Raw genomic sequence first — 55,354 nt, 5'->3', positions numbered from 1 at the left:
CTAATACACTTGCTGAAACGTTTCCGCAGCGCTATAAAAATGGCACAACTCCAATAAAGGCTGCTGCCATGACCCCGCTCAAACTCGCCGTCGCCCTCGGCGCATTCTCTGCTGCTTCCCACGCCATGGCTTGGGATTACGTCCTTCTCGATACCAACAAACCCGCGCAAAACTGGACGATCACCAGTGAGCAGCTTGGGGTGAAAACCGCCAAACCGTTCTCTGTGAGCCTGCGTACCTTGCACGGTGGGCGGCAGGAAGGTGTCAGCATCGTCGATATCGATAACGGCACGATGAAACTCTCGGTGGTGCCAACCCGGGGCATGAATGTCTTGCAAGCCTCTGTCGGCAACGTGCGCATGGGTTGGGATTCGCCGGTCAAGGACGTGGTCAACCCGGCCTTCATCGAACTCAACGGACGCGGTGGGCTGGGTTGGCTGGAAGGCTTCAATGAGCTGGTCGCCCGCTGCGGTTACGAATGGGTCGGCCATCCCGGCATCGACAATGGTGAGCTGCTGACCTTGCACGGCCGCGCTGCCAACATTCCGGCCAGTACCGTCACGCTGCACATCGACGAAAAACCGCCCTATGCCATCAGCCTCCGCGGTGAGCTGAAAGAGCAAGCCTTCAAGAAAGTCGATTTTTCCGTCGTTACTGAACTGGTCACCGAACCTGGCAGCGTGCGCTTTGCACTTAACGATACGCTGACCAACAACGGCGATTATCCAAAGGAATACCAGGCGCTGTACCACAGCAATTTTAGTACGCCGTTCCTTGAGCAGGGCGCACGTTTTGCGGCTCCGGTAAAACAGGTGTCGCCTTTTAACGACAAGGCCAAGGGCGATCTGCCCGACTGGCAGACCTACCGCGCGCCGACCAAGGACTACGACGAAACCGTCTACAACGTCGTGCCCTATGCCGACGCCAAAGGCGAAACTCTGACCGTTTTGCACAACAAGGCCGGTAGCCTTGGTGTCTCCGTCGGCTTCAATACCCAGCAGTTGCCAGTGTTTTCCCTGTGGAAAAATACCGACACTCAAGGCCAGGGCTATGTCACGGGACTGGAGCCGGGCACCAGTTTTTCCTACAACCGCCGCTATCAGCGCCCGTTGAATCTGGTGCCGACCATTGCGCCAAAGGCCAGCCAACAGTTCCAGATCAGCTACAGCCTGCTGGCGGACAAAGGCGCTGTGGATAACGCGTTGAAGCGCGTGACCGAGATTCAGGCCGGGCGCGACACCGAAGTGCGGCAGACGCCACTGGTTGATCTGACTGAGCATTAAGGCAACGCCGGCCGGTATTGCAGCGCTTCGGCCAGATGCTCACGCTTGATTGCATCGAGTTGCTCAAGGTCTGCCAGGGTTCTTGCGACCTTGAGTAAGCGGTGGGCCGAGCGCAGCGACAGAGTCAGCCGCTCACACGCCGACTCCAGCCAGGTTTCATCGGCTGTGGATAACTTGCAGTGCCGCTTCAACCCTGGCAGATCAAGAAACGCATTGGCGCAACCTTGACGCTTTTGCTGGCGCTCCCGCGCTTCGGCGACCAACGCTGCAGCGCTGGCGCTGTCCTCACCTGGCTTTACTGCTGGGTTCAACGCCGTCGCCTCCCGCGCCACCGTCAGGTGCAAATCGATCCGGTCCAGTAGCGGGCCTGACAGTTTGTTGCGATAGCGTTGGACCATATCCGGTGTGCAGGAGCACTTGCCGCTTGGCTCGCCAAGATATCCACAGGGGCAGGGGTTCATCGCCGCCACTAACTGAAACCTTGCGGGAAAACGCACGCGATCCTTGGCCCGGGCGATCACGATGAAGCCAGACTCCAAAGGCTCACGAAGCACTTCCAGCACCTTGCGATCGAATTCCGGCAACTCATCGAGAAACAGCACGCCGTGGTGGGCGAGGGTGATCTCGCCGGGTTGCGGTTTCGAGCTGCCGCCGACCAGTGCCGGCCCGGATGCCGAGTGGTGCGGTTGGCGGAATGGCCGCTGCGGCCAATGAGTCAGCGGCGCGCCGCTGGCGACGGATTGAATCGCCGCCACTTCCAGCGCTTCGCATTCGGACAGAGGTGGCAGCAGTCCCGGCAACCGGCTGGCCAGCAATGTTTTACCGGTACCCGGCGGCCCGCTGAACAGCAAGTTATGCGCGCCCGCAGCAGCAATCAGCAACGCCCGTTTCGCCGCCACTTGCCCCTGCACTTCATTCAAGTCGGGATAAGGCTTGCTGGCATGCATCAACCCGTCTGACACATACGGCTCAACCGGCGTATGCCCATTGAAATGCGCCACCGCCTCCAACAAATGATCCACCGCAAAGACCTTCAACCCCGAAGCCAGACACGCCTCCTCGGCATTCGCCCGCGGCACCACCAACGCCCGACCCGCCTTGCGCGCCGCCAATGCTGCCGGCAACACGCCACGCACCGCTCGTACCGCGCCGGACAACGCCAACTCACCCAGACATTCCACATCATCGAGCGTCAGACACGGCACCTGCACACTCGCCGACAGAATCCCCAGAGCAATCGCCAGATCAAACCTCCCGCCATCCTTGGGCAGATCCGCCGGCGCCAGATTCAAAGTGATCCGCCGCGCCGGAAACTGCAGCCCGGAATTGATGATCGCGCTGCGTACCCGATCCTTGCTCTCCTTCACCGCCGCCTCGGGCAGCCCGACCATGGTCAGCGACGGCAGACCGTTGGCCAGATGAACTTCGACGGTGACAGCGGGAGCATCCACGCCAATCTGGGCGCGGCTGTGGACGATGGAGAGGGACATGGTCGTTCCTTGAGCTGAATCGGGGGCCGCTTCCTGCGGGTTTTTGAAGGGTAGTCTGGGGAGAGGGCGTTGGTCGGACAGTTTTAAGGGCGAACTTTCACTGGATGTTGCCGGAGGAACTAATCCTCAGGCATAAAAAAACCGCCTGTCAGGCGGTTATTTTGGCGGTACTCAGGTTCCACCACCGGCGAGCCAACCATCGGGCTCCATTTCCTTGCCATAGGTCGCGGCCACTTTCAGAAAATGCCGCTGACTGGCTGAAACTCTGTCCGGCAATCCGAGTGCCTCGGTACCCGGTTTGGACACCCGTGCCGGTTGGGTTTTCTGCTTCTTCTGCTTCATAAACACCTCACGTGCCGGGATGCTTGATTCGATCTTATTGGTCGTCCAATGGAAAGACAAGGCGACCGGTTGTATCAAAATAAAATCCCAGCGTTTGATAGTAAGGGATGGCGCCTGAGTCTGGCTCTTGTACTTCGATTTGCGTGCACCCCAGCTTCCGGGCGTAGAACTCTGTTGTCAGCAATGCCAGCGGAGCGATCCAGCCCCGCAAGGTATTCGTCTTGCAGGTGTGTCCCTGCAAAAGGACGATTTTCATGCAGATCGTGCTTCTTCGCGGTGTTGCGTAGCACAGTCCGCACAGTTCTTCTTCGTACCAGAACGCCAAGTCCAGCCCTTTTGCATCTTTGGTCTTCCAGTCCAAAACAGCGTCCCAGGGATACCCAGCGGGGCCGGTCCACTGGTGGAATGCGTTGATTGCTACTGGAGTAATCGGATCGATCCTGAGTGATAGAGCATCAACTCCAGCCGCCAGGGCTCCTGGGTCCATGGACATTGTTTGATGTGCGAGTTTGCGCGATTCAGATTTGAGTGTCTGATTTCGAAGCTCGGTACCTTTGCCTTTTCTTCGCATCGTCTTGTTCTGTCGGGATCAATATGCAGACGATATCGAAGGCATTGATGCTTACGTAATCAGACGTAGGGGACGGTCCTCGTAGGACTGGGCTTGCGTTAGTGAAGGACGTTGGAGATGGCCAGTTCAGGATGTGAGGGGGCGGAGAGGCAATACTTGATGTCGGCATGGATGAGGGTTTTACGCTGCTCTCGACCGTAAATGAGCTTTGACTCCTGAGCGGTACTGAAGGATCCTCACGCTCGAGGACTGCAACTGCGCATTCGTCGGGACTGGGCACCAGCAAAGCTCCCCCGCATTTTTGGCAGCAGAGAAAGCTGGTTTCTCTGAAGTAGTGACGACGGGCCAGCTCGTCGGATTCTGAACCCAAGGCTGCAAAGCCAGGAGCTAAAGAATCGCTGCGACTACTCTTCTGAACACAAAAAAGGCGTCCTATGGACGCCTTTTTTATTTTTCACTCAGGATCTTTTACCGGCCAGCGAGCCGCTTGGCTGAGGCGCTGGCTAATAGCAACTTCAATAAATCGCCGTTTGTTGGCTGACTTATCGCTAGCCTGCGAGCTTATAGCGATTGCAGCATCCGCGAAGCTCTTTTCCACCATGGTCCCGTCATTGGGCGCTTGGTCTGCTCCCGTTCCACCATCATCAGCGGCACATCTTGTAACCCTATCCACGGCTGGTTATTCCAGTGCAACAAACTCAACGACATATTCGGCCAATTGAGCAGGCTCAGGTGTGGACGTTCGCTTGTGCTGGGATGTTGGGCGTCGCGCAGGGTGGGGATGACTTGGTGGGTGAGCCATTCGCGCAGCGCTCGGTATTCGGGGCAGTAGTGGTAGACGAGGAGGGCGTAGATGCCGGATTCGCTGATCAGCAGGGTGTTTTCGATCTGGTTGTGGATCAGGGTTTTGCGGGTTTGGTATTGGTCTGGGTCGAGTTTTCGCAGCATGCGTTCATTGAGGTAGATGTGTAGCAGGCGACTCAGGTCTCGGGCGCAGAACCAGGGTTGGTTCTGGATGAGGAGGGCGTGGAGGGGGAGTTTGTGGCGGGTGAAGATGTGCGGGCTTAGATAAGTCTCTTCTTGATTCATTGAGCAGTTCCTCTTGCTTAAGGGGCTGCCCTCAATCGTCGCCAAACGATTGGGTGGCAGTTGTACGCGGGTTGGCGAACCGGAGCAAAAGGAACCCGGCAGACCCGAAGGTCTCCCACGCACAACCGCCATGAAACGATGTGGCGGTAAATGTAGCCGCCATCATGGTTGTCGTGCGCCTTAAGCTGTCCAGGTCGCCAAACCCGGTGCTGAACATTCAGCATCGGATGAGCTTAGAAACCTGGGCTTTTCGGCGCAATCGGACGGCGGTGTTGCAGGTTGTAGGACGTTGCCGGGATGGTTGAAGGGCTGGAGATCAAAAGATCGCAGCCTTCGGCAGCTCCTACAGGTGAATCTGAAGGTCGTGCCGACCTTCAATCGCGAGCAGGCTCGCTCCTACAGTGAATTGCGGGCTTATTCGGCGGGCGGTGTCAGCTTGGCTTCCATCTCGGCGACTTTGGCTTCGAGGCTTTCGAGGCGAGCGCGAGTGCGGGCCAGAACAACCATCTGACTATCAAATTCTTCACGGCTTACCAGATCGAGTTTGCTGAACGCACTCTGCAGCAGCATCTTGAACTGGCTTTCGATTTCGGCTTTCGGCAGCGGCGTTTCGCCGTTGAACAAACGGGAGGCGGTGCCGCTCAGGGCGTCGAGGAAGTCTTTGGGCGCGAGCATGGTGGATGTCCTGGAAACAATGGCCGGCAGTGTATCACGCAGTGTCTATAGTCATTTGCACCGGCCGCGATGCACGCTTTTCGCGCAGGCGGACGGACGGCGATGCACCGTTGTTGTGCGTATCCGTCAAGGCTTTTGCGCGGCAGTGCCAGCGACAGTGGCCAATGGATTGAAATCACAGGTTTTTGGCGAGATGGCAAGGTTTCTGCTTAGTCACCTTCGACCCATGCACTGATGCAGTCGCTGTGACGAATGCAGTGCGGCAGGCGAAGCGGGGAGTTTCGTCTGATGCGGTTAGCTGGCGTCAGCGATGCGTTACAAAGCCAGGCACTGCGCTTAGACTTGAGTCGGGTTTGTTTTCCTGGGGCAAGTCCACCAATTCGGGAGAGAGTTTTCATGAAGCTAGTCACTGCCATCATCAAGCCGTTCAAGTTGGACGACGTGCGCGAGTCGCTGTCCGAAATCGGCGTGCAGGGCATTACCGTTACTGAAGTCAAAGGCTTCGGCCGGCAGAAGGGTCACACCGAGCTGTATCGCGGCGCGGAATATGTGGTCGATTTTCTGCCCAAGGTGAAAATCGACGTGGCCATCGACGACAAGGATCTGGATCGGGTTATCGAGGCGATAACCAAGGCGGCCAACACCGGCAAGATCGGTGACGGCAAGATCTTCGTGGTCAATCTGGAACAGGCGATTCGCATCCGTACCGGCGAAACCGATACCGACGCGATTTAAAAGCCGCCACAAACCCCAACGCCCCAGGAGAAAACAATATGACTCTGCGTAAATTCGCAGGGCTAGGAGCCCTGTTGTCCATCGTAATGCCCGGCCTGGCTATGGCGGCAGACGAAGTGGCGGCCCCAGTCCTCAACTCCGGCGACACTGCCTGGATGCTCACCTCGACGGCACTCGTGCTGTTCATGACCATCCCCGGCCTGGCGCTGTTCTACGGCGGCATGGTTCGCTCGAAAAACATTCTTTCCGTGATGATGCAGTGCTTCGCCATTACCGGTCTGATCAGCGTCCTGTGGGTCATTTATGGCTACAGCATCGCGTTCGACACCACCGGCATGGAGCAGGGCGTCGTCAACTTCAACTCCTTTGTCGGCGGCTTCGGCAAGGCGTTCCTCGCGGGCATCACGCCAGCCAGCCTGACCGGGCCTGCTGCGTTGTTCCCTGAGGCGGTGTTCGTCACCTTCCAGATGACCTTCGCGATCATCACTCCGGCGCTGATCGTCGGTGCGTTCGCCGAGCGGATGAAGTTCTCCGCGATGCTGATCTTCATGGGCATCTGGTTCACCCTCGTTTACGCGCCGATTGCGCACATGGTCTGGTCCGGTAACGGTGGCCTGCTGTGGGACTGGGGTGTGCTCGACTTCGCGGGCGGCACCGTGGTGCACATCAACGCCGGTGTGGCCGGTCTGATCTGCTGCCTGGTACTGGGCAAGCGCAAAGGCTTCCCGACCACGCCGATGGCCCCGCACAACCTCGGTTACACCCTGATGGGCGCGGCGATGCTGTGGGTTGGCTGGTTTGGCTTCAACGCCGGTTCCGCTGCGGCGGCCAACGGCACTGCCGGCATGGCGATGCTGGTCACCCAGATTGCTACCGCTGCCGCCGCGCTGGGCTGGATGTTTGCCGAGTGGATCACTCACGGCAAACCTAGCGCACTGGGCATCGCCTCGGGTGTGGTGGCCGGTCTGGTTGCAATCACTCCGGCTGCCGGCACCGTGGGCCCGATGGGCGCACTGGTGATCGGCCTGGCGGCGGGCGTGGTGTGCTTCTTCTGCGCCACTACCTTGAAACGCAAACTCGGTTATGACGACTCCCTGGACGCGTTTGGCGTACACGGTATCGGCGGTATCCTCGGCGCGGTCCTCACCGGTGTGTTCGCTGCTCCGTCGCTGGGTGGCTTCGGCACCGTGACCGACATCGCCGCTCAAGTATGGATTCAGTGCAAAGGTGTCGGCTTCACGGTGATCTACACCGCGATCGTCACCTTCATCATCCTCAAGGTGCTGGACGCCGTGATGGGTCTGCGTGTGACCGAGGAAGAAGAGTCGGTGGGCCTCGATCTGGCACAACACAACGAACGCGGCTACAACCTGTAAGTACGCGCACTGAAAAAAATTGCCCGGTTCGCCGGGCATTTTTTTGTCCGGGATTTGTCATTGAAGGACAAGCTGAAAGGATTTTTCGTACGCCTTTAGTCGTGTTTACGACGGCGGTTTTTCACCGGCCAATGGCTTACATCATTGAGCGAATATTAGGGCCTTTGTTTTTTCCCAGAGCGCGCTAGAATGCGCCCCGAACGTGCGGAGAACTGTATGTGGCAACAGACTCTGATTACCCTGCGGGCACGGCCCCGGGGCTTTCATCTGGTAACGGACGAGTTGATCAACGGCCTGCCTGAACTCAGGGAGTGCCGGGTCGGTCTGTTGCATTTGTGGCTGCAGCATACCTCGGCGTCGTTGACCATCAACGAGAACGCCGATCCGGCGGTCCGTCGCGACTTCGAACGATTTTTCAATCGTCTGATCCCACAAGGAACAGACGGCTATGAGCATAACGACGAAGGCCTGGACGACCTCCCGGCGCACTTCAAAGCCAGCGTGCTGGGTTGCCAGATCAGTCTGCCGGTTTCGGCAGGTCGTTTGGCACTGGGCACCTGGCAGGGCGTTTATCTGGGCGAGCACCGTGATCATGGCGGTGCCCGAAAAGTCCTCGCCACCTTGCACGGTGAAGGGGCATAAACCGTTGGTCACCAATGGTTACTGATTTTTTAACGGCGACTTTCGACAGTTGCCAAAGCTGGTCTATAACTAATCTGCTTTTCGCAAGTCATGAGGTAGAACATGAGCGACGATGATCTGGAAAACGACGACCTCGAAGTAGGCGACGAAGACGAGGCCGAGGAAGGCCTGGAAGCGGCAGCGGAAGACGTTGCTGATGACGATGGCGGCGACGATACGCCGGCCCCGGCTGCCAAAGGCAAAGCCAAGGCTGCGGTGTCGGTAGACGAGTTGCCGAGTATTGAAGCCAAGAACAAGGAGCGCGACGCCCTGGCCAAGGCCATGGAAGAGTTCTTGTCGCGCGGCGGAAAAGTGCAGGAAGTGGAGGCCAATGTGGTCGCCGATCCGCCCAAGAAGCCGGACAACAAGTACGGTAGCCGCCCTATCTGAGGCGTGCCGCTTGCTTGCTGAAAAAGCCCGCCGTCGCTGCGGGCTTTTTCATGGGTGAAAAATCTGAAGGCGATGAAGATCCTGTGGGAGCTGGCTTGCCAGCGATGGCTGCCTGTCAGACAACATTGATGTTGAATGTGCTGGCCTCATCGCTGGCAAGCCAGCTCCCACAGGTGCCGATGTGTCAGTTGGAGGTGGCATTCCAGCGTGCGAGAACGGCTGGCAGATCGGTGAGGCTGCGGATTTCTGCATCCGGCAAACGCTCGGCTTCCCAGACTTTGCCCCCCGGGTTGAACCAGATCGCGCGCAACCCGGCCTGTTGCGCCCCGGCAATGTCATCACCCGGATGATCGCCAATGTGTACGGCGGTTTCGGCGGTGGCGCCGCCGCGCTGCAACGCTTCATGAAACAGTCGCGCATCCGGTTTAGCGATGCCGATATCTTCCGCGCACAGGGCAAACTTGAAGTAATCCGCCAAGCCCAACCGGCGCACGTCGGCGTTACCATTGGTGACCACACCGAGCGAGTAATGATTGGCGAGAATCTCCAGCACCGGCTCGACTTCAGGGAATACCTCGATCTGATGCCGCGCATGCAAGAACACTTCAAAGCTCTTGTCGGCCAACTTCGACGCCTCGCCGTGGGCGTACCCGGCATCCTCCAGCGCATGAAACAACACCCGCCGACGCAAAGCGCTGATCCGATGCTTGAGCCCCGGCTCGCTGGCCAGCACTCGTTCGCGGATCGCCCATAAATGCTCCACCGGTACCGCGCCCAGGTTCGGCGCATGTTCGCTCAGCCATTCGCGCAATACCGCTTCGGCGCTGATGATCACCGGGGCGGTGTCCCACAAGGTGTCGTCGAGGTCGAAGGTGATCAACTGGATGCTCATGAATCGTCGCCTTTCATGCGTTTGGCCCGTGGGTGGGCGCTGTCGTAGACCGCCGCCAGGTGCTGGAAGTCCAGGTGGGTGTAGATCTGCGTGGTCTTGATGTCCGAGTGGCCGAGCAGTTCCTGCACCGCGCGTAGATCCTGCGAAGACTCCAGCAAGTGGCTGGCGAAGGAATGCCGCAGCATGTGCGGGTGCAGGTTCTGCCCCAGTTCGCGCTCGCCGGCCAGTTTGACCCTCACCTGAATCGCTCGCGGGCCGAGGCGTCGGCCTTGCTGGCTGACGAACACGGCGTCGTCCGCCGGATTGGTCATCGCCCGCAACGGCAGCCACTGTTCGAGGGCTTCGCGGGCTTTTTTACCGACCGGCAGCAGGCGGGTTTTGCTGGCCTTGCCGAGCACCTGCACCATGCCATCGGCGAGGTCGAGTTGGTCGAGGTTGAGTCCGGTCAGTTCCGACAAGCGCAGGCCTGAGGAATAGAACAGTTCAAGAATCGCCTGATCACGCCGCGCGAGAAAATCATCCTCCACCGCGCCTTCGAGCAGTTGCAGTGCGCGGTCGGTGTCGAGGGTTTTCGGCAGGCGGCGCTCGCCTTTCGGCGGTGCCAGCCCCGTCGCCGGATCGTGGTCGCAAAGACCTTCACGATTCAGATAGTGGTAGAGCCCGCGCACTGCCGAGAGCAAGCGGGCGAGGCTACGCGAGGACTGGCCTTGCGCATGCAATCGAGCGATCAGGCTGCGCAGGCGCTGAATATCCAGCGCGGCCCAGCTGCCAATGTTCTGCTTGATGCACCAGCCAAGGACTTTATCGAGGTCGCGGCGATAGGCCGACAGTGTGTGCGGCGACACCTGCCGCTCACTGCGCAGGTGTTCGCAGTAAGCGTCCAGTTGTCGTTCCATGCTCAGCGAACCGAGCGCAGGGAGCTGTTGACCCGTGGCAGCACGCGGCCCATGACTTCGGCGATGTAGCTCAAGAACAGCGTGCCGACCGAACTCTTGTAATGCTGCGGGTCACGGCTGGCGATGGCCAGAATTCCGTGGATACCTTGATGGCTGACAGCGACCACGGCGGTGGAGCCGATCTGCAGGCGCTGTTCTTCACCGAAGAGAAAGTCCAGCTCGTGCTCACGCAGTGTGCCGCTGACGCTTTTGCCTTCGGTGAGCAAACCGCCGATGGCGACCTGGGCGTCGGCGTGGGTGACCCAGCGACCGACCGGGGCCGGGTTGTCGCCCAGCAGGATCAGGCTGACAAAAGGCACCTGAAAGTCTTGGCGCAAGCTGTCCTCGACGCTGATCACCACGTCTTCCAGACTGGTGGCGTCCATCAGGGCAAGAATCAAACGGCGGGTCTTGTCGAACAGGCGATCGTTGTCGCGGGCGACATCCATCAGCTGCGAGAGGCGATGACGCATCTCGATGTTGCGGTCGCGCAGAATGGTCATCTGCCGCTCGACCAGCGACACGGTGTCGCCGCGTCGATGGGGAATGCGCATCGCCGGCAGCAGTTCTTCGTGCTCGACGAAGAAGTCCGGATGAGCCTCGAGGTATGCGGCAACCGCTGCCGCCTCCAGGCTCTCGGACGCTGATTCGTCGGACTGTCGGGCGGGTACCTGAGGCTTATCGGTCATGGTTTTTGCTCACTCAAAGACGCACTTGTCCTTCGTATACACGCACTGCCGGACCGGTCATCAGCACCGGTTGGCCAGGGCCTGCCCATTCAATGGACAGACGCCCGCCGGGCAAGTCGATCAACAGCGGCGAATCCATCCACCCCTGACTGATGGCGGCGACAGCCGCCGCACACGCGCCAGTGCCGCAGGCCTGGGTTTCCCCGGCGCCACGTTCCCACACGCGCAGTTGCGCACGGTGGCGGTCGATGACCTGGAGAAAACCGACGTTCACTCGCGCGGGGAAGCGTGGGTGGTGTTCGATTTTCGGCCCCAACTCATGCACCGGTGCGTTGTTGATGTCCTGCACGCGCAACACGGCGTGGGGATTGCCCATCGACACGGCGGCCAGTTCGACCGTGGTGCCGTCGACTTCCAGCTGATAGCTGGTGGCCTGCGCTGGCGCTTCGAACGGAATGTCCGCCGGCACCAGGCGTGGAGCGCCCATGTTCACACCGATCTGGCCGTCGTTACGCACGTCCAGTTCAATGATGCCGCCCTTGGTTTCGACGCGAATCTGCCGTTTCGCGGTCAGACGCTTGTCGAGCACGAAGCGCGCAAAGCAGCGCGCACCGTTGCCGCACTGCTCAACTTCGGAACCGTCGGAGTTGAAGATCCGATAACGGAAATCCACGTCCGGGTTGCTTGGCGCCTCGACGATCAGCAACTGGTCGAAACCGATGCCGGTGTGGCGGTCGCCCCATTGCTTGGCGTGCTTTGGCTGAATATGCGCGTGCTGGCTGACCAGGTCGAGAACCATGAAGTCATTGCCCAAGCCGTGCATTTTAGTAAAACGCAGCAGCATGAGTTACTCCGGCAGCAGGCTTTCGCCGGCAAACAGCTCAGCCACGGTCTCGCGGCGGCGCACTTCAAAAACCTTGTCACCGTCTACCAGCACTTCAGCGGCACGGCCGCGGGTGTTGTAGTTGGAACTCATCACAAAACCGTAGGCACCGGCCGAATGCACGGCCAGCAGATCGCCTTCGGCCAGGGCCAATTCGCGGTCCTTGGCGAGGAAGTCACCGGTTTCGCAGATCGGGCCGACGATGTCGTATTTGCGTGCAGCGCTGTCGCGCGGCTTGACCGCGGTAACGTCCATCCACGCCTGATACAGCGCCGGGCGGATCAGGTCGTTCATTGCTGCGTCGACGATGGCGAAGTCTTTGTGTTCGGTGTGCTTGAGGTACTCGACCTGGGTCAGCAGCACGCCGGCGTTGGCAACGATGAAACGGCCCGGCTCGAACACCAGCGCCAGATCACGACCGTTGAGACGCTCGCGCACAGCCTTGATGTAGTCGGCAGCCAATGGCGGCTCTTCATCGCGGTAGCGAACACCCAAACCACCACCGAGATCGATGTGGCGAAGGTGAATGCCGCAATCACCGAGACGGTCGACCAGATCCAGCAAGCGGTCGAGGGCATCGAGGAAAGGTGGCAATGTGGTCAGTTGCGAACCGATGTGGCAATCGACGCCAACCACTTCCAGGTTCGGCAGATGTGCGGCGCGCACGTACACATCTTCGGCGTCGGCGATGGCGATGCCGAACTTGTTCTCTTTGAGACCGGTGGAGATGTACGGGTGGGTGCCGGCATCGACGTCGGGGTTTACCCGCAGCGAAACCGGTGCGCGAACGCCCAGTTCGGCGGCCACCACTTGCAGGCGCTCCAGCTCGTCGGTGGATTCGACGTTGAAGCAGTGCACGCCGACTTCCAGCGCGCGACGCATGTCGTCACGGGTCTTGCCGACACCGGAAAAGACGATCTTGTCGGGGCTGCCGCCAGCGGCGAGTACGCGTTCCAGTTCGCCACGGGAGACGATGTCGAAACCGGCGCCGAGACGGGCCAGGACATTCAGAACGCCGAGGTTGGAGTTGGCTTTGACCGCGAAGCACACCAGGTGCGGCATGCCGGCCAATGCATCGGCGTAAGCCAGATACTGGGCTTCGATGTGCGCGCGCGAGTAAACGTAGGTAGGCGTGCCGAAGCGGTCGGCGATGGCGGACAGCGCCACACCTTCCGCGAACAGTTCCCCGCCACGGTAGTTAAAAGCGTCCATGGCGATCCCTTATTGGTAAACGTCGTGCTTGTGTGCCTTGGAGGCAGGCTGTTGTTGCGACGATTTGGCTTGCTCGGCCGGGTCCTGGTCGTCGTCGGGCAGGTACAGCGGGCCTTTTTGACCGCAGGCCGAAACGAGGCAGGCAACCGCGACGAGCGCAGCAAGGGAAGAGATCAGGCGCTTCATGGCGAAATCCTTGAAAATGCGTTAATTGCGCCGGAGTATACCGGCCACCCGGCAGCTTGCCTATGCGAGGGGGTTCCCGTCCGGCGGGGCTTGCCCAAAGCTGCCCGAACCGCCGCAATCCCTTGTAGGAGCAGAGCTTGCTCGCGAAAGCGTTGTATCAGTCAGCATCATTGTTGAATGATTGACCGCTTTCGCGAGCAAGCTTTGCTCCTACAAAGGGTGGTGAGGGTGCTTGGTCGTTATTCTTTGCAATCAGCGGGGCGCGTCCGTATCTTTCGGCGCTTGAGCCTGATCAGACATTTTTTGAGGTTGCCGCAATGAGTTTGTCCGAAGCCCGTTTCCACGATCTGGTCGATGAAACCCAGGAAAAACTGGAAGACATCTTTGATGAAAGTGACCTGGATATCGATCTGGAAAGTTCGGCCGGTGTGCTGACTGTCAAGTTCGAAAACGGCTCGCAGCTGATCTTCAGCCGTCAGGAGCCGCTGCGTCAGCTGTGGCTGGCGGCGGTATCCGGTGGGTTCCACTTTGACTACGACGAAGAAAGCGAACGCTGGATGTGCGACAAGAGCGAAGAGCAACTGGGCGAAATGCTCGAGCGCATCGTCAAGCAGCAGGCCGGCGCCGAATTCGATTTCGAAGGTCTGTGATTCCGTGACTGACACCGCTCCTGTCCGGCCACCCAAGCCGCTATACAGCAACATCAGCCCGGCGGTGCCATCACCGTGCAGCGGCGTGTGCCGGCTGGATGAGCAGAAGGTTTGCCTGGGCTGCTTCCGGCATGTCGAAGACATTCGTGAATGGCGTTCGGCAGACGACCAGCGCCGCCGGGTCATCTGCGCCCAAGCCACAGACCGTCGCAATTCCTCAGTGTAGGAGCTGCCGCAGGCTGCGATCTTTTGCTTTTAAAGATTCAGGATCAAAAGATCGCAGCCTGCGGTAGCTCTTGCAGAGGGAGCATGGGGTGGGTGGCTTGTATATTTTTTGAGCTGTGATAGTGTCCGAACACGCCTCAACCCATCGAGGCCTGGTGAAAACCCCGCCTTTTTTGGCGGGGTTTTGCTTTTTTTGTGTGCAGAAGAAAGGAGTCTGCCCGGATCATGACCGCACCTTCCATCACTCTTACCCGTCTGGACGTGCAACGTCTGGAGCGCCTGATCGACAGCCTGGATGACACGCTGCCGGGCGTGATCGCGCTGCAAACCGAACTGGATCGCGCCGATACACTGGTCGCCCACGATGAAGTGCCCGCCGATGTCGTGACCATGAATTCCCGTGTGCATTGCCGCGAAGAAGGCAGTGGCAAGGACTATCACCTGACGTTGGTCTATCCGAAAGACGCCAATGCCGACGAAGGCAAGATCTCGATCCTCGCGCCGGTAGGCAGCGCACTGCTGGGCCTGAAAGTCGGTCAACACATTGACTGGCCGGCACCCGGTGGCAAGACCCTCAAGCTGACTTTGCTCGAAGTCGAATCGCAGCCCGCCAACGGTGGCGCATTCCCCGAGTAACCTCGTTTCAGACCTGTTCGAGCGCCTCGTTCAGGGCGCGCTCCAGGTCGGCCTTGTAGCGCAGATATAAATTGCTTGAACTCTGACCATCACCGAGCAGGCCCGACAGGTCCAGGTCGGTGATGTAACAGCGATAGCGCTCGGATTCACGGCGCTGCTCGATGATCTCCCGGGCGACCACACTGAACAATTGGTCGCCATGCTCCAACTCACTGAATTCCCGCTGATTGCAATACAAGGTGACTTGCACTTCCCCAGGTGCGGCTTTGCCGACGATCGCCTGCACGTCGTAGAACGGTTTGTTCACTGGCGTCTGCGGCGCTGGTCGCGCTTCGACCCGCCGCGCGCGTCCCGGGCCCGAAGGCAATAACTGGTAATACAAAATCTCAGGCCCGACCTCGGGGCTGGCATCCATCGGCAGCACCGCTTCACGGCGGAACTGGATCGATTGCAGAAAACGTTGCAGGGGTATCAGCAAGCTCTGTTCGTCGTGGTAAGGCAAATGTTGCTGCCACAGCGCGTTGAACTCATCCAGCACGTACAACTCGGCCTGCTGCTCGGTGATCCGGTAGAACACCTGAACACATTCCGGCTGGCCCATCGGCAGGATCAGTGCGAGGTCGTGCTCTTCCAGCGCCATCGGATCCAGGTGCAGCGGGCTGTAGCGCGGCTGTTCTTCGCCGAGGTAATCGAGCAGCGCGGGCAGGGTGGCGAGGGCAACATGGTTGACCTGGCCCGGCACCAACTCCAGCACGTGATAGTGCTGCTGCACCTGAATCAGGTAGCGGTGGTTCAAATCACTGAGCAACAGGTTCTGCGCGGTGTCGACGATTTCTTCCACGCGGCGGGCAATGAACTGTGCGCGGTTATGGCAGAAGCAGCGCACCTTCAGCGACGGTTGCGACGGCCCGCGCGGCAGGTTGTTGAGGTAGTCGCGCAGACAGTCGAGCAGGGCGTGGGGCCCGTCGAAGCGGTTGACCAGCACTTCGTTCCAGCTATTGAGCGTGACCTGATCGAGGGTCAACACGAGGTTTTCACGCACGCCGGCGTAACTCAGCGAGTCGGTGCGTTCGGTGGTCATCAGGATGTTCAGGTCGCGGTGATGCTTGAGCGGATCGACGCCGACATTGACCAGCATCAGCACCTCACTCGGCACCGCCGCGCGCAGCAAAGGCTCTTCGGCGACGGTGGGCAAGGGCAGGGCGATGCACTGTTGCAGGCTCCCTAGAAGGTTGAACAGTTCAAACTCGCTCAGGTCGCTGGTGCCGGGGTGCAGGGCCAGGCGGGTGCTGTTGTCGATCACGCCGTTGCGATGACTCCAGGTCAGCAACTCCAGCAGCTCGCGGCTGCGCTTGATCGGTGCAAAGTGTTCCCACTCCAGCGCGGTAAGGCTGCCGTTGTACAGGCCCCACTGGGTTTGCCCCGGTTCCTTTTTGTTGCGCGATTGCACCAGGGTCAGGGTGTCTTCGGCCAGATCCGGGGCGATGCCGGGATTGATGAACTCGACCTTGTCGGCCTTGCGCTCGAACGCTGCATAAAGCCTGCGACCGAGGACGTTGAGGTCGCGTTTGTTGATCAGGCTGACGGTTTGTTCGGTGCGGGCGAACTGGGTCAGGAAGCGATAGCTGTAATTCAGCTCATTGACCAGCGCGCGGCGTTCGGCGCTGACCTGACGGACTTTCCACTGGCTGCGGCTATCGAGCAACGCCAGTTGCCGCTGATCCCAATGCCATTCACTGGCCAGACGTTCGAGCAGCGAGCGCTGCCAGCTCTGCGTGCGGCTGTTGCCGGTGAGCTTGCGGTTTACCTTCAGATACAGGGCGCGCCGCACCAGCTCCAGACGCTCCGGCTCGTTGCGCGCGACGAGGTATTCCTCAATACGTCGATACACGACCATGTACGGATCCAGTTCATCGAGATCCAGTTGATTGGCGAACACGGCTTTTTTGAAGCGCAGGCTCAGGCACTGCACCTTCGGATGCTCGCTGGCGTAGACCTCGGTCAGCAACAGTTTGAGCACTGACTTGTAGGGCGACTCGATGCCTTTGAACAGCTGCCACAACCCGGCACCGATGAATTCCCCCGGCGGAATCGTCGCCAGGTTGCCGAGATCGAGGGTTTCGTCAGCGCGGATAAAGCGCTTCGACAGCAGGGTGTGGGTGTAACCGTCGTAGGCGGTTTCTTCGTAAACCGGCACCAGCCACCAGATCGGCGTGCGCCCGGCCAGCCAGATCGCCGTGCGATAAAACTCGTCGAGCAGCAGATAGTGCTGGGTGCTGCCGCAGTTTTCCGAGCTGAGCTGGTTGTCGCGTTCACCTTTGACGAAGCGCACCGGGTCTATCAGGAAGAAATGCGCTTCGGCACCCTGGCTCGCGGCCCAGACTTCGAGCAACTGGCATTTTTTGCTCAGCTCGGCGAGTTCGCTCTCGCTCAGATCCGGCGCGTGGCAGACCCACACGTCCATGTCGCTTTGATCGGCCTGGGCCAGCGTGCCGAGGCTGCCCATCAGGAACAGACCGTGAATCGGACGCGGCGGGTTGCTGCCGTGGCGCGGCTTATAAGAGAACGAACGCGTCAGGCGCTGGGCTTCGGCGAGCACAGTGGTGTCGGGATCGTAATTCGACAGACCGGCCGGCGTACTGCCCGAGACGTAACCCGGCAGCAGCGGATGATTGACGTGGAAGAACAGCGGCAACAGCGTCAGCACGCTCTGTTGGCGGGGCGATAAACCTTCGAGGGCGCGGCCGAGGCGGCCTTCATTGAGTTTTAGAAATCGCGCGCGCAGCTGGCTGAGAACCTTGCGGTCAATTCCCTCGTCCAGGTCGGGGCGGATTTCGTGGGTGCGCGTCATGTCAGCTCAAACCGGCTCGCGGGCTCGGACGTAGAGGGTCTCGGAATGTGAGGCAGTTTAGCCTCTGCACAGCGGGACTTTTAAGCTGAATTTGTTTTTTGACGTCAGATTTCTATCGCGGACAACCGGGCAGGCCCGCGGAAATCCCGTGGCAGGAGTTCCCGTGGGCAAAGTCGGGGGGAATCAGGCGGTTTCTTGCTCTCTCAGAATCGTCAGCACGGTTTGCACATTTTGCGCGGCATCACGACCGAGGCTGGTCAGATAACCACCGTCTGGCTGGTCGGTCAGGTCCTTTTCAAAGAGGCGTTTGGCGGCAGAAATATGTTTCGGGGCAGCGGTCTGATGAATTTTCAAACCTTCCTGGGAACTGTCCAGGGGAAAGAGTGCGAGGACTTCCAGTTCGGCAACCAGCTCAGGGGTAAGCGACATAAGGACTCCAGACTTTCTAGGAATTAGACGACAGCGCCCCTAAGGTGAACCCGCTGGTGCGGCATGTCCAGTGCTTCAGATCAGGGATTTTGTCTTGAGGCGGATTCCAGTGTAGTCCGGCTCCGTGAGATGGCTGGCCGGATACGTAACAAACCTTGTGGGAGCGAGCCTGCTCGCGAATACGGTGTGTCATTGAGCGTGTTTTTGCTGATGCACCGCATTCGCGAGCAGGCTCGCTCCCACAGGGGATTGTGTTGTTACGGCTTTTCGGGCGGCAGCTCTGGCAATGCGCGCAGGGCCGCTTCATACCACTCGGTATTGAATGGACGGTCTTCTTCGAGCATCGCATCAATCTCGTAAGCCAGCACGTGGGCCATCAGATTGAGGATCTCTTCACGCTCAGTGCCCACCAACGTCAGCTTGTTGAATATCGCTTTGGCCGCTGGCGGGTTGTCGCTTTCGATCTGGTTCTCGATGGCTTCGATCAACGTAGCCTCGGTGAACTCTTCTTCGTCGTTGTCATTGTCGATGTCTGTCGGCTCGCTCATGGCAGGCTCCTCAAGGAAAGGCGCCAGTTTACCCGCATTCAGCGGCGTGATGCTGCTGGCGGGAAACGCCCGGGCGATCTATAAACAGGCACTGCCCACCCCGCACGGCCCGGAGGCTATGTGATGCTCAAGCTCTACGGATTCTCAGTCAGCAACTACTACAACATGGTCAAACTGGCACTGCTGGAAAAAGGCCTGCCGTTCGAAGAGGTCACGTTCTACCCGACGTCGACCCCGGAATCACTGGCCATCAGCCCGCGCGGTAAAGTGCCGGTGCTGGGCGTGGACGCCGGTTTTATCAACGAAACCGCGATCATCCTCGAGTACCTCGAACAGACCCAGCAAGGCACGCCACTGCTGCCGAGCGATCCGTTCGAGCGGGCGCAGGTGCTGGCAATCGCCAAGGAAATCGAGTTGTACATCGAACTGCCGGGCCGCGCTTGTTATGGCGAGGCATTCTTCGGCATGACCCTGCCGGACGCGATCAAGGAGAAGACTAAAACCGAGTTGCTGCTGGGCTTTGCAGCGCTGGGCAGACACGGCAAATTCGCGCCGTACGTGGCGGGCGACAGTCTGACCATTGCCGATTTGTACTTCCTCTACAGCGTGCCGCTGGCCTGTGCGGTCGGGCAGAAGCTGTTCGGGATTGATTTGCTGGCAGAGATGCCGCAGGCGAAGGCGCTGCTGGAGCGACTTGAACAGAATCCGCATGTGCAGAAGGTTGCAGCGGATAAGGAAGCAGCGATGCCGGCGTTTTTGGCGATGATCGCGGCAAAGAAGTGAGTTTTGTAGTGATTTGAACGCAGCTATCGCGAGCAGGCTCACTCCTACAGGGGAACGTATTCCAATGTAGGAGTGAGCCTGCTCGCGATGCTTTTGGCTTTTGCTTTTAGCGGGCGGCGACGAGCGCCTGACCGCGAACCACAGCTGCCTTGACCTGCGCCGGCGCAGTGCCGCCGATATGGTCACGGGCATTCACCGAGCCTTCCAGGGTCAGCACGGCGAACACGTCCTGTTCGATCTGATCGCTGAACTGACGCAGCTCTTCCAGGCTCATCTCGGCCAGATCCTTGCCAGTGTCCACGCCGTACTTCACTGCGTGGCCGACGATTTCGTGGCAGTCACGGAACGGCAGGCCACGGCGTACCAGGTAGTCAGCGAGGTCGGTTGCGGTGGAGAAACCACGCAACGCCGCTTCACGCATGATCGCGTGTTTCGGCTTGATCGCCGGGATCATGTCGGCAAAGGCGCGCAGCGAGTCGCGCAGGGTGTCGGCGGCATCGAACAGCGGCTCTTTGTCTTCCTGGTTGTCCTTGTTGTAGGCCAAAGGCTGGCCTTTCATCAAGGTCAGCAGGCCCATCAGCGCACCGAACACACGGCCGGTCTTGCCGCGCACCAGTTCAGGTACGTCGGGGTTTTTCTTTTGCGGCATGATCGAGCTGCCGGTGCAGAAACGGTCCGGCAGATCGATGAACTGGAACTGCGCGCTGGTCCATAGCACCAGCTCTTCGGAGAAACGCGACAGGTGCATCATCGCGATGCTAGCAGCCGAGCAGAATTCGATGGCGAAGTCGCGATCGGAAACGTTGTCCAGCGAGTTGCCGCCCACTGCGTCGAAATTCAACAGCTGTGCGGTGAATTCGCGGTCGATCGGGTAGGTAGTGCCGGCCAGCGCGGCGCTGCCCAATGGCATGCGGTTGGTGCGCTTGCGGCAGTCGACCAGACGCTCGTAGTCGCGGCTGAGCATTTCGAACCAGGCCAGCATGTGGTGCCCGAAGGTCACTGGCTGTGCGGTCTGCAAGTGGGTGAAGCCGGGCATGATGCTGCCGGCTTCGCGTTCGGCTTGCTCGAGCAGGCCTTTTTGCAGGCGGGTGATTTCGGCGAGGATCAGGTCGATCTCGTCACGCAGCCACAGGCGGATGTCGGTGGCGACCTGGTCGTTACGGCTGCGGCCAGTGTGGAGTTTCTTGCCGGTCACGCCGATGCGATCGGTCAGGCGCGCTTCGATGTTCATGTGCACGTCTTCGAGGTCGATGCGCCAGTCGAATTGACCGGCCTCGATTTCGCCCTGAATGGTCTTCAGGCCATCAATGATGCTGTCGCGCTCGGCATCGGTCAGCACGCCAACCTTGGCCAGCATGGTGGCGTGGGCGATCGAACCCATGATGTCGTGGCGATACAGGCGCTGGTCGAAAGTGACGGAGGCGGTGAAGCGGGCGACGAAGGCGTCGACGGGTTCACTGAAGCGGCCGCCCCAGGACTGATTGGTCTTGTCAGTGCTCATGAATTCGCTCGTATCGGCTTGAAGAAAAAAGGCGTGAAACGCTGGCGCGGATAATAACAGGGTTGCCCAGACTGTCGCTGACACTGGTCGATACGTTTTTTTCTCATCTCGTCATCCATAGTCGGCGCTGGCCCCGGGGGATTTGCGCAAGGATATTTTTCGATTGAGCAATATCGGCCCGGCGAGCGTCTACAGTTGGACATAAGGGTCGGCGCGACTGCGGATCGCGCAAAGGTCTGGCCGCCGACTATAAGAAGAGGGGTGGGTGTATTGTCTTTTGACAAACCTCGTGAAAAACGCAGGAAACAGCGGGCTTTGAGCGGTACGACCCGGACACTGGCAAATATTGCTGGCCGACGTACGGCACTTTTTGGCGCTCGGGCTAGTCTTAGCGTGGATCGCGGTGACGGACGTCACTTCACCTGTCTACGCTATCCTTGTGCGAGACTCACGCAGGAATCCAGCGCAATATGAATGTCCTGATCGTTGATGACGAACCACTGGCTCGCGAGCGCCTCAGCCGAATGGTGAGCGAGCTCGAGGGTTATACAGTCCTGGAGCCGAGCGCCACGAATGGCGAAGAGGCGTTGGCACTGATCGACAGCCACAAGCCGGATATCGTGCTGCTCGATATCCGCATGCCGGGCCTGGACGGCCTGCAGGTTGCTGCCCGTCTGTGCGAACGCGAAACACCGCCGGCGGTGGTGTTTTGCACCAGTCCCGATGAATTTGCCGTGGAAGCCCTGCAGGCCAGCGCCGTGGGCTATGTGGTGAAACCCGTGCGAACCGAACATCTGCATGAAGCCCTGAAACGGGCTGAACGTCCCAACCGGGCGCAACTTTCGGCCCTGACCCGTCCTGCTGCCGAAAGCGGCACCGGCCCTCGCAGCCACATCAGCGCACGCACCCGCAAAGGCATCGAACTGATTCCTCTGGATCAGGTGGTCTATTTCATTGCCGACCACAAGTATGTGACCCTGCGCCATGAAGCCGGCGAAGTGCTGCTGGACGAGCCGCTCAAGGCCCTCGAAGACGAATTCGGTGAGCGCTTCGTGCGCATCCACCGCAACGCGCTGGTCGCGCGCGATCGTATCGAACGTTTGCAACGTACCCCGCTGGGCCATTTCCAGCTGTTCCTCAAAGGCCTCAACGGTGACGCGCTGATCGTCAGCCGTCGGCATGTGGCCGGTGTACGCAAGATGATGCAGGGCTTGTAACCCGGATACTCCGGGTGGCACCAACGACTTTTTACCGGGCATTGCAGGCCAGGGAGGCCACTTCGTTTCTGATTCAAGTCAAAGTGGATTTGGCTGAGCTGTTATTATCCGCCGTATCTATTCAGTACGGATTGATCCATGTCCTCTCGCGAAATCCGCATCGCCACCCGTAAAAGTGCGCTGGCCCTCTGGCAGGCCGAATACGTCAAAGCCCGTCTGGAAGAGGCCCATCCCGGCCTGCTGGTGACGCTGGTGCCCATGGTCAGTCGCGGCGACAAGCTGCTCGATTCGCCACTGTCGAAGATCGGTGGCAAAGGCCTGTTCGTCAAAGAACTGGAAACCGCGCTGCTGGAAAACGCAGCCGACATCGCCGTCCACTCGATGAAAGACGTACCGATGGACTTCCCTGAAGGCCTCGGTCTGTTCTGCATCTGCGAGCGCGAAGACCCGCGCGATGCGTTCGTCTCCAATACCTACGCCAGCCTTGAGTCGCTGCCTGCCGGCAGCATCGTTGGCACTTCGAGCCTGCGGCGTCAGGCGCAATTGCTGACCCGTCGCCCTGATCTGCAAATCCGCTTCCTGCGCGGTAACGTCAATACTCGCCTGGCCAAGCTCGATGCCGGCGAGTACGACGCGATCATCCTCGCGGCGGCCGGTCTGATCCGTCTCGGTTTCGAAGATCGCATCACCTCGGCCATCAGTGTCGATGACAGTCTGCCAGCCGGTGGCCAGGGTGCAGTCGGCATCGAATGCCGCAGCGTCGACACTGAAATCCATGCCTTGCTGGCGCCGCTGCATCACGCCGATACCTCATCTCGCGTCACCGCCGAACGTGCCCTCAACAAACATTTGAATGGCGGCTGCCAAGTGCCGATCGCCTGCTACGCCGTGCTTGAAGGCGAGCAGTTGTGGTTGCGTGGTCTGGTCGGCGAGCCGAGCGGCGGCAAGCTGCTCAGTGCGCAAGCCCGTGCACCGCGAGCCGATGCCGAAGCGTTGGGTGTGAAAGTCGCAGAAGACCTGCTCAGCCAGGGCGCGGACGACATTCTCAAGGCTGTCTACGGTGAGGCAGGTCACGAGTGACCGGTTGGCGCCTGCTGCTGACGCGCCCTGCGGATGACTGTGCGGCGCTGGCCGAGACGTTGGCCGGGCAGGGGGTTTTCAGCAGTTGCCTGCCGCTTCTGGAAATCGCGCCGCTGCCGGTCTCTGACAAAATGCGCCAGACGATTGCGCAGCTGGGCGGTTGTAACGCGTTGATCGTGGTGAGCAAACCGGCGGCGCGCCTCGCGCTGGATCTGCTCGATGCCTCTGCGCCGTCCTCACTGGCGATGCCGTGGTTCACCGTTGGTGCGGCGACGGCGCAGATTCTGCTGGAGCGCGGCCTGGACGTGCACTGCCCGGCGGAAGGCGATGACAGCGAAGCCTTGTTGCAATTGCCGCGTCTGCGTGCAGCGGTGGCCCAGCCCGGTTCGCGGGTGTTGATCCTGCGCGGCGAAGGTGGTCGCGAGCTGCTCGCCGAGCGTCTGCGTGCGCTTGGTGCTAGTGTCGAGTATCTGGAATTGTATCGACGTGAGCTGCCAGCCTATGCGTCGGACGAACTGCAGCAGCGCATCGAAGCGGAACGCTTGAACGGGCTGGTGGTCAGCAGTGGACAGGGTTTTGAGCACCTGCGTCAGTTGGCCGGTGATGCCTGGCCTGCGCTGGCGCAGTTGCCGTTGTTTGTACCAAGCCCGAGGGTCGCCGAGCTGGCACGTGCCGCCGGGGCTCAAACAGTTGTGGATTGCCGCGGCGCGAGTGCCGCGGCTTTGCTGACGGCGTTACGGGAGCATCCCGTGGCCGTTCTCTAATGCAAAGGATGGATACGTGAGCGAAACAGCCTTGCCTAAAGATGACGTGCAACCTGTGTTGGAAAAGCAGGTTGAAACTCCACCACCGGCCAAAGAGCCGCGCCGAGGCAATGGACTGGCCATCGTCGCCTTGTTGCTCGGTGCTGCCGGGGTTGCGATCGGTGGCTGGGGTGTCTGGCAGGTGCGCCACCTGCAAAGCAACACTCAACAGCAGTTGGGTCAGGTGCAGGCGTTGAACGATCAGGCGCAGAGCTTGAAGCTCAACGATCAGCGTCTGACCGAGCGCCTCGCGCAGTTGCCGGGGGCCGACGAACTTGCCGAACGCCAGCGTCTGGTCACGCAACTTCAGGGCGATCAGCAACGCCTCAATCAACGTCTGGAAACAGTGCTTGGCGCCAGCCGCAAGGACTGGCGACTGGCCGAAGCCGAGCACTTGTTGCGCCTGGCCAGCCTGCGCCTCTCGGCGTTGCAGGACATCAGCAGCGCTCAAGCGCTGGTGCAGGGCGCTGACGAAATCCTTCGCGAGCAGAACGATCCAGGGTCCTTCGCCGCCCGCGAGCAAGTGGCGAAAACGCTGGTGGCGTTGCGCAGCACTGCGCAGCCGGATCGCACTGGCTTGTTCCTGCGCCTCGGTGCTTTGCGGGATCAGGTCATCGATCTCACCGAGTTGGCCCCGGAATACAAGGATCGCGGCGAATCGCTGCTCGGCCTGACTGCCGACGGTGACGGCGCCAGTCGCTGGGCGCAGTGGTGGGATCAAATCTCGCGGTACATCCGTATCGATTTCAACGCTGACAAGAACGTGCGACCACTGCTGGCCGGACAAAGTCTGAGTCAGGTGCGCCTGGCCCTGAGCCTCGCGTTGGAGCAGGCGCAATGGGCCGCTCTCAATGGGCAGGCGCCGGTGTATACCCAGGCTTTGGCCGAGGCGCGTGACGTCCTCAAGGGCAACTTCAATCCGGACAATGCGCAGAGCAAAGTGATGCTGGAACAGGTGGCGGAGCTGAGCAAAGAGCCTGTCACGGTCAATACTCCGGATCTGGCCGGCACTCTCAGTGCAGTGCAGGCGTATCTGGAACGGCGCAACGTCAACGCCGAAGAATCGGTGAAGCCCTTCGCCAAACCTGCCGCCAACACCGCGCAGGAGGCCACCCCATGAAACGCCTGTATGTGATTGTGTTCCTGGTGATCGCTGTGACGGCGGCGCTGGGGCTGGCCATTGCTCAGCATTCCGGTTACGTGCTGGTTGCCTACAAGAGCTTTCGCTATGAGTCGAGTCTGTGGGCGACCTTGGCAGTCATCGCCGTGCTGTGGCTGCTGATCTGGGGCATCAAGGCGCTGGTTGAATTGGTGATGACCTCCAGCGGCGTGGTCAATCCATGGTCGCGACGCAACCGCAGCCGTCGCGTGCAAGTGGCGATCGAACACGGTCAACTGGACTTAGCCGAAGGTCGTTGGGCCAGCGCGCAACGTCATCTTCATCGCGCCGCTGAAGCCGAGCGCCAACCACTGCTGTATTACCTCGGCGCTGCTCGTGCTGCTAATGAACAAGGTCACTACGAGGAATGCGATCAGCTGCTTGAACGTGCCCTGGAGCGGCAGCCGCAGGCCGAGCTGGCGATTGCCTTGAGCCATGCGCAGTTGCAGACCGATCGTGGCGACACCGACGGGGCACTGGTCACGCTGCAAGCGATGCATGAACGCCATCCGCACAATGCGCAGACGTTGCGTCAGTTGCAGCGTCTGTATCAGCAGCGGGGTGAATGGTCGTCGGTGATTCGTCTGCTGCCGGAGCTGCGCAAGGATAAAGTCCTGCCCAAGGCCGAACTGGCTGAACTGGAACGGCGCGCCTGGGGCGAGAACCTGTCGCTGGCGGCGCAGCGCGAAGAGGACGGCACGGTAGGCCTGCAATCGCTGAATCGAGCCTGGCAACAGCTGACATCGGCGCAACGCCAGGAGCCGCCGCTGGTGCTGGCGTACGCCGAACAACTGCGTCAGCTCGGCGCTCAGGTTGAAGCCGAAGAAGTGTTGCGCACCGCTATAAAGCGCAACTACGACAGCCATCTGGCGCGTCTGTACGGTCTGGTGCGCGGCAGCGATCCGGCGCGTCAGCTGCAAACCGCGGAAGGCTGGCTCAAAGAGCATCCGGCCGATCCGAGCCTGCTGTTGACCCTGGGCCGCTTGTGTCTGCAAACCAGCCTGTGGGGCAAGGCGCGGGATTATCTGGAAAGCAGCCTGCGTGTGCAGCGCAATCCTGAAACCTGTGCAGAGCTGGCGCGTTTACTGGCGCAATTGGGTGACACCGAACGCAGTAACCAGTTGTTCCAGGAGGGCCTCGGTCTTTTGGATGAACGTCTTCTGGCGGCACCCTTGCCAGTGCCTGCTCGCGCCTGAAATCACGGGGGAGTTGGCTTCCCCCGTACACCTTCTGCGACTGAATAATTACCCGCCAATTGGCCTCAAAGGCAAAGTCCTACGCCTTGCTTCACCTTTTCCTCTCCACTCTGTCGGGATTTCCCTACACCTTTGCTGAAGTGTCGCCAGCCCCTTGCCTTGAAAGGCTGACGCGCTTTCCTCTACCGTAACTGCCTGTCTCTACTGTTACGGAAAAGCCATGTCGTTGGCCTGCTCACGCTCCTTGTTTTTCATGGCTTTCACTGCGGGGGCCGTTGCCCTGGGAGCTTCCTATTACCTTGAATATGCGGTTGGCCTGGTGCCGTGCAGTCTGTGTCTGGCGCAGCGATTGTTCATGACGCTGCTGACAGCCTGTTGCGGGCTGGCGGCAGTGCATGGCCCGCAGCGCACAGGCCTGGCGTGCTATTGGGTCGCCGCGCTGGGGGCCAGTGTTGGCGGAGGCGCGGCGGCCTGGCGTCAGGTGCTGTTACAGAGCGATCCGGTGGTGCAGTTGGTGAACTGCTCACCCGATCCCGAAGCGTTTTTCAGCAGCCTGCCGTGGCTGTGTGCAGCGGTGCGAATGTTTAACGGCAGTGCCGATTGCGCTGAAATATCCTGGACGCTGTTTGACTTGAGCATCCCGGAATGGAGTCTGCTGTTCTTTGTCGCGGTGTCGACGCTGGCGTTTTTTCAACTCATGCGGCTGGTCTGGAACGCTCTGCAGCGACCGCTCAGCGGCGAAGCGTCGCACCGAGGGCTGGTCAGGGATTAAACACTTGTATGAACTTTATCTCCTGCGTACCTTGAAGCCATAGGCGTGCGGGCATAATCTGGCCCGCACGTGTCATTGGATTTATGTTGCTCGATGACGCTCTGCCCGGCCGCCCTCCAAGCGATAAACCAGAAGAGAGGCGCGGGTGTAGAGCAGCATGACCCACAAGGGAAGAGAGATCGCCATGCTCGAAAGTTGTCAGAATGCTCAGGAACGTTGGGGTGGAGTTCATCTGCTGATCGACCGCTGGTTGCAAGAGCGTGAAGAGCTGATTGGCGCCTACGACAAACTCGGTGACCAGCCTCAGACGTTGTCCGAGAGCCGCAAGCCCTTGCAGGAATTCTGCGGTGTGCTGGTCGATTACGTGTCGGCCGGGCACTTCGAAATCTACGAACAGCTGACGGGCGAAGCCAGGGCGTTCAACGACAAGCGGGGTCTCGAGCTTGCCGAAACGCTCTACCCGCGCATCGACGTCATCACCGAGAAACTGCTCGCGTTCAACGATCTGTGCGATGAAGGCAAGTGCGTTGTCGAGAAGTTCAAGGAACTCGGCGGTCTGCTCCATGAGCGCTTTGAGCTTGAAGATTGCCTGATCGAAGTGCTGCATACAGCACACAAGGAAGAGGATCCGGTTCAGGCCTGATCCAGATCCCGATCAAAAAAACGGTGCGCCCAAAGCGCACCGTTTTTTATTGCCTGCTCAACTCGTCGCGCCGCGCAATTCCACTTCAAACACCAGCGGTGTGAACGGTGCGATCAAGTCACCGGCACCATCCGCGCCGTACGCTTGATCCGATGGAATCACCAGTCGCCATTTCGCACCTACCGGCATGTTCTGCAACGCGGTGCGCCAGCCAGCGATCACGCTGTCGAGGTTGAACCACTGCGGCTGAGTGTTCTGATCGAACACGGTGCCGTCCGGCAACCGCCCGATATACAACACCTGCACTTTTCCATCAGGGCCGGCCTTGGTACCAGTGCCTGGCGTCAACTCGGTCAGCAAGATACCGTCGGCCAATTCCTTCACGCCCGGTTTGGCTTTTTCTGCGGTGAGAAAACGTTGTTCGTTTTCCATCGCAGCATCGCTCGAGGGTTGTGAGGAATGCTCGGCATTCTGCGATTCGTGATCGGCCAGAATCTGCTCGATGCGTGCTTCGCTGAGCGCCAGCGGCTTGCCTTGATAGGCCTGCTGCAAGCCTTCGATCAACGCCTGAATCTGTAGCTGCGGGACTTCCTGACGCAGCCGTTCGCCGAGGCTGGCGCCGAGGCTGTAAGCAAGATCGTGAGCGTCATTCGCGGTGGTTTTGTCGTCGGCCTGGGCCGCCGAAAAAACCATGCAGAGGGATAAAAAAAGGTAGCGCGACATGGGCACTCTCCAACCTGAGATGCGGTGGATTATGCCAGCGCAAACGTCTGCAACGGTGAACTGCTTTTGTATTGTTGAAGAACATTTTCACTTCGGTGCAACGCAACGGAATTGATACTGTCAAGATGACCTAGCGGCGGTAGCAGCAGAGGTCTAGTATGAGCCGCACTCACGTCAGCCAGGAGGTAAACCATGTCGGCCACCAAGAAGCCTGTAAATACTCCGTTGCACTTACTCCAACAACTCTCGGGCAGCTTGCTCGAGCATTTGGAAAACGCTTGCTCGCAAGCCTTGGCTGATGCTGAAAAATTGCTCGCCAAACTGGAAAAGCAACGCGGCAAGGCGCAAGAAAAACTGCACAAATCCCGCACCAAATTGCAGGACGCAGCTGCCGCCGGTAAAGCCAAGGCGCAGACCAAAGCCAAAGGCGCAGTGAAAGAACTCGAAGACCTGCTCGATGCCCTGAAGGATCGTCAGTCCGATACCCGCAGCTACATTCTGCAACTCAAGCGCGATGCCCAGGAAAGCCTGAAACTGGCCCAGGGTGTTGGCCGCGTTCAAGAAGCTGTGGGCAAAGTATTGTCGACTCGCTCGGCTAAACCAGCGGCGGCACCGGCGAAGAAAGCAGCAGCCAAACCGGCAGCAGCCAAGGCTCCGGCAAAAGCAAAAACTGCGGCGGCCAAACCTGCTGCAAAAGCTGCTACTAAAACTGCGGCCAAGCCAGCTGTAAAAGCGCCGGTGAAAGCGGCTGCAAAACCAGCTGCCAAAACAGCGGCAAAACCTGCAGCGAAAAAACCCGCTGCAGCGAGCGCTGCAAAACCAGCGGCTAAAACCACTGCGGCAAAACCTGCTGCCCGTACTGCCGCTGCTAAACCAGCTACCCGCGCTGTCGCTGCCAAACCAGCTGCTGCCAAAGCTGCGCCAGCGAAAACCGCTGCCGCCAAACCGGCCGCTAAACCCGCTGCCAAAGCTGCAGCAAAACCAGCAGCAAAACCTGCTGCTAAAACTGCCGCTGCCAAACCAGCTGCAGCGAAACCCGTTGCAAAAGCTGCGGCAAAACCCGCCGTAAAAGCCGCCGCCAAACCGGCAGCCAAGCCAGCCGCCAAACCGGCCGCCGCTGCTAAACCAGCGACTGCTGCCGCCAAGCCTGCTGCTGCAAAAACAGCCGCCAAGCCTGCTGCAAAACCTGCCGTGAAAAAGCCAGCCGCTGCCAAACCAGCTGCCGCCAAACCGGCCACTGCACCAGCCGCCAAGCCTGCCGCAGCGGCAACTTCGGCTGCTCCAGCGGCACCTGCTCCAGCCGCTACTGCCTCGACACCTTCGACTGCGCCAACGCCAGCCGCTGCGTCGAGCGTCAGCAACAACCCAACCAGCGCCTCCTAAGTGTCGGTTACCGCGACGCGCAGCACTTGCAGCGCGTCGCGGTTCGGGCTGGCGACCGCTCCCGCCAGGCTTTCCAACCATTCCCCCGACGCTGAGGCGTCATGCATCGGCCAGTCTTGAGCCGTTTGCTCCAGTTGCCACAGCAGATGCCGTTCGGCTTCCAGCTCCAGCGTTTTCATTTGTTCGCGTAAGCCTCTCAGCACCGGATCTTCCGCTGCCAGGGTTTTCCATTGCGTGCGCAAGGCCCGCAGCGGCTGCACGACCTCCACATCCCAAGGCCCCACCAGCATTGCCAGTTGCCGCGCGCGTTGTTCGTCGTAGGCCACACCGCGTTGTTCCAGCCATAGACCGCACAGCAGCAGGCAGACATTGGCGCCCGCCGTCTGCAATTGCAGGCAAGCGTGTTCCACACCCGGTCGGGCGTAGGTGGTAAGGGAAAAGCTCCACAGGTCAGAGGACATCGTGCTACTCGCGCCAGTTGTGAGCGAAGCTGGTAGACTCCGCCGCCATTATGATCCGACTTCAGAACCTGACTTTACAGCGTGGCCCGCAACGTCTGCTAGAAGACGCCGAGCTGACCCTGCACGCCGGCCACAAAGCCGGCCTCATCGGTGCCAACGGCGCCGGCAAATCGAGCCTGTTCGCCTTGATTCGGGGTGAATTGCACCCTGACTCGGGTGGCTGCTACTTGCCGGCCGACTGGCGCATCGCCCATATGCGCCAGGAGATCGAGACGCTCGAACGTCTGGCGGTCGACTATGTGCTCGATGGCGACCTGCGTCTACGCGAGGTGCAACGTGACCTCGCTGCCGCCGAGGCTGCCCATGACGGTGCCGCGCAGGCCCGCCTGCACGCCGAACTCGACAGCGCGGATGGCTACACCGCCGATGCGCGCGCGCGCAAATTGCTCGCCGGTCTCGGTTTCACCAATGAGCAGATGGATCGTCAGGTCGGTGATTTTTCCGGCGGCTGGCGGATGCGTCTGAATCTGGCGCAGGCCTTGATGTGCCCGTCGGACTTGTTGTTGCTCGACGAACCGACCAACCACTTGGATCTCGACGCGATCATCTGGCTCGAAGAGTGGCTGAAAAGCTACCCGGGCACCTTGCTGTTGATTTCCCACGACCGCGATTTCCTCGACGAAGTCGTCGACCACGTGGCGCATGTCGATCAGCGCAAAATCACTTTGTATCGCGGTGGCTACACCGCGTTCGAACGCGCCCGTGCCGAGCGTCTGGCCCAGCAGCAACAGGCCTACGAGAAGCAGCAGGCGCAGCGTGCGCACATGGAAAGCTACATCGCCCGCTTCAAGGCCCAGGCGACCAAGGCCCGTCAGGCGCAGAGCCGGATCAAAGCGCTGGAGCGGATGGAAGAGTTGTCGGCGGCCCACGTCGATTCGCCGTTCGATTTCGTCTTCCGCGAATCAACCAAGATCTCCAGCCCGCTGATCGACCTGTCCGACGCGCGTCTGGGCTACGGCGATAAAACCATCCTCGAGAAGGTCAAGCTGCAACTGACCCCGGGTGCGCGGATCGGTCTGCTCGGCCCGAACGGCGCGGGTAAGTCGACGCTGATCAAGAACCTTGCCGGCGAGCTATCACCGATCGCCGGGCGCCTGACCCGTGGCGAGAACACCGTGGTCGGCTACTTCGCTCAGCATCAGCTCGATTCGCTGGACTCCAAGGCCAGCCCGTTGTTGCACATGCAGCGACTGGCGCCGACCGAGCGCGAGCAGACCTTGCGTGACTTCCTCGGCGGTTTCGACTTCCGTGGCGCGCGGATCGACGAGCCGGTGCTGAATTTCTCCGGTGGCGAAAAGGCTCGTCTGGCCCTGGCGTTGATCGCCTGGGAACGTCCGAACCTGCTGCTGCTCGACGAACCGACCAACCACCTCGACCTGGAAATGCGCCTGGCACTGACCATGGCGTTGCAGGAATTCAGCGGCGCGGTACTGGTGGTGTCTCACGATCGGCACTTGCTCAAGAGCACCACCGACAACTTCTACCTGGTTGCCGATGGCAAGGTCGAAGAGTTCGATGGCGACCTCGAAGATTACGCGCGTTGGCTGGTGGAGTACCGTCAGCGCAATGCGCCGGTCAGCAACACCCCGGTCAACCCGGACAAGACCGACAAGAAGGCTCAGCGTCAGGCTGCCGCTGCACTGCGCCAGCAACTGGCGCCGCACAAGCGTGAAGCCGACAAGCTCGAAGCCGAGCTGGGCAAGCTTCACGAGAAGCTCGCCAAGGTCGATGCCAGCCTCGGCGACAGCGACATCTACGAGCCGGCGCGCAAGCACGAGTTGCGTGATCTGCTGGCCGAACAAGCCAAGCTGAAAGTGCGCGAAGCCGAGCTTGAAGAGGCGTGGATGGAAGCGCTGGAAACCCTGGAAAGCATGCAAGCGGAGCTGGAGGCGCTGTCCTGATGGAAGCGTTCCAGTTGCCGTTGCCAGCAGTGTGGATAGAGCCGATCTGGCTCGGCGTGCAGATTCTGCTGATCCTGCTGGCCGGTTACATTGCCCAGCGCTTTGTCGCCAAATGCCTGACCCGGTTGGGCGAACGCTATCCGTTCCCGCCGCAGTTGCTGATGCCACTGCGTGGCGTGCTGCGCTGGCTGATCATGGGCAGCGCGGTGATCTTTGTGCTGGAACGCCTCGGCGTGTCCGCCACGGTGTTGTGGACCGCGTTGTCCGGTTTTGTTGCCGTGGCGGCGGTGGCGTTCTTCGCGATGTGGAGTGTGCTGTCGAATCTGTTGTGCGCGATTCTGATCTTCACCGTCGGGCCGTTTCGACTGGGCGATATCGTCGAGCTAGTGGACACCACGGACAAGCCCGGTGTGAAAGGGCGGGTGGTGGCGATCAATCTGCTCTACACCACGTTGATCGAGGCCGAGGAATTGGGCACCGGTAGCGCGATGGTGCAGGTGCCGAACAGTCTGTTCTTCCAGCGCTCGGTGCGACGCTGGCGTGGGACGGATGTGTTTCCTTCGAGCGGCTTCGAAAAGTAGATTTCGGGGCGTCTGTTCTGACGCTTTCGCGAGCAGGCTCGCTCCCACATTTGAAATGCGTTTCCCTGTGGGAGCGAGCCTTTTCGCGAAAAGCCCCTCCAGCCGTGATTGCGGCACCATCCTGCAAAAAATTAATGGTCAACCATTCCAAACCGCATTAGCTTGGACGTCTGTGACGATTCAGAGTCGAGGTGTGCGATGGAGCTTCAAACATGGCTGGCGTTTTTCGCCGCCTGCTGGGTGATCAGTCTTTCTCCGGGCGCTGGCGCCATTGCGTCAATGTCCAGCGGTCTGCAATACGGTTTCTGGCGTGGCTACTGGAACGCCCTGGGTCTGCAAATCGGCCTGGCGGTGCAGATTGCGATTGTCGGCGCCGGCGTTGGCGCAATCCTGACTGCTTCGGCTACCGCGTTCCATGCAATCAAATGGTTCGGTGTCGCTTACCTGGTTTATCTGGCGATCAAGCAGTGGCGTGCGCTGCCTATGGACATGAGCGATGACGCGGCGGTGCGGCCGATCGGCAAGCCGCTGGCATTGGTGTTCCGTGGTTTTCTGGTGAACATCAGCAACCCCAAGGCACTGGTGTTCATGCTGGCGGTACTGCCGCAGTTCATCAATCCACATGCACCGCTGCTGATCCAGTACGTGGTGATCGGCGCGACCATGATCTGCGTCGACCTTATTGTGATGGCGGGCTACACCGGCCTGGCGTCGAAAGTGCTGCGCTTGTTGCGCACACCGACGCAGCAGAAGCGGATGAACCGCACGTTTGCCGGGTTGTTCATTGGCGCAGCGGCGTTTATGGCGACGTTGCGTAAAGCAGCGGCGTAAACCACGCAGGCACAAAAAAGGCGACCTCATGAGGTCGCCTTTTTCATTGCCCTTTCTGGCTAGTGAGCTTTTGTGGCGAGGGGATTTATCCCCGTTGGGCTGCGAAGCGGCCCCTTCTTTTAAGATCAAGAGGGCCCGCTGCGCGAGCCAGCGGGGATAAATCCCCTCGCCACAGGAAGCCCGCATCCAAGATCAGCGCAAGATCATTGGCGCCGTATCACGCGGCAGATTGTTGCGCTGCGCCGGCTCCCGCGGCTGCTCGTAACCGCCACCACCGAGCTGCATGCTCAGTTGCCCGGCCACGTCCTCACCCAATGCCTTTGACACATCGCGAACAACCCGTGGGCGGTTCAGCGAGATTTTGATGTCGCGATGGTTCACCAGTTTGGTGTCCTGCGCTTCACCCATTGCCGTGAAGGCCGAAGTGATCTCGAAGGTCTTGGTGTTGATCAGGCTGAAATCTGCCACCAGCGTCAGGCCCAGCACCGCCGAATAGCTGTCGGTATTCGCCAGCTCGTTGATGTCCTGGGTGAAGTAAAAGGCGAACTCATGAGGTCGCCTTTTTCATTTCTGCCGGTTGAAGATCAACTGTGGCGAGGGGGCTTTTGTGGTGAGGGGATTTATCCCCGTTGGGCTGCGAAGCGGCCCCTTCTTTTAAGATCAAGAGGGCCCGCTGCGCGAGCCAACGGGGATAAATCCCCTCGCCACAGGAAGCCGGCATCCAAGATCAGCGCAAGATCATTGGCGCCGTATCACGCTGCAGATTGTTGCGCTGTGGCGCTTCGCGCGGCTGCTCGTAACCGCCACCACCGAGCTGCATGCTCAGTTGCCCGGCCACGTCCTCACCCAATGCCTTTGACACATCGCGAACGACCCGTGGGCGGTTCAGCGAGATTTTGATGTCGCGATGGTTCACCAGTTTGGTGTCCTGCGCTTCACCCATTGCCGTGAAGGCCGAAGTGATCTCGAAGGTCTTGGTGTTGATCAGGCTGAAATCTGCCACCAGCGTCAGGCCCAGCACCGCCGAATAGCTGTCGGTGTTCGCCAGCTCGTTGATGTCCTGGGTGAAGTAAAAGGCGAACTCATGAGGTCGCCTTTTTCATTTCTGCCGGTTGAAGATCAACTGTGGCGAGGGGGCTTTTGTGGCGAGGGGATTTATCCCCGTTGGGCTGCGAAGCGGCCCCTTCTTTCAAGATCAAGAGGGCCCGCTGCGCGAGCCAACGGGGATAAATCCCCTCGCCACAGGAAGCCCGCATCCAAGATCAGCGCAGGATGACCGGCGCCGTATCACGCGGCAGATTGTTGCGCTGTGGCGCTTCACGCGGCTGCTCATAACCGCCACCACCGAGCTGCATGCTCAGTTGCCCGGCGACGTCCTCACCCAATGCCTTTGACACATCGCGAACGACCCGTGGGCGGTTCAGCGAGATTTTGATGTCGCGATGGTTCACCAGTTTGGTGTCCTGCGCTTCACCCATTGCCGTGAAGGCCGAAGTGATCTCGAAGGTCTTGGTGTTGATCAGGCTGAAATCTGCCACCAGCGTCAGGCCCAGCACCGCCGAATAGCTGTCGGTGTTCGCCAGCTCGTTGATGTCCTGGGTGAAGTAAAAGGCGACCTCATGAGGTCGCCTTTTTCATTTCTGCCGGTTGAAGATCAACTGTGGCGAGGGGGCTTTTGTGGCGAGGGGATTTATCCCCGTTGGGCTGCGCAGCGGCCCCTCTTTCAAGATCAAGAGGGCCCGCTGCGCGAGCCAACGGGGATAAATCCCCTCGCCACAGGAAAGCAGTTCTCCACATCAATCAGCGCAAGATCATTGGCGCCGTATCACGCGGCAGATTGTTGCGCTGCGCCGGCTCCCGCGGCTGCTCGTAACCGCCACCACCGAGCTGCATACTCAGTTGCCCGGCCACGTCCTCACCCAATGCCTTTGACACATCGCGAACGACCCGTGGGCGGTTCAGCGAGATTTTGATGTCGCGATGGTTCACCAGTTTGGTGTCCTGCGCTTCACCCATTGCCGTGAAGGCCGAGGTGATCTCGAAGGTCTTGGTATTGATCAGGCTGAAATCTGCCACCAGCGTCAGGCCCAGCACCGCCGAATAGCTGTCGGTATTCGCCAGCTCGTTGATGTCCTGGGTGAAGTCGATGTCCGACACCGTGCCGAACAGAACATAGTCGGCACCCTTGAAGTTGCCGGCCTTGATCCGCTTGATCACATCGTAGACGTCACCCTTGGACGATGCGGTGTACGGCGTGCCCTGCACCAGCTGGAACATGCCGGTACGCAGAATTTCACCCTTGATGTCGCCGGTGAATTTGCGCAGCTCGCCCTGTTCGATGTAGCTGGTGGTCGCTTCGATCTCGTTGTAGCTCGAAGAACCGCTGGCGCTGTAGTAACTCTCGCGGTGATTGCTCTGGGCCGAAACGATGTGGATGTATTGCTCCACACGCTCCTGATACGCCAGATCCGTCACCGCGACTTTCGGGGCCGCTTGCGCGCCAAACGCGCAAGCCAGGGCCATCATGCCAATCCATGCGCGCATCGATTAACGCTCCGTGGTTTTGCGGATCTCTTTTTCGTCCATCCACTCGGCCAGACCGCTTTCCACGTCGATCAATTGCAGGCTGAATTTGTAGAAGACGTCCTTGTAATCGCTGCTGCGCTTGACGATCGAGCTGATCGAACCTTCGATGCGGTACTTGGCAGCCACCATGTTGCCGGTCTTGGCCACGGTGCTCTTCTTGTACAGACCGCTCTGGTTCTGCAGCTTCAACTGGTCAACCTGGCTCTGCATCGCATTGTTGTCGCTGGCGAAACGGGCAACGCCGGTTTTCATCAGCTGGGTCTTGATGCTGGTGGTGATTTCGCGTGTATCGATGTACTCGCTGGTCTTGTTCTTCACGTCGTAGACCTGAACCACAGGACGATTTTGCAGAATGCCGGACTGAGCCAGCGAGCGGGTCATCGACTCGGCGATCATTTGCAGATCGGTCGAACCGAATTCGTTGGTCACGGTTTCAACCGCTTTGGTGTCGCCGTAGCTAATGTTCTTGCTGCCCAGGGTCGGCGAGGTATTGGCGCAACCGGAGGCCAGCAGGGCGATTACGGCGATGCAGGAAAAGCGTACAAACATGGCAATGTTCTCTAAATCAGGAATAGGGTGGCGGGCTTAAGGCGTCTTGAGTTCCAGACGGAAGTCCACGGCTTTCGGCGTCGGGGCGATGCCCTGGATGAAGCTGGTTTGCGCGCCGTACATCATCTGGCTTTTCCAGACTTCTTCTTCGGCGATCGGGAAACCTTCCGGGCCGAGCCAGGCGAAGCGGTAGTAGAACGTCTTGTTGCTGTTGAGGGTGTTGCTCAACTGCACGTTGACGGTCATGAAACCGTTTTCGCGGGCGACGCGCATGGCGCCGACGACGATGTGTTTCTGTGGCCCCATGGCCACGACTTTGCTCGCGGCGCTGCCCGGTTCAGGCGGCGGCGGGGTGGCGCAGCCGCTCGCCAGCAAGGCGAGGGCGGCGACGGCGATGAGTTTGAAGCGCATGCAAAGACTCCGTTCTTAAGGTTGTTTGAGGCTGGCGACGTTGGTCGCGCCGGCGCTCGGGATGACGTGGGCGGCGAGACCGCCAGCGAATACCTGATTGCCGACGGCACGCAGGCTGATCACTTGATAGCGCTGATCAACGGTGACCTTGACCACCGAACCACCTACAGCGCTCGGCAAGGTGACCTGGTGTTCACCTTTCTTCAAGCGCAGACGCACCACTTGGGTGTTGTCCGGCAGGGTGCGCCACGTACGGGTATCGGCACCTTCGAGCACGGCTGAAGAAATACCGACCGCGAGACCGGCCAGCGGGTTGGTTTCGTTGATCTTCTTCTGTGCCACGCCTTTGGTGATCGCGCGCACGGTGGTGCGCACGATGATCCCCGGCATGTCATCGCGCAGGGCGCGGCGGGACATGGCGGTGGTGCTGTTGAGGGCGGTCAGGTTGACTTGCTGGCCGTCGACACCGATCTGTGCGAATGGCGCGGTGGAGGTGTCGGCCTTGATGATCGGGAACGACAGTGGGGTGATCACAACGTTGTTGGAGATCGGCAATGGCAATGGCACCCGAATCGAATCACGGGCCGGCGCCAGACCGCTTTGCACGACGATCAGGATGTCGCTGTCGTCGCTTTTGCTCGGCTTGTCGAGGTTGACCAGCGCCTGTTCCAGCAGCGGCGTGTTCGGGCGCAGTTCGGCTGCCTTGCGGTAGCCCGGCGCAGCCAGATCTTTTTCACCGAGGGCTTCATAGACGTAGCCGGCCAGGTAATGGCTGAACGCACTCTGGTAGCTGTTTTTCAGGCTGACCACTTCCGGCGCGTCGAGGCTGGCGACCGGATAACCCTGCAGGTCCTTGTATTGAGTCTTGATGCCTTCTTTCTCGGCTTCTTCCTCGCTCTTGAGGTATTCCTTGTCACGCAGATCGGCGATCACCGCTTCGCGTTCGTGAGTCTTCTTGATCGCGGTACGCGCGCCGTCGAAGTCATTGACCGCCAGCAGGTTCAGGGCCATCTGCGTGGTCAGCATGACTTTTTCGTAGTCGTAGCCTTCGTAGCGACGGACTTTGTCGTTGACGATGAAACTGCCGAACTGAGCGAGGTATTTGCCGGTGTCGAGTTTGACCGAATCTTCCCACTGACCGACCACTACATCGGCGCTGGTCCAGGCGTTCTGGCTGCCGGACAGGTCGCCCTTGGCACGCAGCAGTTCACCTTTCTCGAAGTAATAGAGCAGGTCTTTGTCCGGGCCGCTGTTGTTCTTTTCCAGCAGGGTCAGGGCGGCGTCGACGTGGCCGCTGGCCAGTTGCTGGTTGGTCTGGGCCAGTTCGGAGTCGTAGTTGCGAAAAGCGGAACAACCGGACAGCAGAGTGACAGCGCTGAGCGCGATCAAGGTGGGAGCGCGGAATGCCATGGGGGTACTTCTTCCCTGGAGTAAATACAGCCGCGGATGCTGGTCGGGCTGGTATGACCCATCGACAGTGGCGCTGGCCTCCTGCCAATTCCTCATATCCTGAGGAGCTTTAATGCCGTTTCGCAATAGCGAGGGCGCGGCATTATAAACGGGAGGTGATGGCTATGTAATAGCTTTTTAATTGCACTGGTTAGTTAGATGCCATTACGGCGGCGGAGGTGTTTCGGGGAACAGCCATGACGATCCTATGTAACGGTTCTGCCCCATGAATACCCGCAGGCTGAACACCTGATGGCTCTGGTCAACGCGCACGGTGAACCCGTCCTCTGCATGGTGGTAGGGAAAACGCACGCGGTGCAGGCCTTTTTTCAGGCGCAGCCGTGCGACCAGGGTTTTGTCCGGCAGGGTGCGCCAGGTGCGCGTGTCAGCCTCTTCGAACGGGTCGTGCTCGGTGACTACCAGTGAAGCCTTGGAGGGATCGCGTTGGTTCTTTTCAGCCTGGCCGATTGCCGCCATGTTGGCGCGAAACATGGCACGCGAAATGATCGCCGGCATGTCATCACGCAAGGTGCGCATGGCCATGTCGGTGACGCTGTTGATCATCGTGAGTTTGTGTTGTTTGCCGTCGACGACGATATCCGTCAGGGCGGGCGTAAGGGTATCGGGCACCATCACCGGAAACGAGATCGGCGCGACAATCGTCAGATTTTCGTTGAGTCGCACCGGGATTGGCACTTGCACCGAACTGCGTGCCGGGGCGAAACCGCTTTGCACCACGACCAGGATCTCGCTTTCATCGTCGGCTGGCCCGGGCTTGTCCAGATTACGCAAAGCGCTTTCGAGGAAGGGCACGCCCGGACGCAACTCGATCGCCTGACGATAACCCGGCGCCGCGAGCGTGCGTTCACCCAAGGCTTCATAGGTAAATCCAGCCAGATAATGGCTGAACGCGCTCTGGTAACCGTTTTTCAGTTCGATGACCTGCGGGGCGTCGAGGACGGCGACCGGATAGCCTTGCAGGTCTTTGTAATGCAGCTTGATACCTTCTTGTTTCGCTTGCTCTTCAGCTTCTTCGTATTGCCGCTCGCGCTGGCGGGCAATCAGGGTTTCGCGCTCGTGGGTTTTCTTGATGTCGGCGCGGGCATTGTCGAAATCGTTGTCCGCCAGTTGGTTGAGGGCCATCTCGGTGGTCAGCATGACTTTTTCGTAGTCATAGCCGTCGTAGCGCAGCAGCTTGTCGTTGACCAGCATCGTGCCTATTTCGTTGCCGAAGCGGGTCAGCAGCTTCATGGGGGCGGAGTGCACGGCGTCTTCGCGCTGGATAATCATCTGGTCAGCCCTGCGCCACGCTTCCTGGCTTTTTGGCAGGGCAGTGCCGGCGCTGAGAATCGCACCTCGCTCCAGGTAATACAGCAGATCCTTGTCTTCCCAGGGGTTGTTCAGTTCTAACAGGTAGAGCGCTTCGTTGAGATTACCCTTCGCCATCTGGTCGATGGTCTCCTGCATCTCCTGATCGTAATTACGGTAGGCGGCGCATCCGCTCAGTTGCACGGCGGCGCTGAACAGCAGGAAAAACGGCAAGCAATGGCGCATGGAGGCAGGTTCTTCCGTGAACGGCAATGGCTGGGAGGTGACGCATTATAGGGTTGGTTTGAGGTCCGGAGTTGTCGTCGAGTGCACGGCTGAACTTCCCGCCAACGACCACGAAAGTGCGCTGAAACATAAACGCCGACAAAGCTTGAGAGAAACGTCGTCGGAGTGAACAATATGTAACTCTGTATTTCCCCTTGAGAACCCTTCATGACTGCCTCGTCCCGATTTCTGGCCTGGCTGGTGTTCCCGCTGTGCGCCCTGAGCAGCTTCAATCTGCTGGCCGACACCGTGGAAGGCGCGCCGCAAGCGCTGCACCTGCTCGATTACATCAGCGCCGATTACCCGCCGACGGTCGAGGCGGGAAAAATTCTCGACGACGCCGAATACCGCGAGCAGCTGGAATTCACTCAGGCGTTGCAGAGCCTGATCAGCGCGCTGCCGGCCAAGCCGGAAAAGGCCGCGCTGGAACAGGGCGTCGATGCGCTGCACAGTGCGATCACGGCGAGGCAGGACGGTGCGGACGTCGCCCGTCAGGCGCGGCAACTGGGGGCGAAACTGGCCGTGGCCTATGAAGTCAGCCAGGCACCGATCATCACCCCGGACCCTGCACGTGGCGCGCCGCTGTATGCGCAAAATTGCTCGGTGTGCCACGGCGACAGCGGCGTCGGTGACGGCCCGGCAGCGCTCGGCATGACGCCTGCGCCAGCCAATCTGCGGGAAGCTGCGCGGATGGATCACCTGAGCCTGTATGCGATCTACAGTACCCTCGGTCAAGGCGTCGAAGGCACCGACATGCCGGCGTTCGCCGATCAGCTCGACGATCGTCAGCGCTGGGATCTGGCCACCTACATCGCCGGCTTCAGCGCCGATGCGGCGGCCGCCAAGTCCGAGAAAACCTACAACATCGCCGACCTGGCGCGTCAGACCCCGGCCGAAGTACAGGCCGCCGAGGGCGCACCAGCGGCGGCGACGTTCCGTGCGCAACGGGCGCAGCCGCCGCAGGTCAAACGTGGCCCGGCGCAGTTGCTCGACTACACCGCCGCGACGCTGGACAAGAGCCTGGCGGCGTACCGAGCCGGTGAGCACGATCAGGCCTATGACCTGTCCGTAGCGGCGTATCTGGAAGGTTTCGAGCTGGTCGAAAGTTCGCTGGATAACGTCGACGCTAACGTGCGCAAAGACACCGAAAAATCGCTGATGGCTTATCGGCAATCGTTGCAGGACGGTTTGCCGGTCGAGCAGGCCGAGCAGCGTCTGGATGTGGCCAAAGCCAAGCTGAAGGAATCCGCCGGTCTGCTGGGCAGCGATGGCTTGAGCTGGTCTTTGAGTTACATCTCCGGGCTGCTGATTCTGCTGCGCGAAGGGCTGGAAGCGATTCTGGTGCTGGCGGCGATCCTCGCATTCCTGCGCAATACCGGCCAGCAATCGGCGGTGCGCAGCGTCAACGTTGGTTGGGGGCTGGCACTGCTGGCTGGCCTCGGCACCTGGGCGCTGGCGGCGTATGTGATCGATGTCAGCGGTTCGCAGCGTGAATTGCTTGAAGGTGCAACGGCGTTGTTCGCCAGCGTGATGGTGCTGTGGCTCGGCGTGTGGATGCACGACCGTCGCCACGCGGCGGCCTGGCAGGATTACATCAAGAGCAGCCTGGTCGGTGGCGGCGGGCGTTTCGGCTTTGCGATCCTGGCGTTCTTCTCGGTGTATCGCGAACTGTTCGAAGTGATTCTGTTCTACGAAACCCTGTGGTTGCAGGCAGGGCCAGCCGGGCATGACGCGGTGCTGGCAGGCGGGGCGACGGCGCTGGTACTGCTGGTCGGTCTGGCGTGGGTGATCCTGCGCGGTTCGGCGAAACTGCCGCTGACGTTGTTCTTCAGCATCAACGCCGCGCTGCTCTGCGCGTTGTCGGTGGTGTTTGCCGGGCATGGCGTGAAGGCGTTGCAGGAAGCCGGGATCTTCGGCACGCGGCCGGTGGCGTTCTTTGAATTTGACTGGCTGGGGATTCATGCCGACGCGTATTCGTTGACGGCGCAGGCGGTGGCGATCTTGGCGATTGTGGTGTTGTATGGGCGTAGTTGGGTGGCTGAGAAACGGCGAGTAACGGCCTGACAGCATTCGCTGCGCTCACATTCGCGGGCAAGCCTTGCTCCTACAATGAACGTTGTGGGAGCGTGGCTTGCCCGCGATGCTTTTTGGAATGAGGAAACGATGATGCGTGTATGGATCGATGCCGACGCCTGCCCTCGGCAAGCGAAAGATCTGGTGGTGAAGTTCGCCCTCAAGCGCCAGTTCGAGGTGGTGCTGGTGGCCGGGCAACCGCAGACCAAGCCGGGGTTGGCGATCGTCAAATTGATCGTGGTGCCGAGCGGGCCGGATGCGGCGGATGATTATCTGGTCGAGCACGCGGTGCCGGGTGAGCTGGTGATCTGCAGCGATATCCCGCTGGCCGATCGGCTGGTGAAGAAGGGCGTGGCAGCGCTGGACCCGCGCGGCAAGGAATTTGATGCGCAGAACATGGGAGAGCGCTTGGCCGTGCGTAATCTCTTCACCGACCTGCGCGAGCAAGGCCAGATGAGCGGCGGCCCGGCGCCGTTCGGCGATCGCGAGAAGCAGGCGTTTGCCAATGCGCTGGACCGGATCCTCACGCGCCTGACCCGCAAACCCTGATTCAACCGGATCCCTGTGGCGAGGGGATTTATCCCCGTTGGCCTGCGCAGCAGGCCCCGCTCTTGAATTAAAACAGCGGGGCCGCTTCGCGCCCCAACGGGGCGGTGCGACGTTTCGCTAAATCCCCTCGCCACAAAGGATTTCAGCAATTCCGGTCAGGCGTCGTTTTCGTGGGTCAGTTCGAGGACGCGGTCGACCAGTTTGTTGATCCCCGACGCCGCTTCGCTGATGTTCTGCGCCAGCATGTAAGCCGGGGTGGTCACCAGTTTGCGTGCCTTGTCTTCGATGATGTCGCTGACGGCGCAGTCTTCGTGGGTCGCGCCCATCTTGTTCATGGCGGTGGCGGTGTCGGCATCATTGCCGATGGTGCAGGTCACGCCCGGGCCGTAGATTTTTGCCGCAAGTGCCGGCGAGATGCACATCAGGCCGACCGGTTTGCCCGCTTCGGCAAACGCCTCGGCCAACGACAGGACTTCAGGCTGAACGGAGCAGCCCGCGCCTTCGACGGCAAAGTTGGAAAGGTTCTTCGCCGCACCAAAACCACCGGGCACGATCAGCGCATCGAAGTCGTCGACGTCGGCCTCGCGGATGTCCTTGATGTTGCCACGGGCAATGCGCGCCGATTCCACCAGCACGTTGCGCGACTCGGGCATTTCTTCACCGGTCAGGTGATTGATCACATGCAATTGCGCGATGTTCGGGGCAAAGCACTGCACCTGCGCGCCGCGTTGATCGAGGCGCAGCAGGGTGATGACGCTCTCATGGATCTCGGCGCCGTCGTACACGCCACTGCCGGACAGGATCACTGCAACTTTTTTGCTCATGGGTTTCTCTCCAGATTCATGGCGCTAAATGTCCACTAAATTGTCGCGCGTTGCCATAGGGTAAACGGGCGGCTACACCTAGGATCTGTCCTTCAAGACTTCACTCAGGACGCGTCATGGACTTCATTCTGTATGCGGTGCCGTTCTTTCTGGTGTTGATTGCGCTGGAGCTGTTCACCGACCGTTGGCGCGGGGTCAGCAACTATCGCCTGGCCGATGCGGTGAACAGCATCAGTACCGGCGTGCTGTCGACCACCACCGGGTTGCTGACCAAAGGCGTGGGGCTGCTCACGTACGCGTTTGCCCTGGAGCATCTGGCGGTGATCCGGCTGCCCGCAGACAGCGTCTGGGTCTGGGTATTGGCCTTCGTCCTCTACGACTTCTGCTACTACTGGCTGCACCGCATGGGCCATGAGCGCAACATCCTCTGGGCTGCGCATTCGGTGCACCACCAGAGCGAGGAGTACAACCTCTCCACCGCGTTGCGCCAGACCAGTACCGGGTTTCTGCTGGGCTGGGTTTTCTACCTGCCGATGGCGGTGCTCGGAGTGCCGCTGCTGGTGTTTGTCAGCGTCGCGGCGCTGAACCTGCTTTATCAATTCTGGGTTCACACCAGACACATTCCCAAGCTCGGCTGGTACGAGTGGTTTTTTGTCACGCCGTCCAATCATCGGGCTCACCATGCACAGAACGCTCTCTACATGGATCGCAACTACGGCGGGGTGTTCATTTTTTGGGATCGGCTGTTCGGCACGTTCCAGGAGGAAGATGACAACGAACCGGTGATTTTCGGCGTGACCACACCGCTGGCGAGCTGGAATCCGCTGTGGGCCAATGTGCAGTTTTATGCGCAGCTGTGGGACGACGCCCGGCGGGCCGAGAGCAAGTGGGACAAGTGGCGGATCTGGTTCATGCGCACCGGTTGGCGTCCGGCCGATGTCGCGGCCAGGTACCCGATGAACAAGCCGGATCTGGCTCAATTTCGCAAATTCGACGTGCCGCTTGAACGGCGTCAGCAGGGATACGTGGCGTTGCAGTTTTGCGTGTACATCGCGCTGGGCAGTTATCTGATGAACCTCGAGCGTAGCCTGCCGACGGCCGCATTGGTGCTCGGCTGGGGCGCGGTGGCGTTCGGGGTGTTTGCGTTGGGCGTGGCCCTGGAGAATCGCCCGTGGGCGCTGAAGGTGGAGCTGTTGCGGCTGGCATCGAATGTGCCGCTGGTGTGGCTGGCGCCGGTCGTTGGGCTATGGCCGGCCAGCCCGCTGATGTGGGCTGGCTTGCTCGGTTACAGCCTGCTCAGTGGCATCGGGCTGTATGTGTGCCGCCAACGAATTACTCGGTTGGCGGTTTAGGCTCGTCGGCTTTGACCTGTTCGGCTTGATGCAACTGCGCAGCTTTTGCTGCTTGTTCGTCGGCGTAGACCTGCTTCGCCAGACGCGCATTCTTGAAGCGGCGGCGCAGCCACAGGCCAACACCCAGAACCAGCAAGGCACCGAGAACCCACAGCTCGTATTTCTTGATGCTGCCGAGCATGCCTTCCAGTACCGCACCGAAGTGGTACGCCGCAGCGGCCAGTGCCGTCGCCCAGATCGCCGCACCGATGCCGTTGAGCAACAGATAGCGTCCCGGTGGATAGCCGGACAGGCCGATCGCCACCGGCATCACCGTGCGCAAGCCATACACGAAGCGGAAGCTCAAAACCCAGATGTCCGGATGCTTGCGAATGTGTTCCAGCGCGCGGTCGCCCATCATCTGCCAGCGCGGTTTGCGCGCCAGCAACTTGCGCCCGTGCTTGCGGCCCAGGAAGTACCACAGCTGATCGCCGGCATAACTGCCGAAGAACGCCACGACCACCACCATATTGATGTCCATGTATCCACGGAACGCGAGGAAGCCCGCGAGCACCAGAATGGTTTCGCCTTCGAAGAACGTGCCGAGGAACAAGGCAAAGTAGCCAAAGTCATGCAGAAATTGTTGGAGCATTGTCTGGGTGCTGGCGAAATGAACGCGCAGCCTAACCCTTCGGACACATTCATGAAAGTGTCGAAATGTGTCTCGACGTGAACAATTCCTACACTGAGAATGGAATGCGGCTACGTGTCACGGGTCTCACGCAACTGTCATCTGTTAGTCATAATGGCCGTCTATAACTGTCACGCTCGCCCGTTTGCGCGGGCTCAGGAGTCCGCCGTGAGCTTTACCCCCGCCAACCGTTTGTTCCCTGCAACCCGCCTGCGGCGCAATCGTCGTGACGATTTTTCGCGTCGGCTGGTGCGGGAAAATGTGCTGACGGTCGATGACTTGATCCTGCCGGTGTTCGTGCTCGACGGTGAAAACCGCCGCGAAGCCGTGGCGTCGATGCCGGGCGTAGAGCGCTTGACCATCGACCTGCTGCTTGAAGAAGCGGCGAAATGGGTCGAGCTGGGGATTCCGGCGCTGGCGCTGTTCCCGGTGACGCCTCCTGAACTCAAATCCCTCGACGCTGCCGAAGCCTGGAACCCCGAAGGCATTGCCCAGCGCGCGACCCGCGCCCTGCGTGAGCGCTTCCCGGAACTGGGGGTGATCACCGACGTCGCCCTCGACCCGTTCACCACTCATGGTCAGGACGGTATTCTCGACGAAGAAGGCTACGTGCAGAACGACATCACCGTCGACGCACTGGTGCGCCAGGCCCTGTCCCACGCCGAAGCCGGCGCGCAGGTTGTTGCACCGTCGGACATGATGGACGGTCGCATTCAAGCCATCCGTGAAGCGCTGGAAATCGCCGGTCACGTCAACGTGCGGATCATGGCCTACTCGGCCAAGTACGCCAGCGCCTATTACGGCCCGTTCCGCGATGCTGTGGGCTCGGCGTCGAATCTTGGCAAAGCGAACAAGGCTTCTTATCAGATGGACCCGGCCAACAGCGACGAAGCGCTGCACGAAGTCGGTGCGGACTTGTCTGAAGGCGCGGACATGGTCATGGTCAAGCCGGGCATGCCATACCTGGACATTCTTTTCCGGGTAAAAGATGCCTTCAAAGTGCCGACCTTCGTCTATCAGGTTAGCGGCGAATACGCCATGCACATGGCGGCGATCCAGAATGGCTGGTTGAGCGAGGCGGTGATTCTTGAATCACTGACCGCCTTTAAACGTGCCGGCGCTGATGGCATCCTGACTTACTTTGCTGTCCGTGCCGCTCAATTGTTACGAGAGCAGAAATAGCCCTCCCAGGAACATTCAATGAATACCGAAGGACTCACTGAAGTTGCAGTAAAAGAAGCTCAGCCGGTGGTGGAGCAAATCACCGAAACCCCGCCGGAGCTGGAGCCTGCGCCACCCGCGCCGGTGGCCGAAACCGCTGCGGCGGTGCCGGCGATTGCCATTCCGGGCCTGGATGACAGCAGCCTGTATATCCACCGCGAGCTCTCGCAACTGCAATTCAACATCCGCGTGCTGGAACAGGCGCTGGACGAGTCCTATCCGTTGCTGGAGCGGCTGAAGTTCCTGCTGATCTTCTCCAGCAACCTCGATGAATTCTTCGAAATCCGTGTTGCCGGCCTGAAAAAGCAGATCACCTTCGCCCGTGAACAGGCCGGTGCCGATGGCTTGCAGCCGCATCAAGCGTTGGCGCGAATCAGCGAGCTGGTGCACGGTCACGTTGATCGTCAATACGCGATCCTCAACGACATCCTGCTGCCGGAGCTGGAAAAGCATCAGGTGCGCTTCATCCGTCGCCGTAACTGGACGACCAAGCTCAAGACCTGGGTGCGCCGCTATTTCCGCGACGAGATCGCACCGATCATCACCCCGATCGGCCTCGACCCGACGCACCCGTTCCCGTTGCTGGTGAACAAGAGCCTGAACTTCATCGTTGAACTCGAAGGCATCGACGCTTTCGGTCGCGACTCCGGTCTGGCGATTATTCCGGCGCCGCGTCTGCTGCCACGAATCATCAAGGTGCCGGAAGAGGTTGGCGGCGCTGGCGACAACTACGTGTTCCTCTCGTCGATGATTCACGCGCACGCCGATGACCTGTTCCAAGGCATGAAGGTAAAAGGCTGCTACCAGTTCCGTCTGACCCGAAACGCCGACCTCGCGCTCGATTCCGAAGACGTCGAAGACCTCGCCCGCGCGCTGCGTGGCGAGTTGTTCTCGCGTCGTTACGGTGATGCGGTACGTCTGGAGGTCGCCGACACCTGCCCGAAACATTTGTCGGACTACCTGCTCAAGCAGTTCAACCTGAGCGAGACCGAGCTGTATCAGGTCAACGGCCCGGTCAACCTGACGCGACTGTTCAGCATCACCGGTCTGGACAGCCATCCGGAGCTGCAATACACGCCGTTCACCCCGCAGATCCCGAAACTGCTGCAAAACAGCGAGAACATTTTCAGCGTGGTCAGCAAACAGGACATCCTGCTGCTGCACCCGTTCGAGTCGTTCACCCCGGTGGTCGACCTGCTGCGCCAGGCGGCGAAAGACCCGCATGTCCTGGCCGTGCGCCAGACGCTTTACCGCTCCGGCGCCAACTCGGAAATCGTCGATGCGCTGGTCGATGCCGCGCGTAACGGCAAGGAAGTGACCGCGGTCATCGAGCTGCGCGCGCGCTTCGACGAAGAGTCCAACCTGCAACTGGCCAGCCGTCTGCAAGCGGCCGGTGCGGTGGTGATCTACGGCGTGGTCGGCTTCAAGACCCACGCCAAGATGATGCTCATTTTGCGTCGCGAGGCCGGAGAGATCGTGCGTTACGCGCACCTCGGCACCGGTAACTACCACGCCGGCAACGCCAAGCTCTATACCGACTACAGCCTGCTGACCTCCGACGATGCCTTGTGCGAAGACGTCGGCAAACTGTTCAGCCAGTTGATCGGCATGGGCAAGACGCTGCGCATGAAGAAGCTGTTGCACGCGCCGTTTACCCTGAAGAAGGGCATGCTCGACATGATTGCCCGCGAGACCCAGTTCGCCGTTGAAGGCAAACCGGCGCACATCATCGCCAAGTTCAACTCGCTGACCGATCCGAAGATCATCCGTGCGCTGTACAAGGCCAGCCAGTCCGGCGTGCGCATCGACCTGGTGGTGCGCGGCATGTGCTGCCTGCGTCCGGGGATTGCCGGGGTTTCGCACAACATCCATGTGCGTTCGATCATTGGCCGCTTCCTTGAGCACACGCGGGTGTTCTACTTTCTCAACGGCGGCGAGGAGCAGATGTTCCTCTCCAGCGCCGACTGGATGGAGCGCAACCTCGACAAGCGTGTGGAGACTTGCTTCCCGGTGGAAGGCAAAAAGCTGCTGACCCGCGTGAAGAAAGAGCTGGAGCTGTACCTGACCGACAACACCCACAGCTGGAGCCTGCAGTCGGATGGCCGTTACATCCGCAACACGCCAACCGGCAACCAGAACCCGCGCAGCGCGCAGGCGACGCTGCTGGAACGGTTGGGCAGCCCGATTTTGCCGGTAAGCAGCTGACCTTCAGCCCATAAAAAAGGCGATCCCACGGGATCGCCTTTTTTGTACCTGTCATGCACACAACCTGTGGCGAGGGGATTTATCCCCGTTGGGCTGCGCAGCAGGCCCCGCTTTTGATCAAGAAAGGGGCCGCTTCGCGCCCCGACGGGGATAAATCCCCTCGCCACAAAATCCCCAGTAAACAATGTCTCAGTGGACAGTGAGGATAATCCCCACCCGCGTCAGCCAATCGGCCTCGAGGCCGAAATCCGCCTGAGTCAGCTGATTCTCATCCAGCCAGTTCTCCGGGAATTCCACGTCAAGGGTGTTGCCCTTGGCGTGCAGCACCACCTGCGGCATCGTCTGTGTACCGCGAATGTGGTGGAACAGGATCGCAAAGCGTAGCAGCACACAGAGGCGGATCAGTTTGTCGCCGTCGTCGCCGAAATCGGCAAACTTGTCCTTGGGAATATTGCGGCGATGGCCGCGCACCAGCAGTGCGAGCATTTGCTGGTCTTCGCGAGAGAAGCCGGCAAGGTCCGAGTGCTCGATCAGATAAGCACCGTGCTTGTGGTAGTGATAGTGAGCGATATCAAGCCCGACTTCGTGCACTTTCGCCGCCCAACCAAGGAGTTCGCGCCAGATGCCGTCATCCAGTTCCCAGTCCACTGCTACTTGATCGAAGGCGTGCAGGGCTTTGCGCTCAACCCGTGCCGCTTGTTCCAGATCAACGTGATAGCGCTCCATCAGCGAGGTCAGGGTGCGTTCGCGCACGTCTTCGTGATGGTGACGACCGAGCAGGTCGTAGAGCACGCCTTCACGCAGCGCGCCGTCACAGTGATCCATGCGTTGCAGTTCGAGGGCGTCGAAAATCGCTTCGAGAATCGCCAGGCCAGCTGGGAAGATTGTCCGGCGATCAGGCTTGATGCCTTCGAAATCGATCTTGTCGACGTCGCCAAGCTTGAACAGGCGACGCTTGAGCCACGCCAGACCTTCGGCGTTCACTTCGCCAGTGCCGTGCCCGCCAGCCTTCAGCGCCAGGCCGATGGCGCGGATGGTGCCTGAGGAGCCGATGGCTTCATCCCAGGTCAGGCGATGCAGGGCGTGCTCAATGCTCATGATCTCCAGCCGCGCCGCCGTGTACGCCTGGGCGTAGCGGGCCGGGGTGATCTTGCCATCCTTGAAATAGCGCTGAGTGAAGCTGACACAGCCCATTTGCAGGCTTTCGCGCAATAAAGGCTCGAAACGCTGGCCGATGATGAATTCGGTACTGCCGCCGCCGATGTCGGCCACCAGACGCTTGCCCGGGGTGTCGGCGAGGGTGTGCGACACACCGAGGTAGATCAGGCGCGCTTCTTCACGGCCGGAGATGACTTCCACCGGGTGGCCGAGGATTTCTTCAGCGCGGTGGATGAATTCGAGGCGGTTGCGCGCTTCACGCAAGGCGTTGGTGCCAACGATGCGCACGGCGCCGAGCGGCATGCCGTTGATCAGTTGGGCAAAGCGCTTGAGGCAATCGAGGCCGCGTTGCATCGATTCTTCGTTGAGCTTGCGCTCATCGTCGATGCCGGCAGCCAACTGAACCTTCTCGCCGAGCCGCTCGAGAATGCGGATTTCGCCGTTCTGGGCCTTGGCCACGACCATGTGAAAGCTGTTGGAGCCCAGGTCGATTGCGGCGATCAGGGACAGATTCTTGGCTTGGGATTGCGGCATGGTCAGGGGGTCTCGGTCGATAACCCCGACATCGTGCCACGATCAAACGCTGGCGCCAACGCGCATGGTTCAAACCGTTGATTCAGCGCATAAAAGCTTGAGACCGCAGCGCGGCTATTCGCGAGCAGGCTCGCTCCCACAGGTTTTGCGTCGAACACAAAATCATTTCCCGCCACAGAACCCTGTGGGAGCGAGCCTGCTCGCGAAGGCGTTCGCCCGGGCACCGCAGATCCTTCAGGCTGTCGCTTCAACGGTGCCAATAAAGTTCGCCAGCTCCGCCGTCTGCGGATTGGCAAACAACACCTTCGGATCCCCCACCTCATGCACCTTGCCATGGTGCATGAACACCAATTTATCGCCGACCTCGCGGGCAAAGCGCATTTCGTGGGTGACCATGATCAGTGTCATGCCTTCCTTGGCCAGTTGCCGCACCACGCTGAGCACTTCGTTGACCAGTTCCGGGTCGAGCGCCGAGGTGATCTCGTCGCACAGCAGCACCTTTGGCGACATCGCCAACGCGCGCGCAATCGCTACCCGTTGCTGTTGGCCGCCGGACAACCGATCCGGGAAGGCGTCAAATTTTTCCCCCAGGCCGACCCGTTCGAGCATCTCGCGCGCCAGTTCCGCTGCCTTGGCTTTCGGCACTTTCTGCACCACTTGCGGTGCAAGCATGACGTTTTCGCCAACGGTCAGGTGCGGGAACAAGTTGAACTGCTGAAAGACCATGCCGACTTTCTGCCGCAGGCTGCGCAGGTCGGCGCGGGCGGCGTCGAGATACTCGCCGTCGACTTCAATCACGCCGTCGTTGATCGACTCCAGGCCATTAAGCGTGCGCAGCAAGGTCGATTTGCCCGAGCCGCTGCGGCCGATGATCGCCACCACCTGGCCTTCCTCGACGGTCAGGTCGATGCCTTTGAGCACATGGTGATCGCCGTAGTATTTATGCAGGGCGGAAATTCTAAGCAGAGGCATGCAGTCTCCTTTCCAGGTAGCGCGCACTGAGGGACAAGGGGTAGCAGAGCAGGAAGTAGCCGAGGGCGACGAGGCCATAGACCATGAACGGTTCAAACGTGGCGTTGGCGAGCATGCCGCCGGTCTTGGTCAGTTCGGTGAAGCCGATGATCGAGGTCACCGCGGTGCCCTTGACCACTTGCACCGAGAAGCCAACGGTCGGCGCCACGGCAATGCGCAGCGCTTGCGGCAGGATCACGTAGCGCAGTTGCTCCAGTGGATTCAGCGCCAGACTCGCCGAGGCTTCCCACTGGCCATTCGGAATCGACTCCACGCAACCGCGCCAGATCTCCGCCAGATACGCACTGGTGAACAAGGTCAGGGCAATCGCTGCGGCCGTCCACGGTGATATTTCGATCCCGGCCAGCGCCACGCCGAAGAACACCAGAAACAGCTGCATTAACAGTGGCGTGCCCTGAAACAGTTCGATCCAGGTGCGGGCGATATTGCTCGACACGGCGTTTTTCGAGATGCGCATGATCAGGATCAGCAGCCCGACGAGCCCGCCGCCAATAAACGCCACCAGCGACAACGCCAGTGTCCATTGCAGGCCGACGAGCAGGTTGCGCAGGATGTCCCAGAAGGTGAAATCGCTCATACGCGGCTCCCGCTTCGGCTGATGTAGCGACGGCCGATCCAGTTCAGCAACTGGCGGATCAGCAGCGCCATGCACAGGTAGATCAGCGTGGTCAGCGCGTAGGTTTCAAAGGCGCGGAAGTTGCGCGACTGAATAAAATTGGCGGCAAAGCTCAACTCTTCGGTAGCGATCTGCGAACACACCGCCGAACCGAGCATGACGATGATGATCTGGCTGCTCAGCGCCGGCCAGACCTTGCCCAACGCCGGCAGCAGCACCACGTGGCGGAACGCCTCGAAACGCGTCATCGCCAGTGCCGCCGCCGCTTCCAGTTGCCCGCGCGGGATCGCTTGAATGCCGGCGCGGATAATCTCGGTCGAGTACGCGCCGAGGTTGATCACCATCGCCAGCACCGCCGCTTGCCACTCGGAAATCTGCAGGCCAAGCGAGGGCAGACCGAAGAAGATGAAGAACAGTTGCACCAGAAACGGTGTATTGCGGATCAACTCGACGTAGACGCCGAAGATCGTCGAGAACGGGCGGATCTCCCACGCCCGTACCAGCGCTCCGACAATACCCACGCCCACCCCGAGCAGCGCGCCGATGGCCGTCAGTTCAAGGGTGAACAGTGCTCCGCGCAGCAGCAGGTCGGTGTTTTCCAGCACCGGCATGAAATCAAACTGATAAGCCATGAAGGTCTCCCGCGCAGTCGATCAGAGATCGGCCGGCAGCGGCTCTTTCAGCCAGGTCTGCGAGTTCTTTTCCAGAGCGCCGTCAGCCTTGGCGGTGGTCAGGATGTCGTTGACCTTGGCCAGCAGGGCGGCTTCGTTCTTGTTCACGCCAACGTAAACCGGCGAATCCTTGAGCTTCACTTTCAGCGCCGGCACACGTTTCGGGTTCTTTTCGCTGATTGCGACCATCACCACGTTGCCGCTGGCGATCAGGTCGACCTGCCCGGCGAGATAAGCGGCGATGGTCGAGTTGTTGTCTTCGAAGCGCTTGATGGTCACGCCTTCCGGGGCGACTTTGCTCAGCTCGATGTCTTCGATGGCGCCACGGGTGACGCTGATGGTTTTGCCCTTGAGGTCGTCGAGGCTGGCGATCGCCGCGTCTGGCGGGCCGAACACGGCGAGGTAAAACGGTGCGTAGGCGCGGGAGAAGTCGATGACTTTCTCGCGCTCCGGGTTTTTGCCGAGGCTGGAAATCACCAGGTCGACTTTGCCGGTGGTCAGAAACGGAATGCGGTTGGTGCTGTTGACCGGGGTCAGTTCGAGTTTGACCTTGAGCTGATCGGCCAGCAGTTTTGCCGTGTCGATGTCCAGGCCACGGGGTTTCATGTCCGGGCCGACCGAGCCGAACGGCGGGAAGTCCTGGGGTACGGCGACTTTCAGCGTGCCGCGTTTGACCACGTCGTCGAGACCGTCGGCATGAGCGGGGGCCTGGCACAGCAGCAGGCCGGCAAACAGGGAAGCGAGGAGGGCGCTGTAACGCTGGGTCATGGACAATCTCCGGATCGGCGGGAAGTGAATGCTGCGATCGGACAGAGCACGGGCCGTGCCAATACGCTGCTTTTGCCCCGGAAAGCCCCAGTTTCAGCGGACTTGTTCGGTCTTACTGGTCTGAACAGTCAGGTTGTTTTTCGCACTGCCATGGCGCACCGGGCGGATTCGCCGAACCCCGCTGGGGCACGACTTGCCGGACTCGGCGAATAGCTTTACAACTAGCCGCACATTGGCCTGACGCGTCTGAACAACCATGAATTCGATTTCCCGTGCGGTACCCGAAGTGGCGCTGCAAGCGATCCGCAAACTGATCACCGAACAGGGTTTCGGCGCGGGCGACGCCTTGCCGTCGCAACGCGATCTGGCCCTGCAGTTGGGCGTCAGCCGGGCTTCACTGCGTGAAGCACTGTCGTCGCTGAGCGCGTTGGGTGTGGTCAGCATTCAGCCGGGCAAGGGTGTTTTCGTGCAGTCACCGGTGGAGTTGTCGCGCGGTGAGAACGCTCCGGGCTGGTCCTTCGCGGCGCAGGCGTCACCGCTGGATATCTTTCAATTGCGCTATGCGCTGGAAGGCTTTGCCGCCGGGCTGGCGTCGATGACGCTGAGCACGTTCGATCTGGATGCGCTGGAGGACAACGTGGCGGCGATGCGCGAGCAATTGCGCAATGCAGACTTCGAAGCGGCGGCGAAGCTGGACTTCGAATTCCACCGGCGAATCCTGCTGGCCAGCGGCAATCAGGCGATGCTGAGCATCCTCACCAACAGCGCCGAGATGTTTCTGGAGAGTCAGAAACTACCGTTCATCCGTGCCGAACGCGCCATGGAAACCTGGCAGGAACACCGCAAGATCCTCCGCGCGCTCGCACGCCGGTCCTCCGGGGCCGCGCAAAAAGCCATGCAGGAACACGTGCGCAACGCTGCCCTTCGTACTGGAATCGCCTTTACCGCCCCCGCCACGGCGTGACTTGAGCTATACCCAAACTCATGGGGCACCATAGCAAGACTCAATCATCTGCGGCTTCCTGAACAGGGGAAGGGCGGCTATGATGGGCCACGTTTTTTTGCTTACAACCTGGAGAATTCCATGAGCAGCGATCTTATCAAACACGTTAGCGACGCTAGCTTCGAAGCCGACGTACTCAAGGCCGAAGGCGCTGTCCTGGTCGATTACTGGGCTGAATGGTGCGGTCCTTGCAAAATGATCGCTCCGGTTCTGGACGAGATTGCCGAG

General features: G+C 60.1%; 56 protein-coding genes and 3 pseudogenes (1 of these 59 running past the window's edge). 27 read left to right on the top strand and 32 right to left on the bottom strand.

The window, feature by feature from the left end:
- Positions 1 to 68: 68 nt before the first annotated feature.
- On the top strand, positions 69 to 1,283 hold the full coding sequence (locus tag JFT81_RS22790) for an aldose 1-epimerase family protein (protein WP_201229232.1): 1,215 nt from the start codon (positions 69 to 71) through the stop codon (positions 1,281 to 1,283).
- On the opposite strand, the gene JFT81_RS22785 is transcribed toward JFT81_RS22790, so the two are convergent.
- The 5 genes from JFT81_RS22785 to JFT81_RS22765 form a co-directional block, all read right to left on the bottom strand.
- On the bottom strand, positions 1,280 to 2,773 hold the full coding sequence (locus JFT81_RS22785; protein WP_201229230.1) for a YifB family Mg chelatase-like AAA ATPase: 1,494 nt from the start codon (positions 2,771 to 2,773) through the stop codon (positions 1,280 to 1,282). The genes JFT81_RS22790 and JFT81_RS22785 overlap by 4 nt on opposite strands.
- Before the next feature lie 171 nt (positions 2,774 to 2,944).
- On the bottom strand, positions 2,945 to 3,115 hold the full coding sequence (locus JFT81_RS22780) for a hypothetical protein (RefSeq protein ID WP_171057229.1): 171 nt from the start codon (positions 3,113 to 3,115) through the stop codon (positions 2,945 to 2,947).
- A gap of 34 nt (positions 3,116 to 3,149) precedes the next feature.
- A complete protein-coding gene (locus tag JFT81_RS22775) occupies positions 3,150 to 3,686 on the bottom strand; it encodes an N-acetyltransferase (RefSeq protein ID WP_201229228.1) in 537 nt (178 codons plus the stop codon).
- 561 nt (positions 3,687 to 4,247) lie between these two features.
- Positions 4,248 to 4,775 (bottom strand): Bro-N domain-containing protein, encoded by a 528-nt coding sequence (locus JFT81_RS22770; protein ID WP_201229226.1) that lies wholly within the window; start codon positions 4,773 to 4,775, stop codon positions 4,248 to 4,250.
- A 414-nt stretch (positions 4,776 to 5,189) separates the two neighbouring features.
- Positions 5,190 to 5,450, bottom strand: a complete 261-nt coding sequence (locus JFT81_RS22765) for an accessory factor UbiK family protein (RefSeq protein WP_201229224.1) — start codon at positions 5,448 to 5,450, stop codon at positions 5,190 to 5,192.
- A gap of 396 nt (positions 5,451 to 5,846) precedes the next feature.
- Here JFT81_RS22765 and glnK point away from each other — a divergent pair, with 396 nt between their 5' ends.
- From glnK to sutA, 4 genes are all read left to right on the top strand, one after another.
- Positions 5,847 to 6,185: a P-II family nitrogen regulator gene (gene glnK / locus JFT81_RS22760; protein ID WP_002555808.1), complete on the top strand. Its 339-nt coding sequence runs from the start codon at positions 5,847 to 5,849 to the stop codon at positions 6,183 to 6,185.
- A gap of 38 nt (positions 6,186 to 6,223) precedes the next feature.
- Positions 6,224 to 7,561, top strand: coding sequence for an ammonium transporter (locus tag JFT81_RS22755; protein ID WP_201229222.1), 1,338 nt, complete (start codon positions 6,224 to 6,226; stop codon positions 7,559 to 7,561).
- A 216-nt stretch (positions 7,562 to 7,777) separates the two neighbouring features.
- On the top strand, positions 7,778 to 8,203 hold the full coding sequence (locus JFT81_RS22750; RefSeq protein ID WP_201148218.1) for a secondary thiamine-phosphate synthase enzyme YjbQ: 426 nt from the start codon (positions 7,778 to 7,780) through the stop codon (positions 8,201 to 8,203).
- A 102-nt stretch (positions 8,204 to 8,305) separates the two neighbouring features.
- Complete coding sequence (gene sutA / locus JFT81_RS22745) at positions 8,306 to 8,632, top strand: transcriptional regulator SutA (RefSeq protein WP_007920420.1); 327 nt, start codon at positions 8,306 to 8,308, stop codon at positions 8,630 to 8,632.
- Positions 8,633 to 8,816: 184 nt separating this feature from the next.
- On the opposite strand, the gene JFT81_RS22740 is transcribed toward sutA, so the two are convergent.
- Genes JFT81_RS22740 through JFT81_RS22715 form a run of 6 tightly spaced genes read right to left on the bottom strand, consistent with a single transcriptional unit; the run spans position 8,817 to position 13,429 of the window.
- On the bottom strand, positions 8,817 to 9,524 hold the full coding sequence (locus JFT81_RS22740) for an HAD-IA family hydrolase (protein WP_201229220.1): 708 nt from the start codon (positions 9,522 to 9,524) through the stop codon (positions 8,817 to 8,819).
- Entirely contained in the window at positions 9,521 to 10,420 is a 900-nt protein-coding gene (xerC, locus tag JFT81_RS22735; RefSeq protein ID WP_201229218.1) for a tyrosine recombinase XerC, read from the bottom strand. Before xerC ends, JFT81_RS22740 begins: the two co-directional genes overlap by 4 nt.
- Before the next feature lie 2 nt (positions 10,421 to 10,422).
- Positions 10,423 to 11,148, bottom strand: a complete 726-nt coding sequence (locus JFT81_RS22730; protein ID WP_201148216.1) for a DUF484 family protein — start codon at positions 11,146 to 11,148, stop codon at positions 10,423 to 10,425.
- Positions 11,149 to 11,161: 13 nt separating this feature from the next.
- Positions 11,162 to 11,992 (bottom strand): diaminopimelate epimerase, encoded by an 831-nt coding sequence (dapF, locus tag JFT81_RS22725; RefSeq protein ID WP_201229216.1) that lies wholly within the window; start codon positions 11,990 to 11,992, stop codon positions 11,162 to 11,164.
- 3 nt (positions 11,993 to 11,995) lie between these two features.
- Positions 11,996 to 13,243, bottom strand: a complete 1,248-nt coding sequence (lysA, locus tag JFT81_RS22720) for a diaminopimelate decarboxylase (RefSeq protein ID WP_201229214.1) — start codon at positions 13,241 to 13,243, stop codon at positions 11,996 to 11,998.
- A 9-nt stretch (positions 13,244 to 13,252) separates the two neighbouring features.
- On the bottom strand, positions 13,253 to 13,429 hold the full coding sequence (locus JFT81_RS22715) for a lipoprotein (protein WP_003229400.1): 177 nt from the start codon (positions 13,427 to 13,429) through the stop codon (positions 13,253 to 13,255).
- Positions 13,430 to 13,746: 317 nt separating this feature from the next.
- On the opposite strand from JFT81_RS22715, the gene cyaY reads away from it, so the two are divergent.
- From cyaY to rnk, 3 genes are all read left to right on the top strand, one after another.
- Entirely contained in the window at positions 13,747 to 14,079 is a 333-nt protein-coding gene (gene cyaY, locus JFT81_RS22710) for an iron donor protein CyaY (RefSeq protein WP_077575013.1), read from the top strand.
- A 4-nt stretch (positions 14,080 to 14,083) separates the two neighbouring features.
- Positions 14,084 to 14,305, top strand: a complete 222-nt coding sequence (locus JFT81_RS22705) for a DUF1289 domain-containing protein (RefSeq protein WP_201229211.1) — start codon at positions 14,084 to 14,086, stop codon at positions 14,303 to 14,305.
- A gap of 224 nt (positions 14,306 to 14,529) precedes the next feature.
- Positions 14,530 to 14,940 carry a nucleoside diphosphate kinase regulator gene (gene rnk / locus JFT81_RS22700; RefSeq protein WP_201229209.1) on the top strand — a complete coding sequence of 137 codons (411 nt, stop codon included), beginning with the start codon at positions 14,530 to 14,532 and terminating at the stop codon, positions 14,938 to 14,940.
- Between the two features lie 7 nt (positions 14,941 to 14,947).
- Here the strand turns inward: rnk and JFT81_RS22695 are convergent, their stop codons facing one another.
- From JFT81_RS22695 to JFT81_RS22685, 3 genes are all read right to left on the bottom strand, one after another.
- Positions 14,948 to 17,791 (bottom strand): class I adenylate cyclase, encoded by a 2,844-nt coding sequence (locus JFT81_RS22695; RefSeq protein WP_201229207.1) that lies wholly within the window; start codon positions 17,789 to 17,791, stop codon positions 14,948 to 14,950.
- Positions 17,792 to 17,974: 183 nt separating this feature from the next.
- Positions 17,975 to 18,220, bottom strand: a complete 246-nt coding sequence (locus JFT81_RS22690) for a TIGR02647 family protein (protein WP_008084565.1) — start codon at positions 18,218 to 18,220, stop codon at positions 17,975 to 17,977.
- A gap of 257 nt (positions 18,221 to 18,477) precedes the next feature.
- Positions 18,478 to 18,768 (bottom strand): hypothetical protein, encoded by a 291-nt coding sequence (locus tag JFT81_RS22685; protein WP_201229205.1) that lies wholly within the window; start codon positions 18,766 to 18,768, stop codon positions 18,478 to 18,480.
- 123 nt (positions 18,769 to 18,891) lie between these two features.
- Here JFT81_RS22685 and JFT81_RS22680 point away from each other — a divergent pair, with 123 nt between their 5' ends.
- Entirely contained in the window at positions 18,892 to 19,551 is a 660-nt protein-coding gene (locus JFT81_RS22680) for a glutathione S-transferase (RefSeq protein WP_201229203.1), read from the top strand.
- 106 nt (positions 19,552 to 19,657) lie between these two features.
- On the opposite strand, the gene argH is transcribed toward JFT81_RS22680, so the two are convergent.
- On the bottom strand, positions 19,658 to 21,052 hold the full coding sequence (gene argH, locus JFT81_RS22675; RefSeq protein WP_201229201.1) for an argininosuccinate lyase: 1,395 nt from the start codon (positions 21,050 to 21,052) through the stop codon (positions 19,658 to 19,660).
- Between the two features lie 470 nt (positions 21,053 to 21,522).
- Between argH and JFT81_RS22670 the strand changes: the two genes are divergently transcribed.
- The 7 genes from JFT81_RS22670 to rsd all read left to right on the top strand — a co-directional run bounded on the left by JFT81_RS22670 (position 21,523) and on the right by rsd (position 27,922).
- Positions 21,523 to 22,269 (top strand): LytTR family DNA-binding domain-containing protein, encoded by a 747-nt coding sequence (locus JFT81_RS22670; protein ID WP_126367570.1) that lies wholly within the window; start codon positions 21,523 to 21,525, stop codon positions 22,267 to 22,269.
- 138 nt (positions 22,270 to 22,407) lie between these two features.
- On the top strand, positions 22,408 to 23,349 hold the full coding sequence (gene hemC / locus JFT81_RS22665) for a hydroxymethylbilane synthase (RefSeq protein WP_201229199.1): 942 nt from the start codon (positions 22,408 to 22,410) through the stop codon (positions 23,347 to 23,349).
- Positions 23,346 to 24,113, top strand: a complete 768-nt coding sequence (locus tag JFT81_RS22660; protein ID WP_201229197.1) for a uroporphyrinogen-III synthase — start codon at positions 23,346 to 23,348, stop codon at positions 24,111 to 24,113. The genes hemC and JFT81_RS22660 overlap by 4 nt, the downstream gene beginning before the upstream one ends.
- 16 nt (positions 24,114 to 24,129) lie before the next feature.
- Positions 24,130 to 25,272: a uroporphyrinogen-III C-methyltransferase gene (locus JFT81_RS22655; RefSeq protein WP_201229195.1), complete on the top strand. Its 1,143-nt coding sequence runs from the start codon at positions 24,130 to 24,132 to the stop codon at positions 25,270 to 25,272.
- Positions 25,269 to 26,507 carry a heme biosynthesis protein HemY gene (locus JFT81_RS22650; protein ID WP_201229193.1) on the top strand — a complete coding sequence of 413 codons (1,239 nt, stop codon included), beginning with the start codon at positions 25,269 to 25,271 and terminating at the stop codon, positions 26,505 to 26,507. Before JFT81_RS22655 ends, JFT81_RS22650 begins: the two co-directional genes overlap by 4 nt.
- A 220-nt stretch (positions 26,508 to 26,727) precedes the next feature.
- A complete protein-coding gene (locus tag JFT81_RS22645) occupies positions 26,728 to 27,279 on the top strand; it encodes a disulfide bond formation protein B (protein ID WP_201229191.1) in 552 nt (183 codons plus the stop codon).
- 184 nt (positions 27,280 to 27,463) lie between these two features.
- Complete coding sequence (gene rsd / locus JFT81_RS22640; protein ID WP_201229190.1) at positions 27,464 to 27,922, top strand: sigma D regulator; 459 nt, start codon at positions 27,464 to 27,466, stop codon at positions 27,920 to 27,922.
- 57 nt (positions 27,923 to 27,979) lie between these two features.
- On the opposite strand, the gene JFT81_RS22635 is transcribed toward rsd, so the two are convergent.
- Entirely contained in the window at positions 27,980 to 28,645 is a 666-nt protein-coding gene (locus JFT81_RS22635) for an FKBP-type peptidyl-prolyl cis-trans isomerase (RefSeq protein ID WP_201229188.1), read from the bottom strand.
- 192 nt (positions 28,646 to 28,837) lie between these two features.
- Between JFT81_RS22635 and JFT81_RS22630 the strand changes: the two genes are divergently transcribed.
- On the top strand, positions 28,838 to 30,028 hold the full coding sequence (locus JFT81_RS22630; protein ID WP_201229186.1) for an AlgP family protein: 1,191 nt from the start codon (positions 28,838 to 28,840) through the stop codon (positions 30,026 to 30,028).
- Here JFT81_RS22630 and JFT81_RS22625 read toward each other — a convergent pair.
- Positions 30,025 to 30,489, bottom strand: a complete 465-nt coding sequence (locus JFT81_RS22625; RefSeq protein WP_201229184.1) for a TIGR02444 family protein — start codon at positions 30,487 to 30,489, stop codon at positions 30,025 to 30,027. The two genes, JFT81_RS22630 and JFT81_RS22625, sit on opposite strands and share 4 nt — an antisense overlap.
- A gap of 50 nt (positions 30,490 to 30,539) precedes the next feature.
- On the opposite strand from JFT81_RS22625, the gene JFT81_RS22620 reads away from it, so the two are divergent.
- The 3 genes from JFT81_RS22620 (at position 30,540) to JFT81_RS22610 (ending at position 33,862) form a co-directional block, all read left to right on the top strand.
- Entirely contained in the window at positions 30,540 to 32,450 is a 1,911-nt protein-coding gene (locus JFT81_RS22620) for an ATP-binding cassette domain-containing protein (RefSeq protein ID WP_201229182.1), read from the top strand.
- On the top strand, positions 32,450 to 33,031 hold the full coding sequence (locus JFT81_RS22615; protein ID WP_201229179.1) for a mechanosensitive ion channel family protein: 582 nt from the start codon (positions 32,450 to 32,452) through the stop codon (positions 33,029 to 33,031). The genes JFT81_RS22620 and JFT81_RS22615 overlap by 1 nt, the downstream gene beginning before the upstream one ends.
- Before the next feature lie 198 nt (positions 33,032 to 33,229).
- On the top strand, positions 33,230 to 33,862 hold the full coding sequence (locus JFT81_RS22610; RefSeq protein ID WP_201229177.1) for a LysE family transporter: 633 nt from the start codon (positions 33,230 to 33,232) through the stop codon (positions 33,860 to 33,862).
- Positions 33,863 to 34,054: 192 nt separating this feature from the next.
- On the opposite strand, the pseudogene JFT81_RS22605 reads toward JFT81_RS22610, so the two are convergent.
- The 8 genes and pseudogenes from JFT81_RS22605 to JFT81_RS22570 form a co-directional block, all read right to left on the bottom strand.
- Positions 34,055 to 34,396 (bottom strand): annotated as a pseudogene (locus JFT81_RS22605) (penicillin-binding protein activator LpoB); the annotation flags it as partial.
- Positions 34,397 to 34,589: 193 nt separating this feature from the next.
- Positions 34,590 to 34,931, bottom strand: a pseudogene (locus JFT81_RS22600) (penicillin-binding protein activator LpoB); the annotation flags it as partial.
- A gap of 193 nt (positions 34,932 to 35,124) precedes the next feature.
- Positions 35,125 to 35,466 (bottom strand): annotated as a pseudogene (locus tag JFT81_RS22595) (penicillin-binding protein activator LpoB); the annotation flags it as partial.
- A gap of 196 nt (positions 35,467 to 35,662) precedes the next feature.
- On the bottom strand, positions 35,663 to 36,406 hold the full coding sequence (locus tag JFT81_RS22590) for a penicillin-binding protein activator LpoB (protein WP_201229175.1): 744 nt from the start codon (positions 36,404 to 36,406) through the stop codon (positions 35,663 to 35,665).
- Between the two features lie 3 nt (positions 36,407 to 36,409).
- A complete protein-coding gene (gene lpoB / locus JFT81_RS22585; protein WP_103302536.1) occupies positions 36,410 to 36,997 on the bottom strand; it encodes a penicillin-binding protein activator LpoB in 588 nt (195 codons plus the stop codon).
- Positions 36,998 to 37,033: 36 nt separating this feature from the next.
- A complete protein-coding gene (locus tag JFT81_RS22580; protein WP_011336502.1) occupies positions 37,034 to 37,408 on the bottom strand; it encodes a YcfL family protein in 375 nt (124 codons plus the stop codon).
- 15 nt (positions 37,409 to 37,423) lie between these two features.
- A complete protein-coding gene (locus JFT81_RS22575; RefSeq protein WP_201229173.1) occupies positions 37,424 to 38,818 on the bottom strand; it encodes a hypothetical protein in 1,395 nt (464 codons plus the stop codon).
- Positions 38,819 to 39,022: 204 nt separating this feature from the next.
- Entirely contained in the window at positions 39,023 to 40,411 is a 1,389-nt protein-coding gene (locus JFT81_RS22570; RefSeq protein ID WP_201229171.1) for a hypothetical protein, read from the bottom strand.
- A 207-nt stretch (positions 40,412 to 40,618) separates the two neighbouring features.
- Here JFT81_RS22570 and JFT81_RS22565 point away from each other — a divergent pair, with 207 nt between their 5' ends.
- Together JFT81_RS22565 and JFT81_RS22560 are read left to right on the top strand one after the other, a co-directional pair.
- A complete protein-coding gene (locus tag JFT81_RS22565; RefSeq protein WP_201229169.1) occupies positions 40,619 to 42,514 on the top strand; it encodes an FTR1 family protein in 1,896 nt (631 codons plus the stop codon).
- Positions 42,515 to 42,616: 102 nt separating this feature from the next.
- Positions 42,617 to 43,072, top strand: a complete 456-nt coding sequence (locus tag JFT81_RS22560) for a YaiI/YqxD family protein (protein WP_201229167.1) — start codon at positions 42,617 to 42,619, stop codon at positions 43,070 to 43,072.
- 155 nt (positions 43,073 to 43,227) lie between these two features.
- Here JFT81_RS22560 and elbB read toward each other — a convergent pair whose 3' ends face one another.
- On the bottom strand, positions 43,228 to 43,896 hold the full coding sequence (elbB, locus tag JFT81_RS22555; protein ID WP_201229165.1) for an isoprenoid biosynthesis glyoxalase ElbB: 669 nt from the start codon (positions 43,894 to 43,896) through the stop codon (positions 43,228 to 43,230).
- 116 nt (positions 43,897 to 44,012) lie between these two features.
- On the opposite strand from elbB, the gene JFT81_RS22550 reads away from it, so the two are divergent.
- On the top strand, positions 44,013 to 45,248 hold the full coding sequence (locus JFT81_RS22550; RefSeq protein WP_201229163.1) for a sterol desaturase family protein: 1,236 nt from the start codon (positions 44,013 to 44,015) through the stop codon (positions 45,246 to 45,248).
- Here the strand turns inward: JFT81_RS22550 and JFT81_RS22545 are convergent.
- Positions 45,229 to 45,879, bottom strand: coding sequence for a DedA family protein (locus JFT81_RS22545; protein WP_201229161.1), 651 nt, complete (start codon positions 45,877 to 45,879; stop codon positions 45,229 to 45,231). The two genes, JFT81_RS22550 and JFT81_RS22545, sit on opposite strands and share 20 nt — an antisense overlap.
- A gap of 207 nt (positions 45,880 to 46,086) precedes the next feature.
- Here JFT81_RS22545 and hemB point away from each other — a divergent pair, with 207 nt between their 5' ends.
- Positions 46,087 to 47,100, top strand: coding sequence for a porphobilinogen synthase (gene hemB, locus JFT81_RS22540; protein WP_008084506.1), 1,014 nt, complete (start codon positions 46,087 to 46,089; stop codon positions 47,098 to 47,100).
- Positions 47,101 to 47,118: 18 nt separating this feature from the next.
- Positions 47,119 to 49,344, top strand: a complete 2,226-nt coding sequence (gene ppk1, locus JFT81_RS22535; protein ID WP_201229160.1) for a polyphosphate kinase 1 — start codon at positions 47,119 to 47,121, stop codon at positions 49,342 to 49,344.
- 189 nt (positions 49,345 to 49,533) lie between these two features.
- Here ppk1 and ppx read toward each other — a convergent pair whose 3' ends face one another.
- From ppx to JFT81_RS22510, 5 genes are all read right to left on the bottom strand, one after another.
- Entirely contained in the window at positions 49,534 to 51,036 is a 1,503-nt protein-coding gene (ppx, locus tag JFT81_RS22530) for an exopolyphosphatase (RefSeq protein WP_201229159.1), read from the bottom strand.
- 234 nt (positions 51,037 to 51,270) lie between these two features.
- Entirely contained in the window at positions 51,271 to 52,008 is a 738-nt protein-coding gene (locus tag JFT81_RS22525) for an amino acid ABC transporter ATP-binding protein (protein ID WP_201229158.1), read from the bottom strand.
- The gene (locus tag JFT81_RS22520; protein ID WP_201147863.1) at positions 51,995 to 52,645 is read right to left on the bottom strand and encodes an amino acid ABC transporter permease; all 651 of its coding nucleotides are present in this window, start codon (positions 52,643 to 52,645) and stop codon (positions 51,995 to 51,997) included. The genes JFT81_RS22525 and JFT81_RS22520 overlap by 14 nt, the downstream gene beginning before the upstream one ends.
- Positions 52,642 to 53,316 carry an amino acid ABC transporter permease gene (locus tag JFT81_RS22515; RefSeq protein WP_201229157.1) on the bottom strand — a complete coding sequence of 225 codons (675 nt, stop codon included), beginning with the start codon at positions 53,314 to 53,316 and terminating at the stop codon, positions 52,642 to 52,644. The genes JFT81_RS22520 and JFT81_RS22515 overlap by 4 nt, the downstream gene beginning before the upstream one ends.
- Positions 53,317 to 53,337: 21 nt before the next feature.
- Positions 53,338 to 54,123: a transporter substrate-binding domain-containing protein gene (locus tag JFT81_RS22510; RefSeq protein WP_201229156.1), complete on the bottom strand. Its 786-nt coding sequence runs from the start codon at positions 54,121 to 54,123 to the stop codon at positions 53,338 to 53,340.
- Between the two features lie 256 nt (positions 54,124 to 54,379).
- On the opposite strand from JFT81_RS22510, the gene JFT81_RS22505 reads away from it, so the two are divergent.
- A complete protein-coding gene (locus tag JFT81_RS22505) occupies positions 54,380 to 55,087 on the top strand; it encodes a FadR/GntR family transcriptional regulator (protein WP_201229155.1) in 708 nt (235 codons plus the stop codon).
- A gap of 120 nt (positions 55,088 to 55,207) precedes the next feature.
- A protein-coding gene (trxA, locus tag JFT81_RS22500; RefSeq protein WP_003206727.1) for a thioredoxin TrxA crosses the window boundary here: on the top strand, positions 55,208 to 55,354 show its 5' end (the start). Its footprint extends 183 nt past the window's final position; the window shows 147 of its 330 coding nt (coding positions 1-147); the start codon lies at positions 55,208 to 55,210; its stop codon lies off the right edge, out of view.

This window comes from Pseudomonas sp. TH43 (genome assembly GCF_016650635.1).
Classification (GTDB): Bacteria; Pseudomonadota; Gammaproteobacteria; order Pseudomonadales; family Pseudomonadaceae; genus Aquipseudomonas.
Note: the sequence above shows the minus strand (reverse complement) of the source record. Positions and strands in the feature narration are given on the sequence as shown.

Coding starts and splice junctions, on each gene's coding strand:
- JFT81_RS22570 (WP_201229171.1), bottom strand. CDS start 40,411: ATGCGCCATTGCTTGCCGTTTTTCCTGCTGTTCAGCGCCGCCGTGCAA.
- JFT81_RS22785 (WP_201229230.1), bottom strand. CDS start 2,773: ATGTCCCTCTCCATCGTCCACAGCCGCGCCCAGATTGGCGTGGATGCT.
- JFT81_RS22520 (WP_201147863.1), bottom strand. CDS start 52,645: ATGAGCGATTTCACCTTCTGGGACATCCTGCGCAACCTGCTCGTCGGC.
- JFT81_RS22610 (WP_201229177.1), top strand. CDS start 33,230: ATGGAGCTTCAAACATGGCTGGCGTTTTTCGCCGCCTGCTGGGTGATC.
- JFT81_RS22670 (WP_126367570.1), top strand. CDS start 21,523: ATGAATGTCCTGATCGTTGATGACGAACCACTGGCTCGCGAGCGCCTC.
- JFT81_RS22750 (WP_201148218.1), top strand. CDS start 7,778: ATGTGGCAACAGACTCTGATTACCCTGCGGGCACGGCCCCGGGGCTTT.
- ppk1 (WP_201229160.1), top strand. CDS start 47,119: ATGAATACCGAAGGACTCACTGAAGTTGCAGTAAAAGAAGCTCAGCCG.
- JFT81_RS22620 (WP_201229182.1), top strand. CDS start 30,540: ATGATCCGACTTCAGAACCTGACTTTACAGCGTGGCCCGCAACGTCTG.
- JFT81_RS22740 (WP_201229220.1), bottom strand. CDS start 9,524: ATGAGCATCCAGTTGATCACCTTCGACCTCGACGACACCTTGTGGGAC.
- JFT81_RS22635 (WP_201229188.1), bottom strand. CDS start 28,645: ATGTCGCGCTACCTTTTTTTATCCCTCTGCATGGTTTTTTCGGCGGCC.
- JFT81_RS22545 (WP_201229161.1), bottom strand. CDS start 45,879: ATGCTCCAACAATTTCTGCATGACTTTGGCTACTTTGCCTTGTTCCTC.
- JFT81_RS22765 (WP_201229224.1), bottom strand. CDS start 5,450: ATGCTCGCGCCCAAAGACTTCCTCGACGCCCTGAGCGGCACCGCCTCC.
- JFT81_RS22625 (WP_201229184.1), bottom strand. CDS start 30,489: ATGTCCTCTGACCTGTGGAGCTTTTCCCTTACCACCTACGCCCGACCG.
- lpoB (WP_103302536.1), bottom strand. CDS start 36,997: ATGTTTGTACGCTTTTCCTGCATCGCCGTAATCGCCCTGCTGGCCTCC.
- elbB (WP_201229165.1), bottom strand. CDS start 43,896: ATGAGCAAAAAAGTTGCAGTGATCCTGTCCGGCAGTGGCGTGTACGAC.
- JFT81_RS22645 (WP_201229191.1), top strand. CDS start 26,728: ATGTCGTTGGCCTGCTCACGCTCCTTGTTTTTCATGGCTTTCACTGCG.
- JFT81_RS22755 (WP_201229222.1), top strand. CDS start 6,224: ATGACTCTGCGTAAATTCGCAGGGCTAGGAGCCCTGTTGTCCATCGTA.
- JFT81_RS22695 (WP_201229207.1), bottom strand. CDS start 17,791: ATGACGCGCACCCACGAAATCCGCCCCGACCTGGACGAGGGAATTGAC.
- sutA (WP_007920420.1), top strand. CDS start 8,306: ATGAGCGACGATGATCTGGAAAACGACGACCTCGAAGTAGGCGACGAA.
- lysA (WP_201229214.1), bottom strand. CDS start 13,243: ATGGACGCTTTTAACTACCGTGGCGGGGAACTGTTCGCGGAAGGTGTG.
- JFT81_RS22615 (WP_201229179.1), top strand. CDS start 32,450: ATGGAAGCGTTCCAGTTGCCGTTGCCAGCAGTGTGGATAGAGCCGATC.
- JFT81_RS22685 (WP_201229205.1), bottom strand. CDS start 18,768: ATGAGCGAGCCGACAGACATCGACAATGACAACGACGAAGAAGAGTTC.
- JFT81_RS22790 (WP_201229232.1), top strand. CDS start 69: ATGACCCCGCTCAAACTCGCCGTCGCCCTCGGCGCATTCTCTGCTGCT.
- JFT81_RS22775 (WP_201229228.1), bottom strand. CDS start 3,686: ATGCGAAGAAAAGGCAAAGGTACCGAGCTTCGAAATCAGACACTCAAA.
- JFT81_RS22580 (WP_011336502.1), bottom strand. CDS start 37,408: ATGCGCTTCAAACTCATCGCCGTCGCCGCCCTCGCCTTGCTGGCGAGC.
- JFT81_RS22715 (WP_003229400.1), bottom strand. CDS start 13,429: ATGAAGCGCCTGATCTCTTCCCTTGCTGCGCTCGTCGCGGTTGCCTGC.
- xerC (WP_201229218.1), bottom strand. CDS start 10,420: ATGGAACGACAACTGGACGCTTACTGCGAACACCTGCGCAGTGAGCGG.
- JFT81_RS22680 (WP_201229203.1), top strand. CDS start 18,892: ATGCTCAAGCTCTACGGATTCTCAGTCAGCAACTACTACAACATGGTC.
- JFT81_RS22515 (WP_201229157.1), bottom strand. CDS start 53,316: ATGGCTTATCAGTTTGATTTCATGCCGGTGCTGGAAAACACCGACCTG.
- JFT81_RS22690 (WP_008084565.1), bottom strand. CDS start 18,220: ATGTCGCTTACCCCTGAGCTGGTTGCCGAACTGGAAGTCCTCGCACTC.
- glnK (WP_002555808.1), top strand. CDS start 5,847: ATGAAGCTAGTCACTGCCATCATCAAGCCGTTCAAGTTGGACGACGTG.
- JFT81_RS22550 (WP_201229163.1), top strand. CDS start 44,013: ATGGACTTCATTCTGTATGCGGTGCCGTTCTTTCTGGTGTTGATTGCG.
- rnk (WP_201229209.1), top strand. CDS start 14,530: ATGACCGCACCTTCCATCACTCTTACCCGTCTGGACGTGCAACGTCTG.
- JFT81_RS22505 (WP_201229155.1), top strand. CDS start 54,380: ATGAATTCGATTTCCCGTGCGGTACCCGAAGTGGCGCTGCAAGCGATC.
- dapF (WP_201229216.1), bottom strand. CDS start 11,992: ATGCTGCTGCGTTTTACTAAAATGCACGGCTTGGGCAATGACTTCATG.
- JFT81_RS22510 (WP_201229156.1), bottom strand. CDS start 54,123: ATGACCCAGCGTTACAGCGCCCTCCTCGCTTCCCTGTTTGCCGGCCTG.
- ppx (WP_201229159.1), bottom strand. CDS start 51,036: ATGCCGCAATCCCAAGCCAAGAATCTGTCCCTGATCGCCGCAATCGAC.
- JFT81_RS22575 (WP_201229173.1), bottom strand. CDS start 38,818: ATGGCATTCCGCGCTCCCACCTTGATCGCGCTCAGCGCTGTCACTCTG.
- JFT81_RS22630 (WP_201229186.1), top strand. CDS start 28,838: ATGTCGGCCACCAAGAAGCCTGTAAATACTCCGTTGCACTTACTCCAA.
- JFT81_RS22560 (WP_201229167.1), top strand. CDS start 42,617: ATGCGTGTATGGATCGATGCCGACGCCTGCCCTCGGCAAGCGAAAGAT.
- argH (WP_201229201.1), bottom strand. CDS start 21,052: ATGAGCACTGACAAGACCAATCAGTCCTGGGGCGGCCGCTTCAGTGAA.
- JFT81_RS22730 (WP_201148216.1), bottom strand. CDS start 11,148: ATGACCGATAAGCCTCAGGTACCCGCCCGACAGTCCGACGAATCAGCG.
- JFT81_RS22650 (WP_201229193.1), top strand. CDS start 25,269: ATGAAACGCCTGTATGTGATTGTGTTCCTGGTGATCGCTGTGACGGCG.
- JFT81_RS22780 (WP_171057229.1), bottom strand. CDS start 3,115: ATGAAGCAGAAGAAGCAGAAAACCCAACCGGCACGGGTGTCCAAACCG.
- JFT81_RS22770 (WP_201229226.1), bottom strand. CDS start 4,775: ATGAATCAAGAAGAGACTTATCTAAGCCCGCACATCTTCACCCGCCAC.
- hemC (WP_201229199.1), top strand. CDS start 22,408: ATGTCCTCTCGCGAAATCCGCATCGCCACCCGTAAAAGTGCGCTGGCC.
- JFT81_RS22590 (WP_201229175.1), bottom strand. CDS start 36,406: ATGCGCGCATGGATTGGCATGATGGCCCTGGCTTGCGCGTTTGGCGCG.
- rsd (WP_201229190.1), top strand. CDS start 27,464: ATGCTCGAAAGTTGTCAGAATGCTCAGGAACGTTGGGGTGGAGTTCAT.
- cyaY (WP_077575013.1), top strand. CDS start 13,747: ATGAGTTTGTCCGAAGCCCGTTTCCACGATCTGGTCGATGAAACCCAG.
- JFT81_RS22525 (WP_201229158.1), bottom strand. CDS start 52,008: ATGCCTCTGCTTAGAATTTCCGCCCTGCATAAATACTACGGCGATCAC.
- JFT81_RS22565 (WP_201229169.1), top strand. CDS start 40,619: ATGACTGCCTCGTCCCGATTTCTGGCCTGGCTGGTGTTCCCGCTGTGC.